General features: G+C 58.8%; 57 protein-coding genes and 1 pseudogene (2 of these 58 only partly in view). 28 read left to right on the forward strand and 30 right to left on the reverse strand.

The annotated features are described in order from the left end of the window. The 4 genes from FJ977_RS22990 to FJ977_RS23005 form a co-directional block, all read right to left on the reverse strand. Positions 1 to 647: the 5' portion of a response regulator transcription factor gene (locus tag FJ977_RS22990; RefSeq protein ID WP_140774461.1), read on the reverse strand. Its footprint begins 52 nt before the window's first position; 647 of the gene's 699 nt are visible here — the first part of the coding sequence; the start codon lies at positions 645 to 647; the stop codon falls past the left edge of the window. Between the two features lie 117 nt (positions 648 to 764). After that, on the reverse strand, positions 765 to 1,379 hold the full coding sequence (locus tag FJ977_RS22995) for an acyl-homoserine-lactone synthase (RefSeq protein WP_140774462.1): 615 nt from the start codon (positions 1,377 to 1,379) through the stop codon (positions 765 to 767). Positions 1,380 to 1,445: 66 nt separating this feature from the next. Further along, complete coding sequence (locus FJ977_RS23000) at positions 1,446 to 2,174, reverse strand: LuxR family transcriptional regulator (protein ID WP_140774463.1); 729 nt, start codon at positions 2,172 to 2,174, stop codon at positions 1,446 to 1,448. Between the two features lie 168 nt (positions 2,175 to 2,342). After that, a complete protein-coding gene (locus FJ977_RS23005) occupies positions 2,343 to 2,609 on the reverse strand; it encodes a helix-turn-helix transcriptional regulator (RefSeq protein WP_140774464.1) in 267 nt (88 codons plus the stop codon). Between the two features lie 202 nt (positions 2,610 to 2,811). Between FJ977_RS23005 and FJ977_RS23010 the strand changes: the two genes are divergently transcribed. Next, entirely contained in the window at positions 2,812 to 4,074 is a 1,263-nt protein-coding gene (locus FJ977_RS23010) for a threonine synthase (RefSeq protein ID WP_140774758.1), read from the forward strand. On the opposite strand, the gene FJ977_RS23015 is transcribed toward FJ977_RS23010, so the two are convergent. Then, on the reverse strand, positions 4,069 to 5,142 hold the full coding sequence (locus tag FJ977_RS23015; RefSeq protein WP_140774465.1) for a PLP-dependent cysteine synthase family protein: 1,074 nt from the start codon (positions 5,140 to 5,142) through the stop codon (positions 4,069 to 4,071). The genes FJ977_RS23010 and FJ977_RS23015 overlap by 6 nt on opposite strands. Next, on the reverse strand, positions 5,136 to 6,074 hold the full coding sequence (locus FJ977_RS23020; RefSeq protein WP_140774759.1) for a kinase: 939 nt from the start codon (positions 6,072 to 6,074) through the stop codon (positions 5,136 to 5,138). Before FJ977_RS23020 ends, FJ977_RS23015 begins: the two co-directional genes overlap by 7 nt. 1,340 nt (positions 6,075 to 7,414) lie before the next feature. On the opposite strand from FJ977_RS23020, the gene FJ977_RS23030 reads away from it, so the two are divergent. Further along, the gene (locus FJ977_RS23030; RefSeq protein ID WP_140774467.1) at positions 7,415 to 8,044 is read left to right on the forward strand and encodes a methyltransferase domain-containing protein; all 630 of its coding nucleotides are present in this window, start codon (positions 7,415 to 7,417) and stop codon (positions 8,042 to 8,044) included. On the opposite strand, the gene FJ977_RS23035 is transcribed toward FJ977_RS23030, so the two are convergent. Beyond that, positions 8,038 to 8,355, reverse strand: coding sequence for a YMGG-like glycine zipper-containing protein (locus FJ977_RS23035; protein ID WP_140774468.1), 318 nt, complete (start codon positions 8,353 to 8,355; stop codon positions 8,038 to 8,040). The two genes, FJ977_RS23030 and FJ977_RS23035, sit on opposite strands and share 7 nt — an antisense overlap. Positions 8,356 to 8,598: 243 nt before the next feature. On the opposite strand from FJ977_RS23035, the gene FJ977_RS23040 reads away from it, so the two are divergent. Next, positions 8,599 to 10,164: a recombinase family protein gene (locus tag FJ977_RS23040; protein ID WP_281406833.1), complete on the forward strand. Its 1,566-nt coding sequence runs from the start codon at positions 8,599 to 8,601 to the stop codon at positions 10,162 to 10,164. After that, positions 10,161 to 10,976, forward strand: coding sequence for a plasmid partitioning protein RepB C-terminal domain-containing protein (locus FJ977_RS23045; RefSeq protein ID WP_140774470.1), 816 nt, complete (start codon positions 10,161 to 10,163; stop codon positions 10,974 to 10,976). Before FJ977_RS23040 ends, FJ977_RS23045 begins: the two co-directional genes overlap by 4 nt. Here the strand turns inward: FJ977_RS23045 and FJ977_RS23050 are convergent. Next, on the reverse strand, positions 10,947 to 11,288 hold the full coding sequence (locus FJ977_RS23050) for a hypothetical protein (RefSeq protein ID WP_140774471.1): 342 nt from the start codon (positions 11,286 to 11,288) through the stop codon (positions 10,947 to 10,949). The two genes, FJ977_RS23045 and FJ977_RS23050, sit on opposite strands and share 30 nt — an antisense overlap. A gap of 12 nt (positions 11,289 to 11,300) precedes the next feature. Further along, the gene (locus tag FJ977_RS23055; protein WP_140774472.1) at positions 11,301 to 11,579 is read right to left on the reverse strand and encodes a hypothetical protein; all 279 of its coding nucleotides are present in this window, start codon (positions 11,577 to 11,579) and stop codon (positions 11,301 to 11,303) included. A 329-nt stretch (positions 11,580 to 11,908) separates the two neighbouring features. On the opposite strand from FJ977_RS23055, the gene FJ977_RS23065 reads away from it, so the two are divergent. The 3 genes from FJ977_RS23065 (at position 11,909) to FJ977_RS23070 (ending at position 13,566) form a co-directional block, all read left to right on the forward strand. Next, positions 11,909 to 12,496 carry a hypothetical protein gene (locus FJ977_RS23065; RefSeq protein ID WP_140774474.1) on the forward strand — a complete coding sequence of 196 codons (588 nt, stop codon included), beginning with the start codon at positions 11,909 to 11,911 and terminating at the stop codon, positions 12,494 to 12,496. Between the two features lie 472 nt (positions 12,497 to 12,968). Next, positions 12,969 to 13,109 (forward strand): hypothetical protein, encoded by a 141-nt coding sequence (locus FJ977_RS35925; RefSeq protein ID WP_181180033.1) that lies wholly within the window; start codon positions 12,969 to 12,971, stop codon positions 13,107 to 13,109. 193 nt (positions 13,110 to 13,302) lie between these two features. Then, the gene (locus FJ977_RS23070; RefSeq protein ID WP_140774475.1) at positions 13,303 to 13,566 is read left to right on the forward strand and encodes a hypothetical protein; all 264 of its coding nucleotides are present in this window, start codon (positions 13,303 to 13,305) and stop codon (positions 13,564 to 13,566) included. A gap of 486 nt (positions 13,567 to 14,052) precedes the next feature. Here FJ977_RS23070 and FJ977_RS23075 read toward each other — a convergent pair whose 3' ends face one another. From FJ977_RS23075 to FJ977_RS23090, 4 genes are all read right to left on the reverse strand, one after another. Beyond that, positions 14,053 to 14,274 carry a DUF768 domain-containing protein gene (locus tag FJ977_RS23075; protein ID WP_140774476.1) on the reverse strand — a complete coding sequence of 74 codons (222 nt, stop codon included), beginning with the start codon at positions 14,272 to 14,274 and terminating at the stop codon, positions 14,053 to 14,055. A 23-nt stretch (positions 14,275 to 14,297) separates the two neighbouring features. Next, positions 14,298 to 14,531, reverse strand: coding sequence for a hypothetical protein (locus FJ977_RS23080; protein ID WP_140774477.1), 234 nt, complete (start codon positions 14,529 to 14,531; stop codon positions 14,298 to 14,300). 13 nt (positions 14,532 to 14,544) lie between these two features. Beyond that, the gene (locus FJ977_RS23085; RefSeq protein ID WP_140774478.1) at positions 14,545 to 14,754 is read right to left on the reverse strand and encodes a hypothetical protein; all 210 of its coding nucleotides are present in this window, start codon (positions 14,752 to 14,754) and stop codon (positions 14,545 to 14,547) included. A 1,415-nt stretch (positions 14,755 to 16,169) separates the two neighbouring features. Beyond that, on the reverse strand, positions 16,170 to 16,463 hold the full coding sequence (locus tag FJ977_RS23090; protein WP_140774479.1) for a hypothetical protein: 294 nt from the start codon (positions 16,461 to 16,463) through the stop codon (positions 16,170 to 16,172). Between the two features lie 311 nt (positions 16,464 to 16,774). On the opposite strand from FJ977_RS23090, the gene FJ977_RS23095 reads away from it, so the two are divergent. The 3 genes from FJ977_RS23095 (at position 16,775) to FJ977_RS23100 (ending at position 18,329) form a co-directional block, all read left to right on the forward strand. Continuing rightward, positions 16,775 to 16,996, forward strand: a complete 222-nt coding sequence (locus FJ977_RS23095; protein ID WP_140774480.1) for a hypothetical protein — start codon at positions 16,775 to 16,777, stop codon at positions 16,994 to 16,996. 362 nt (positions 16,997 to 17,358) lie between these two features. Beyond that, positions 17,359 to 17,526 carry a hypothetical protein gene (locus FJ977_RS35930; protein ID WP_181180034.1) on the forward strand — a complete coding sequence of 56 codons (168 nt, stop codon included), beginning with the start codon at positions 17,359 to 17,361 and terminating at the stop codon, positions 17,524 to 17,526. 188 nt (positions 17,527 to 17,714) lie between these two features. After that, entirely contained in the window at positions 17,715 to 18,329 is a 615-nt protein-coding gene (locus tag FJ977_RS23100) for a hypothetical protein (RefSeq protein ID WP_140774481.1), read from the forward strand. A 290-nt stretch (positions 18,330 to 18,619) separates the two neighbouring features. Here FJ977_RS23100 and FJ977_RS36365 read toward each other — a convergent pair whose 3' ends face one another. The 4 genes from FJ977_RS36365 to FJ977_RS23125 all read right to left on the reverse strand — a co-directional run bounded on the left by FJ977_RS36365 (position 18,620) and on the right by FJ977_RS23125 (position 22,100). Further along, positions 18,620 to 18,880, reverse strand: coding sequence for a PilZ domain-containing protein (locus FJ977_RS36365; RefSeq protein ID WP_140774482.1), 261 nt, complete (start codon positions 18,878 to 18,880; stop codon positions 18,620 to 18,622). Between the two features lie 1,253 nt (positions 18,881 to 20,133). After that, the gene (locus tag FJ977_RS23110) at positions 20,134 to 20,529 is read right to left on the reverse strand and encodes a metalloregulator ArsR/SmtB family transcription factor (protein ID WP_140774483.1); all 396 of its coding nucleotides are present in this window, start codon (positions 20,527 to 20,529) and stop codon (positions 20,134 to 20,136) included. Positions 20,530 to 21,187: 658 nt separating this feature from the next. After that, positions 21,188 to 21,424: a hypothetical protein gene (locus tag FJ977_RS23120; protein ID WP_140774485.1), complete on the reverse strand. Its 237-nt coding sequence runs from the start codon at positions 21,422 to 21,424 to the stop codon at positions 21,188 to 21,190. A 412-nt stretch (positions 21,425 to 21,836) separates the two neighbouring features. Continuing rightward, a complete protein-coding gene (locus FJ977_RS23125) occupies positions 21,837 to 22,100 on the reverse strand; it encodes a YMGG-like glycine zipper-containing protein (RefSeq protein WP_140774486.1) in 264 nt (87 codons plus the stop codon). 98 nt (positions 22,101 to 22,198) lie between these two features. On the opposite strand from FJ977_RS23125, the gene FJ977_RS23130 reads away from it, so the two are divergent. The 4 genes from FJ977_RS23130 to FJ977_RS23145 all read left to right on the forward strand — a co-directional run bounded on the left by FJ977_RS23130 (position 22,199) and on the right by FJ977_RS23145 (position 24,425). After that, complete coding sequence (locus FJ977_RS23130) at positions 22,199 to 22,786, forward strand: hypothetical protein (protein ID WP_246683270.1); 588 nt, start codon at positions 22,199 to 22,201, stop codon at positions 22,784 to 22,786. A gap of 15 nt (positions 22,787 to 22,801) precedes the next feature. Beyond that, positions 22,802 to 23,215 (forward strand): phage holin family protein, encoded by a 414-nt coding sequence (locus FJ977_RS23135; protein ID WP_140774487.1) that lies wholly within the window; start codon positions 22,802 to 22,804, stop codon positions 23,213 to 23,215. Next, the gene (locus tag FJ977_RS23140; RefSeq protein ID WP_140774488.1) at positions 23,196 to 23,852 is read left to right on the forward strand and encodes a hypothetical protein; all 657 of its coding nucleotides are present in this window, start codon (positions 23,196 to 23,198) and stop codon (positions 23,850 to 23,852) included. The genes FJ977_RS23135 and FJ977_RS23140 overlap by 20 nt, the downstream gene beginning before the upstream one ends. 63 nt (positions 23,853 to 23,915) lie before the next feature. Then, complete coding sequence (locus FJ977_RS23145) at positions 23,916 to 24,425, forward strand: pyridoxamine 5'-phosphate oxidase family protein (protein WP_140774489.1); 510 nt, start codon at positions 23,916 to 23,918, stop codon at positions 24,423 to 24,425. A gap of 154 nt (positions 24,426 to 24,579) precedes the next feature. On the opposite strand, the gene FJ977_RS23150 is transcribed toward FJ977_RS23145, so the two are convergent. After that, a complete protein-coding gene (locus FJ977_RS23150; protein ID WP_202326333.1) occupies positions 24,580 to 25,737 on the reverse strand; it encodes a PHB depolymerase family esterase in 1,158 nt (385 codons plus the stop codon). Between the two features lie 661 nt (positions 25,738 to 26,398). Here FJ977_RS23150 and FJ977_RS23155 point away from each other — a divergent pair. Then, positions 26,399 to 26,794, forward strand: a complete 396-nt coding sequence (locus tag FJ977_RS23155; protein WP_140774490.1) for a response regulator — start codon at positions 26,399 to 26,401, stop codon at positions 26,792 to 26,794. Positions 26,795 to 28,578: 1,784 nt separating this feature from the next. On the opposite strand, the gene FJ977_RS35935 is transcribed toward FJ977_RS23155, so the two are convergent. Beyond that, positions 28,579 to 28,746, reverse strand: a complete 168-nt coding sequence (locus FJ977_RS35935; RefSeq protein ID WP_181180035.1) for a hypothetical protein — start codon at positions 28,744 to 28,746, stop codon at positions 28,579 to 28,581. Between the two features lie 400 nt (positions 28,747 to 29,146). On the opposite strand from FJ977_RS35935, the gene FJ977_RS23165 reads away from it, so the two are divergent. Next, a complete protein-coding gene (locus FJ977_RS23165; protein WP_246683271.1) occupies positions 29,147 to 29,452 on the forward strand; it encodes a response regulator in 306 nt (101 codons plus the stop codon). 281 nt (positions 29,453 to 29,733) lie between these two features. Here the strand turns inward: FJ977_RS23165 and FJ977_RS23170 are convergent, their stop codons facing one another. The 6 genes from FJ977_RS23170 to FJ977_RS35940 form a co-directional block, all read right to left on the reverse strand. Next, the gene (locus FJ977_RS23170; protein ID WP_140774492.1) at positions 29,734 to 30,810 is read right to left on the reverse strand and encodes a histidine kinase dimerization/phosphoacceptor domain -containing protein; all 1,077 of its coding nucleotides are present in this window, start codon (positions 30,808 to 30,810) and stop codon (positions 29,734 to 29,736) included. An 86-nt stretch (positions 30,811 to 30,896) separates the two neighbouring features. Further along, positions 30,897 to 31,937, reverse strand: coding sequence for an HWE histidine kinase domain-containing protein (locus FJ977_RS23175; protein ID WP_140774493.1), 1,041 nt, complete (start codon positions 31,935 to 31,937; stop codon positions 30,897 to 30,899). Continuing rightward, a complete protein-coding gene (locus FJ977_RS23180; RefSeq protein WP_140774494.1) occupies positions 31,934 to 33,421 on the reverse strand; it encodes an ATPase domain-containing protein in 1,488 nt (495 codons plus the stop codon). The genes FJ977_RS23175 and FJ977_RS23180 overlap by 4 nt, the downstream gene beginning before the upstream one ends. Positions 33,422 to 34,010: 589 nt before the next feature. Then, positions 34,011 to 35,411 (reverse strand): phospholipase D family protein, encoded by a 1,401-nt coding sequence (locus FJ977_RS23185; RefSeq protein WP_140774495.1) that lies wholly within the window; start codon positions 35,409 to 35,411, stop codon positions 34,011 to 34,013. Between the two features lie 87 nt (positions 35,412 to 35,498). Further along, positions 35,499 to 35,807, reverse strand: a complete 309-nt coding sequence (locus FJ977_RS23190) for a hypothetical protein (RefSeq protein WP_246683282.1) — start codon at positions 35,805 to 35,807, stop codon at positions 35,499 to 35,501. A gap of 1,784 nt (positions 35,808 to 37,591) precedes the next feature. Beyond that, positions 37,592 to 38,098, reverse strand: a complete 507-nt coding sequence (locus FJ977_RS35940; protein WP_181180036.1) for a hypothetical protein — start codon at positions 38,096 to 38,098, stop codon at positions 37,592 to 37,594. 770 nt (positions 38,099 to 38,868) lie between these two features. Between FJ977_RS35940 and FJ977_RS23210 the strand changes: the two genes are divergently transcribed. The 4 genes from FJ977_RS23210 to FJ977_RS23225 all read left to right on the forward strand — a co-directional run bounded on the left by FJ977_RS23210 (position 38,869) and on the right by FJ977_RS23225 (position 41,695). Then, positions 38,869 to 39,378 carry a DUF892 family protein gene (locus FJ977_RS23210; protein WP_140774498.1) on the forward strand — a complete coding sequence of 170 codons (510 nt, stop codon included), beginning with the start codon at positions 38,869 to 38,871 and terminating at the stop codon, positions 39,376 to 39,378. Between the two features lie 89 nt (positions 39,379 to 39,467). Beyond that, a complete protein-coding gene (locus FJ977_RS23215; protein WP_140774499.1) occupies positions 39,468 to 39,653 on the forward strand; it encodes a hypothetical protein in 186 nt (61 codons plus the stop codon). A 235-nt stretch (positions 39,654 to 39,888) separates the two neighbouring features. Next, a complete protein-coding gene (locus FJ977_RS23220; RefSeq protein ID WP_348643223.1) occupies positions 39,889 to 40,998 on the forward strand; it encodes a YihY/virulence factor BrkB family protein in 1,110 nt (369 codons plus the stop codon). Between the two features lie 223 nt (positions 40,999 to 41,221). Continuing rightward, the gene (locus tag FJ977_RS23225; RefSeq protein ID WP_140774500.1) at positions 41,222 to 41,695 is read left to right on the forward strand and encodes an MgtC/SapB family protein; all 474 of its coding nucleotides are present in this window, start codon (positions 41,222 to 41,224) and stop codon (positions 41,693 to 41,695) included. A 301-nt stretch (positions 41,696 to 41,996) separates the two neighbouring features. On the opposite strand, the gene FJ977_RS23230 is transcribed toward FJ977_RS23225, so the two are convergent. Beyond that, positions 41,997 to 42,974 carry an SDR family oxidoreductase gene (locus FJ977_RS23230; protein ID WP_140774501.1) on the reverse strand — a complete coding sequence of 326 codons (978 nt, stop codon included), beginning with the start codon at positions 42,972 to 42,974 and terminating at the stop codon, positions 41,997 to 41,999. Between the two features lie 729 nt (positions 42,975 to 43,703). Here FJ977_RS23230 and FJ977_RS36375 point away from each other — a divergent pair. The 4 genes and pseudogenes from FJ977_RS36375 to FJ977_RS23245 form a co-directional block, all read left to right on the forward strand. After that, positions 43,704 to 43,952, forward strand: a pseudogene (locus FJ977_RS36375) (PAS domain-containing sensor histidine kinase); the annotation flags it as partial. Positions 43,953 to 43,982: 30 nt separating this feature from the next. Further along, complete coding sequence (locus FJ977_RS23235) at positions 43,983 to 47,192, forward strand: GAF domain-containing protein (RefSeq protein WP_246683321.1); 3,210 nt, start codon at positions 43,983 to 43,985, stop codon at positions 47,190 to 47,192. Between the two features lie 86 nt (positions 47,193 to 47,278). Next, positions 47,279 to 48,103, forward strand: a complete 825-nt coding sequence (locus FJ977_RS23240) for a Ku protein (protein WP_140774502.1) — start codon at positions 47,279 to 47,281, stop codon at positions 48,101 to 48,103. A gap of 35 nt (positions 48,104 to 48,138) precedes the next feature. After that, positions 48,139 to 48,444 carry a helix-turn-helix transcriptional regulator gene (locus FJ977_RS23245; protein WP_348643224.1) on the forward strand — a complete coding sequence of 102 codons (306 nt, stop codon included), beginning with the start codon at positions 48,139 to 48,141 and terminating at the stop codon, positions 48,442 to 48,444. A gap of 30 nt (positions 48,445 to 48,474) precedes the next feature. Here the strand turns inward: FJ977_RS23245 and FJ977_RS23250 are convergent, their stop codons facing one another. Both FJ977_RS23250 and FJ977_RS23255 read right to left on the reverse strand, forming a co-directional pair. Further along, complete coding sequence (locus FJ977_RS23250) at positions 48,475 to 48,783, reverse strand: hypothetical protein (protein WP_140774503.1); 309 nt, start codon at positions 48,781 to 48,783, stop codon at positions 48,475 to 48,477. Then, positions 48,780 to 49,037 (reverse strand): hypothetical protein, encoded by a 258-nt coding sequence (locus FJ977_RS23255; protein ID WP_140774504.1) that lies wholly within the window; start codon positions 49,035 to 49,037, stop codon positions 48,780 to 48,782. The genes FJ977_RS23250 and FJ977_RS23255 overlap by 4 nt, the downstream gene beginning before the upstream one ends. Before the next feature lie 65 nt (positions 49,038 to 49,102). Here FJ977_RS23255 and FJ977_RS23260 point away from each other — a divergent pair, with 65 nt between their 5' ends. The 3 genes from FJ977_RS23260 to FJ977_RS23270 all read left to right on the forward strand — a co-directional run bounded on the left by FJ977_RS23260 (position 49,103) and on the right by FJ977_RS23270 (position 51,727). Beyond that, complete coding sequence (locus FJ977_RS23260) at positions 49,103 to 49,342, forward strand: hypothetical protein (protein WP_140774505.1); 240 nt, start codon at positions 49,103 to 49,105, stop codon at positions 49,340 to 49,342. A gap of 153 nt (positions 49,343 to 49,495) precedes the next feature. Further along, a complete protein-coding gene (locus tag FJ977_RS23265; RefSeq protein WP_140774506.1) occupies positions 49,496 to 49,945 on the forward strand; it encodes a GFA family protein in 450 nt (149 codons plus the stop codon). A gap of 207 nt (positions 49,946 to 50,152) precedes the next feature. Continuing rightward, a complete protein-coding gene (locus FJ977_RS23270) occupies positions 50,153 to 51,727 on the forward strand; it encodes a M20/M25/M40 family metallo-hydrolase (RefSeq protein WP_181180037.1) in 1,575 nt (524 codons plus the stop codon). Positions 51,728 to 51,754: 27 nt separating this feature from the next. On the opposite strand, the gene FJ977_RS23275 is transcribed toward FJ977_RS23270, so the two are convergent. Both FJ977_RS23275 and FJ977_RS23280 read right to left on the reverse strand, forming a co-directional pair. Then, positions 51,755 to 52,774: an ATP-dependent DNA ligase gene (locus FJ977_RS23275; protein WP_140774508.1), complete on the reverse strand. Its 1,020-nt coding sequence runs from the start codon at positions 52,772 to 52,774 to the stop codon at positions 51,755 to 51,757. Positions 52,775 to 53,953: 1,179 nt separating this feature from the next. Beyond that, the gene (locus FJ977_RS23280) at positions 53,954 to 54,292 is read right to left on the reverse strand and encodes a hypothetical protein (protein WP_140774509.1); all 339 of its coding nucleotides are present in this window, start codon (positions 54,290 to 54,292) and stop codon (positions 53,954 to 53,956) included. Positions 54,293 to 54,807: 515 nt separating this feature from the next. Between FJ977_RS23280 and ehuB the strand changes: the two genes are divergently transcribed. Continuing rightward, positions 54,808 to 55,353 carry the 5' portion of an ectoine/hydroxyectoine ABC transporter substrate-binding protein EhuB gene (ehuB, locus tag FJ977_RS23285; protein ID WP_140774510.1) on the forward strand. Its footprint extends 327 nt past the window's final position, so only the first 546 of its 873 coding nucleotides appear in the window; the start codon lies at positions 54,808 to 54,810; the stop codon falls past the right edge of the window.

Raw genomic sequence — 55,353 nt, forward strand, 5'->3', positions numbered from 1 at the left:
TCGCTTCCCACGGATGCCCGAAGCCTTTTGCGCAGCCTGGCTATATGGACGTCGACCCCCCGCACGTCGGTTGCGGCGGCATGTTCAGGCCATGCGGTGGCGACCAGTTCCTCGCGGCTGAAGACCTTGCCAGGTTGCGCCAAGAGGCTGCGCAGAAGCTTGAACTCGATCGGTGGCATGACGATTTCTCTTTGCCTGAAGAATGTCCGATGGGTCTGTCGCTCCAGCCGGAAGTCGCCCTGAACCAACTCACCCGAGTCCGTTTCGCGCGATAGCTTCGCAAGGCCCGCCTTGCCATGCAGCCAGGCCAGGAGCTGTTCGGGGGCGAACGGCCGGGCAAATACCTCGTCGACGCCAGCCTTGATCAAATCGAGATGCAGCTTGCCCGAACGCGGGGCAACCAGGCTTGCGACCGGAGTCCCTTTGGTTGCGGCGGCAGACTTCAGCCAGGCGCACTGCTTGACCACTGCACGGTCGCCTGGATGGCAGTCGATGACCACGGCAAGCGGGGCTGCCGCCTCGATGGCGCGTGCGATTTCCCGGTCTCCCGTGATCAGCCGTATTTCGAAGCCAGCTACGGAAAGTATGTGCCCGAAAACCAGGAAAAAATCCGGATCCTTCGAGGAGATCAGGACCAGCGGCTTCATGAGTCCATCAACCGGGTTCGACGCATCATAAGGCTGACTACCGCGCAAATAGGCGCGATGACAATATACCTGACGATCGACGCCTCGCGGACTTTCCGCAAATGCCTGGTTATGAGCCTAGATCTTGTCCGCGAGTATGACGCCGCTGATGCCGTAAGCGCGGCGTGTCTGTTCAACAGCCTCGGGCGTGACATCGATCAGCAGCGCGATGATGTCGCCGTCGGGATGTTCGAGAACTTCACCGAGCTCGGTCAGCGTCCAGCCAAGGGCGCGCAGGCGTTTTGGCCAGAACGTCTCGCACACCACGCTGATCTGTCGAATCCCCAGGCTTTGCGCGGTCTCAAGCAGACCGCAGAGAACAAAGCCGGCGATCGGTGACGAGGCGCCTTGCGTGCGAAGCGATGGAACGACGAAGAAGCGCGTCCATTCGAAAATCTCGGCCGCTCTCGGAGGCCTGCCGCCGGCGAGAACCGGGAACACCTCGCTCATGAGATGCGGCTGCAGCGTCGGCACGAGACGGGAGCCGCCAACGATCTTGCCGTTGGTGTCAAGCGCCAGAACATAGATTGCATGCTCGTTGTCGAAAGCGTCGATCTCGATGTTGATGGGCCGGCCGACGGCGCGCCATCGCCTTTGCTTGACGTAAATGTCGTACCTTATGCGAAAGTAGCGCTCCAGAACTTTCCTGTAGTGCTTCCTGTTATCCCAAGTGACCAAATGCATACGAACCATGACGCCTCCAGGCGCAGGGTCGTAGTAAAACGGGCTTGTCGTACGTATGACGGTATTCAGGTATTGCTAAATCTGGATTTCCTGCCGTCGCAGCGCCTTGACGATGGCATGCGCGACGTTGATCGCGTCGAGCTTTCCTCGGATGTTGCGCTGATGACTTTCGACCGTGTTCCTGGTGACGCCGAGGATACAAGCGATGTCGTCGGTGGATTTGCCTTGTGCGCTCCACTCCAGGAGTTCACGCTCGCGCGCCGTCAAGGGCGTGGGCTCATCGGTATCGGCGGGTGTTCCCAGTCCCGAGAGGCTGCGAAAGGTATGCACGCAAAGCGTCTCGATAAAGGGGACTGCGCTTGGCGGAACTTCCATCCGGTCACTCGCGGCCGTGACGACGCCTGGCCCGGCCAATGGGACATGAATTGGGACGCAGATACCTTCTTTCATCCCGAACTCGGCCGCCTCATCCATCACCAGCTTCGCGCGTGCAACCAGCCTTGCGGCCGGCAGTTCACCCCATCGGAAAGGCTCTGGCGAGTGCCGGCACTGGGCGACACAAGGATCATGCAGAAAATGCGCCTCGGTGACGTAGCGACGATGCCATTCAGGAGGCCATCCATCACCCAGAATCTCGCGCCGCCAGTCCGTGTCGTGCGGCACGGGCAGTCCGGTGATCAGAAAATTGCGCAATCCGTAGCGCGCCATCGCCGCGCGAAACTCTTGAAGGATTGCGTCAGCCGACCGCGCAGTGTCGATCCTCGAGATCGCCGCAAAAAGGTCGATAACGGTTTCGTTCTCCATCGGCAGACCTCAACCACAGTCAGGCCCTACCCCACGCAACAACCTATGAGTGTCGAGACGCCATCTTCAATGGGACGTGCATCGAATGTACACTAAAGGAGTCAATCGCCCATCACAAAGACGAGATAAGTGAAAATCGGACCAATACAGCATTGAGGACGCTTGACTTCATTCGTTCGACTTTGAAGCCGCCGGCTTCGTCACCCGAATAGCGCGCCTACTTGCCTGGCTTGCCGAAACCAACTCTTGCGGCTCGACATTCAACGCCTTGGCCAAAATTTCGACTGTATCCAGCGTGGCGTTGCGCCGTCCGGCCTCGACGCTGCTGATATAGGCCCGCGTGCGGCCCGAAGCGAAAGACAACTGCTCCTGAGAGAGTTTTCTTTCTCTGCGAAGCCGCTGCACGTTCAGGCCAAAAACGCCGCGAAGTTTCATCAAACAACGGATGCTACGGCGCGCACTATGGTGCGACACACTATAGTGCACATTCCGCATTGACAGCCGCGCTGTTGGCTGTTTGAAACAACCAGCGAATTCATCGTTTCCTGGACAAGGAATTGCCATGACGAGCCGGCCGTCTCGCGACCTCGCGCACGACATGTCCGCGCATTCCCCAGGCGAGATCAGCCGTCTGGAGATGGACAAAAGCCGGGTTCTGGAATTCGCCTGCATCAGATGCGGCGCTTCCTACCCCGCCAACGTCACGATCGACTCCAAAGGATGCGCGCGGTGCCAAGACGCCGCGCCAGCAAATCTTCGGCCGATCTATGCAGTTCCACAGCCTCACCCTTTAGCCGGCGCCACCAGCTCGCGCTCGCTGTGGCGTTTTGCGCATATGCTGCCTTGCGCAGAAGCGGCGGCGGTGAGCCTCGGCGAGGGTCTGACGCCCTTGCTTGCCGCGCCGCGCATCGGCGCGTTTGTCGGCGTGTCTAACCTCGCAATCAAGGACGAAGGCCGAAACCCGACCTGGTCGCATAAGGATCGCTTCTCGACCATTGCGGTCAGCGTGGCGCGCGCGCGTGGTGCTAAAATCGTCGCGACCGCCTCATCGGGAAACGCCGGCGCTTCGCTGGCGGCCTACGCAGCCCAAGCCGGGTTGAAATGCGTCGTCACCACTTTCGCGGGATCGGCAGGCGCGATGCTGGCCCAGATCCGCAAATATGGCGCGACGGTGCTGCCCTTGGTCAGCAAGATGGACCGATGGTCGCTGCTTGAACAGGCGGCTGCCCGCTACGACTGGTTCATCGCCTCGCCCTATCACGGTCCGGTCGTCGGCAGCCATCCACTCGGCATCGAGGGCTACAAGACCATCGCCTACGAGATCGTCGAGCAATCAAACGGGACGGCGCCAGACTGGTGCGTCCTGCCGGTCTGCTATGGCGATGCGTTGTCCGGCGTGTGGGCTGGCTTTTGCGAGCTGTTCGCGCAAGGGGCGATCACGCGCCTGCCTCGTCTCGTCGCGGCGGAGGTACATGGGTCGCTGGCGGACGCTCTGGCCAGCGGCGCCGATGCGTTGAGCGAACGCAAGATGCTCTTCGACAGCCTTGCCGTATCGATCGGCACGCCGCGCAGCACCTTTCAGGCGCTGAAGGCTCTTCGGGAGTCCGGCGGGCACGCCGTCCCCGTCAGCAATCACGGCCTGATTGCGATGCAGGAACGCCTTGCGCGGGACGAAGGGATCTTTGCCGAACTGGCGTCGGTCACGCCGCTGATCGCCATATCGAAATTGAAAGACCAAGGTATCATCGCAACCACAGACCGGGTCGTGGCCATCGTGACAGCCAGCGGTCTCAAGGATCTCGATCGGTCCGCTGGATCGAACGAGCACGATCGGATCTTCCAGACGACGGACGACGCCTGGCGCTGGCTCGACGAAAAAGGGCTGGATCTCGCTTCATAGATTTTCCGCCGCGCCAACAGCCGGTGGCACTTCGCCTGCTCCGCCCGTTTTCAGCACATCGTCGAGACTGCGACGAAACCAAAGAAAACGCGTCCATTGCGTCTCCGCGGCCGGCGCGATTGTCGTCAGTGTCCTTGGCTCGGACAGTTCCTTGCAGGGCCAGCCAGGCAGAGCCGCAAGCCAGTCGTCATTGTAGACAGTCTCGGCATGGCGATGGCCTTCGTCAGGCATGATGACCGCCACTTGCGCATCCGGAAGGGTCGTTGCGACCCATTGCGCCACCAAGGCGGCGGCGCCGCTTGTCGGCCCCATGAAGAGGCCGTGCCCGCGCAGCAAACGGTGCGCGGTCATATACGCCGGGTAGGCGCCAACCCAATGGATCTCGTCGACAAGCTCATGCCTGACATTTTTCGGTAAAACGCTGTTGCCCAGGCCCCGCAGCATACGTTTGCCGACCGGCTGCCCGAACAGAATGCTGCGATGGGTATCGACGGCAAACACCGTCAGATGCGGAAAGACAGTTCGCAAAAAGGAAGCGGTGCCGCATAGCGAGCCGCCCGTACCGACGCAGCCGACCAGGCAGTCAACTCTGCCCATTGCGCGGATGAAGAGTTCAGCCAACCGCGCATAGGCGAGCCAATTGCCCGGACTGTCGTATTGTCGGGTCCAGAAACCATCCGGCTCCTTGTCCAGGATTTCCTGGAGGCGCTCCAGCCGGCCGGGCTGATTGCCGTCGCCGCGCGGATCGTCAAGTGCGATGACCGTGGCGCCGATGCGCTCTAGGCGGGCTTTGTATTTGGCATCGATAAGCGTTGAAGCAGTGACAAGCGTAAGGCGATAACCTCGCGCCGCCGCGAGCAGCGCCACCGCCATTCCGAACGTGCCGGACGTGGTCTCGACAATATGAGAACCTGCCTTCAGTTCGCCACTCGACGCTGCCCGATCCAGAATGAAACGGGCCGGCATCAGTTTCATCAGCGGAAAAGCCGCGGCCACGAGATTTGGCGCCAGCACGGCAAGGCGCGGTGTCTCAAGGTCCCTGAAATAGTCCACGTCGAGGGTCACCATGTCCAGCCCTCCGCATTGACCAGATGGACTTCGACATCCTTGAAGCCGGCACGTCTTATCTGCTGCGCGACGAGCGCCGCCCGTCGCTTCAGATTCGATGTGAAAAGATCGAAGATCAGGCCGAACAACGAGCCGCTATGAGCGACTTGCACTCCGCATGCCCCGGCTCGCCTGGCTATATCGGCGATATCGCCGAAGCCTTGTTTCGGCAAATGTCGTTGACTGATCAGGGCACTGGCCGAGGCGGCGCGTCCAAGAAGGTAGGGATCCTGAAGGCGAATCGCCCGCGCCACCAGAGCCCGGAGCACGCCGAATTCCTGGATCTCGGCACTGTCGTAGCGTGCGGGAGGAAGCTGCAATGTATCGACCGGGACGCCGCCATTTGTCTTGAAGCCGATCAGAAGCAGCGGCGGCAGGGAGCCACCGAAATTCTCGATCACCGTGCCTTCCCGTTGCGCGAAGAGCACCGCGTGTTCATCGAACGCGATCGCATCGCTGGCACGCTCGGCGGCGACGGCCAGACGCCCGACGCTCGAGGGCCGCATCTGAACGTTGACGGCCGCGGCGACAGCGCGAATGGAAGCAACGACGTCAGCCGTCGATGAGCCATAGCCGTGCCCCACGGAAATTGAGCTTTGAAGCGTCAGCTCGCCACCGCCGGCGACGTTCAAGAAATCGAGCGTAAGCCGCGCGGCTGCCGCTGCCTTGACCTTGTGATCGGGGTGAACAACGACCGCATCGCCATCGCTCCTGACAAAGCTCGCCTCCGATCTCAAGCCGGCAATAGGCAGTGTCACGAGCCCGCGATGAAGGCGCCCGCCATCATCCTTGAAGACGCCCTGGATGAGTTCGCCGTGATGTGCAATGGCCGCTGCCGTCCCAACCGACGGCCGCGGCGCGTCACCGCTCATGAGATTGCCGGCCTCAGCCATTTTTTCATCTCCCCCACGCTCTCTCGCCACGCGGGAAGATGGCGCGGACGATTGGCGACCACCCTCAAGGAATTCCGGTATTGACGGCGCTCGACCGAACGAGCCGGCAACCAGGCGATGCTGGCGGATCGTCAGGCGGCGGAGCCAAGGTGCCTCAGTGGCCGGCCGACTGAAACCGATTGCACCGCTGCCATGATGTCTTGCCCATCGATGCCATAATGCCGATAGAGATGCGCGATGGTGCCGGTCTGACCAAAATGCTCGACGCCCACGGCGGGTGCTTTGCAGGGGCGACTTGATCGGTGCCACCTGCGAAAGGATAACGATCAGGAGCGCAGGCGCCGCCCTGTTCGCGAATCCAGACGCCTTAGGCATCGAGCATCGACATAGAAAAGGCTATGTACTGGTGCGCGGCAATCCACCGCGTGGCCGCAGGCCGTCAGGAACCCCTTTCCTGTGAATCACCGAGATGGCGCCGTAGGAGGGACCGGCAGCTTCAGGCACGACCGCGTGGGCGCCGACACTGCTGGACGTAACGGCCAGCCGTCGATTTGAAAGATTCTAGAGAAATTGCAATCGCGGACGCGCCGGCCGCTTCCCGCCTACATCGCACACCAGTCTCCCTCCTCGCCGGCGATCTTGTCAAAACTCCATCGGTTGGACGCTATTGGCAACGCGATTCGATGAGCAGCGGCTGTTCGGACAAGAAAGCATCTTGCCAACCCATCGTACCAAAACCGGTCAGGTCGATACGATCCGAAAGCTACGGACGAAGCTGTCCACCACATTATCGAGATCGGCCATCGACAGGCAAAGTGGCGGGCACATCCTGATGACGTTTCGATATGGACCGGAACGGCTGGCGACGAGGCCGTGACGCCGCGTTTCCTCGAAGACCTGTAGGGTTGCTTCGGGGGCCGGTTCTTTTGTCGCTTGGTTCTTGACCAGCTCGATGGCGGCATCAAGCCTTGTCCCCTTATATCGCCGATCAGCGGGAAATCTCTCTTGAGATCCTGCAGCCTTTGAATGAGCGCGCCGCCCACTACAGCCGCGTTGTCCTGCAGCCGCTCGTCGCGCATCACCTTGAGCACCGCGCGTCCAGCGGCGCAGGCGACAGAATTGCCGCCATAGGTGTGGAACAGGAATTTGTCGGCCATGGATTCGGCGACCGCGCGCCTGGCGATGACGGCGCCGAGTGGGATGCCATTGCCGACGCCCTTGGCGACAACACCGGCGATCACGTCTTGGCACTCGTAACGAGATCAGCTGTCCTGTCATCTTTTGCCCACCGGGCGGTGTTACAGACTCCGGCACGGCGGGCTTTGGTGGAGGTCGATGTGATGACGACAAGCCTTGCCGGCACCCTGAAAAACCGCGGAAAACATATGGCCAAACGCCTGCTTGGCTACGATTCCCGCAATTGGCTGCGCATCCGCCAGATCGAGGCGTTCACGCTCTTCCTCGAAGCCGGAAACCGCAAGGCCTCCGATGTCATCGAGATCTCGCCCGGCTGGAACCGCTATTGGCGGGCAATGTGCCCCAACTACCGCTCGGTCGATTTCCCCGCCTTCGACATCTGCAGGGACCGCACCGAGGAACAATATTCCATTGTCATCGCCGACCAGGTGCTGGAACATGTTCAGCGGCCGATGGCGGCGGTGCAAAACATCCACGCCATGACCAGGCCTGGCGGCTGGGCGATGGTGGCCACACCGTTCCTGTTTCGCGTGCATGCCAGGCCGCACGACTACAACAGATGGACGCCCGCCGGCCTGAAGCAGCTGATGGTCGAGGGCGGCTTCGCCGAAGCCAACGTCAAGGTGCATGGCTGGGGCAACAAGGCCTGCGCCAGGGCCCACATCGGTGGCCCTGTGCGCGCCTACGGCCTTTGGCGAGACCTCAGCAATGACGAGGAATACCCGCTGATGGTCTGGGCCTTCGCAAAGAAGGCGTCAGCGGGGCCTCAATAATTGCCGTTGTAGTAGCGGTCGTCGCAGGGTGCTGTGTAGATGCGGCCGTAGCGGTCCTGGTAGCGGCACATCTGTTGGCCGCGGGGCTGCGGCGTGGTGGCCGAGCCGACGACGGCGCCGAGCAGGGCGCCGCTGGCAGCGCCGATGACCGTACTCTTGGTGTTGCCGCCGATCGCCTGGCCGACAAGAGCGCCACCGGCGCCGCCGAGCAGGGCGCCCGTGGTGGCGCGCTGCTGGCCTTCGGTTTGCGTCTCGCAGCCCGCAAGTGCCGCGGTCATGAGGACGGCCAAAATCGCTTTCTTGATAATCATCTGAAGAACCTCCTTTTGAGGCCGCGCGGGCCGATGCCCAGCCAAGTGCGGCTGCATTGCGGCGGAACGGCGGCATTCCCGCTCACGATATGAGACATGGTTTCTCGCTGGTTGAACAAATACTCGGCCGCCGATCAGGGCCGCGCAGAAGCAGCCCATTCGACACAAACTGTTTGGGAAAGCATAACGAAACAACAGGCACAATGTCGGTATGCTGTCGCTCCGCAACATTGTGCACAAGCGATGGACAGGAACCCGGGGATTCCAAAGGGTCCGGCACCTAGGCCGAGGATCCGGGCTGCGCAATATCTGCGGATGTCGACCGACACTCAGACCTATTCCATCCACAACCAGAGAGATGCCATCGGCGAATATGCCGACATCATGGGGTACGACATTGTCGCCACCTACGAGGATCCGGGTCGCAGTGGACTCAACATCGAAGGGCGGCCCGGTCTGCAACGGCTGTTGAGCGATATTGAAAGCGGGAACGCCGATTTCGAGACCGTGGTCGTCTATGACGTGAGCCGTTGGGGGCGTTTTCAGAATATTGATGAAAGTGCGTCTTATGAATACCGCTGCCAGGTGGCTGGCGTGCGCATCGAATTCTGCGCCGAGCAGTTCGCGAACGATGGCACCATCGGCTCAGACGTGCTGAAGGCTATCAAGCGTAGCATGGCGGCCGAGTTGAGCCGCATGCTCTCGGCAAAGGTCTTTCTCGGTCAAAGGCGCGTGGTGAAAATGGGTTTCTGCGGGGGTGGTCTCGCCGGCTACGGTCTTAGGCGGCTCCTGGTGGATGAATCAGGAGAGCCGAAGTTCATTCTCAAACGCAGACAGTACAAAGGCCTGGGATCCGACCGGGTTGTGCTGGTGCCCGGTCCGCCGGAAGAGATTGCGGTCGTGCGCTGGATATTCAGCCAGTTTGTCAAGGGCAAATCCCGGATCGAGATCGTGCGCGCGCTTAACAAAAGGGGCGTGCTTACGGAGATGGGCCGGACATGGACGAGCAATACGGTGCATACGGTCCTGACGAATGAACGCTACATCGGCAACATCGTATGGAACAGAAAATCCGAAAAGCTTCATGGCAAGCGGGCGAGAAATCCGCCGTCTGCATGGGTTCGCGCGGAAGAGGCTTGCGAGCCGATCCTCGACCGGAAGGTGTTTCTGCGCGCAAGGGCCGTCGCGGATGCGCGCACGCCCCTCAGCAACGAGCAGATGTTGGCTGACCTTTCCAATCTGCTGGCTGAGCGAGGAAAGCTGTCGGAACATATTATCAATTCGGCACCAGGTTGTGTGAGTGTCAGCACCTATCAAGCCCGTTTCGGAAGCCTCTACGCGGTTTACAAACTGGTCGGATTTGACCCCCCGCCGAACTATGGGTGGTTCGATATCAACGACCAGCTTCATCGACGACGCCGGGAAATCATTGAAGACCTTATTGCCTCGATTGGCCTAGCCGGAGGGGTGGCGCGCTATGACCCCGAGACCAAACTCGTCAGCATCAATGACGAGTTCACCGTTGCGGCCTGGATCGCGCGCTGTCATCCCAAGCGTTTCGGCTATCCTCATTGGGCATATTCGCAGGAGCGTCTCCCCGAAGCCGACATTTCGGTACTGATCAGAATGAATCCTGACAATGTCTCGGTCCGAGACTACCTGATCGGCCCGACGTATCAGGTGCAACGCCGGACAACTATGCTGACAGCAAACAACCATGCCGGCGTCGATGCGTTTCTTTTTCAGTCGATGGACCCTTTGGTCGAGTTGTCGAGGCGGGTTCGTTTGAAGGGACCCGCATTGTCATGACGCAGGGCGCAAAGATCAGCCGCCATGCCGTCGCTCTGGCCAGCGATTTGCAGGGGCCGCAGAAGCTCTACTCACACCAGCTGCGTGCCACCTATGACTGTCAATGTGAAAGAATGCGGTTATTCATCCGAGAGGCAAACGCGTCCCAGAAAGCCCTGGAGAAGATGGCCGCGTTCTTTGGAAAACTGACGACTGTAGTGGCGTTTCGAGCGCTGATAGAGGCGGAACGCCTTGATTCCATTCCAACTCAGCTTGCGGAAAGAATAAGAGGCAATCGCGCCGATTTTCCCTTTACTGGGAAGAAACCGACCTTGCTCACCAACCGACAGCTGATTGCGGGGATTTGCCTCGATGCTCTCGAGTTGTTGGAGGACGGCCCTGTGCCGGCGGGGATTTTTAGCCTGCTGCGGAAGGTCGTGCCGGGCCGGCAGATGGAAATTACGCGCCTGATGATCGGGTTGGACAGGGTGAGGCTCCTGTGGGCAAGGGTGCTGGTCGGTCTTACACCGCAATCGCAGCTCGCGGCCCCTTCGGTCCCGCGAATGCAGTTCGCGGGTATCAATGCCAGCGACATTGCAGCGATGGAAATCGAATTGGCCGCCCTGAGCCTGGAATTCCTGAACGCCGCCGAGCGCCTTGGTCCATGGGGCCTCGAACTTGTAGCGGCACGCGGCTATCTCAACCGCCTGATGGATAACGCTCCCGTTGTTCGCTATCTCGCGCGGAGTTTTCCCGAGACCTTGTCTGAATTCCAGAAGTTGATCGACCCCACCAGCTGTAGCTTAGCCACGACGTTGACGCGGTGGCGCTGACAGTGTCCCCGGCCGACGCCGATCAGGCCATTTTCCCAACAGCGGGGTTGCCTCGTTTTCACCAATTGCCGAGGTACCTATGATTGGGATCAGTGACGGGTCTGCCGTCTTGCCCTTGCGTGTTTTTAACGCCGCGATTTCATCATCTCGCCGCGCAATACGGCTCTCCAGATTCGCTATGCGTTCGGTCAGGAAATAACGGCCGACAATGAATCCTCCACCTCCAAAAAGAACTGCGAAAGCGAGGAAGGCTACAGGGTTGGCGATCACCAGAGCCCCGTTGGCCTGGAAGAAGTCGATCAAGTCGTGCATTGCCAGATTCCTTCAATTGCTTGGAAGTTTGTGGATTTCCAGCCGAACTGGGTACCCTCTTTCGCAACCCATGCAAAACAGCGCCCGCTTCACCTCGCCCGGCGTCAGGATCATTTCCATAACGTGCCGGCTGTTGTAGTGGAGCAGCATCCCCGGCCGGCGACGAATAGCGGCCTGCCAGGCGGCCATACTCACGGTGACATCCGAGGACCGGCTGATGGTTTCGAGAAGCGTCTTTTCCTCCTCGCTATCCCAAACCTCGATGCGATAGGTGTCATCATTTCTGGTCATAATGGACGCGTCCTGTGCCAGCCCCTGGAGAAGCCGTTCGAGACCGCCCCACGCGACAGAGCAAGCTCGTGCTCAAGCTCGGCGTTTCTGGCGAGCGCCTTCAGCAATGCAGTCACAGCGTCGCCGCCGGCCGCCTCTATTGCGCGCTGAGCAGCTTGTTCCAATTCGGACACAGCTTCACCGTTCGGCGCGTTTTGGGGCTTTCCCATAGCCTTCCTGCTCAGATGCACGTCAGAAATAAGGAACATATTCCTTTGTCGTCAAGCGCGGACTTGACTCCATGTTCCCTTTTCGTTCACTGTCCCTGAAATAGCCACAGGAGACCATGCATGGACGTGATCATGCGAGCTCGGGGCGCACTACCCGAGGAGATTCAGCGGGGAGTAGAGGCAGCGAGGGCCGTACTCGACCGTGCTGGAATGACGGCCGAGCAGGCCGCCGACGGCGCGTTTGCGATCGAAGGGTGGGATGAGATGGGCTTCCCTGCGGACCAGGAGCCGTCGGAAGTAGAGTATGCCGCTGCCGATGTCTGGTACGAAGCCAACAAGGCAGCGCTGCAAGCATGCTGCGAAGGTTGGCCCGAGGAAAAGAGGTTGAGAGCGGTTGGTTTGGAATTGCTGGTGAACCCTGACGCACAACTTGCCGATCGTGACACCGCTTTGGCAAAACTCCGCGCTCTTACCGAAGCGGAAAACGGCGGAGGCGAGTTCATGAATTCTGAAATCGGGATGTTGGCTGATGCACTCGCCGTCGATCTCGACAACCCCCGAGATCTAATTGCCGCACTGACAATTGCCTTCACCACCCTGGAGCTTTCTGGGTTCCACCCTGCTGAGCCGATCGAACCGAAGCGCCAAGCCGTCTATGACGCCATCAATGCGCTCGAGGCGGCAACAGAGAAAACGACTTCGCACTGATGGTCCAGCGCGGCCGCAGCATCCCGGCGTCCTCGGTCATCGACCTGGATTGGCCGCACCAGGTCGTCTTGCCGGATGACATCTGCACAGACTGCGACTTCACCGTGATCACCAAAGTCTGTGAGGATCGCGGCATGAGATTTCAAATAAGGCATTTCCAGGCGGTCTGGCAAAACGGCAAGTACCAAAACTACCCCTCCATTGCTTCGCCGACAGCGAGGCGGCTAAGGCGTTTTGCGACCATTTCTCTGAACAGATCTTCGTTCCTAAACGCGACCGGGAGAATGGCAAAATACGTGGCGTCTGACGTCGCACCGATGAGTACAGGCGCATCCTCGATCGCGGCCCGCTCAGTGTCCCAGAGATCCTACGCACCAGGGGCGAAGCATGTGCAATCTCTACAATCTTACCACCAACCAAGAGGCCATCCGCCAATGGACGAGCGCCCTACAGCCGCCAGGAGGCCCTTTGCATGCCGTCGAAGACAGATTCGTCGCCTTGCACAAAGGGCGACACGATGAAGGTTCTCGAGGAGATGATCGTCCTCAACGGCTGCCTTCAGGAACAACTCGAGGCCCTGAATGCACCGTCCGTTGGCAAGCGCTACGGATGAGCGACGAACCGATAAAACTTGCCGAAGGCATGACGCAGGCGCAACGCGACCGCACCAGCGTGCTTGGTCACACCTGTGAGCACAACGCATGCGGGAAGGTCGCCGGTTGGGGCTTCGCCAGACTCCAAAGGTAATCGCACTGGTTTTGCTTCGAGCACCGTGCCGCCGGCGACATCTACCTATAGGAGCACCGATGTCAGACCATGTCCTTCCCAGCCAGAAGAAACCGAAACTGATCGTTGTCGTGGCGTTTGATCGCGGCGACGATGGCGAATTGTTCACGGCCTATGGTCCGACTGACCAGCAGAGCGAAGAGCGGGCGACCCGCGCGGCGAAGGCGCTTGCCGGCCAGCATGTTGGAGTCATAGCCTGGAGCCGCGACGCCGACCCGGGGTTGGGCGATTATGGGCCGCCAACAGTTCTTTTCACCGCCGGCGACGTTCCGGATATGGAGTAGCTGAAACTAAAAATCGGCTAGCGCGTTATTGCCGTTCTCAAAGGGCGGCAGGTGAGTTTGTCAGAATTCAGGAAGCATCAATGTCGGCTATGTCTCGGCGCTGGCAAGGTTTTCAATTGCGAGAAATGGCTGGCTTCAAACGGCACATGCTGTCCCCACGGGGTGCATCGCGAGGGCTGCAGGGGATCGACCGTCATCTGCTCAAAATGCCGCGGGAGCGGCCTTAAGCAGGCACCCTGAAAAGATGAAAACTACTCAACGGCGACGAACGACATACGCGAAGCTGCGCTTTTCGCCACTCAACTCCGTGACCCGAATCCATTCCTGTTCGCTCCTTCGGAGTGTCACCGGCCGCCCCGTTGCTTGCTCCGCCGCCTTGAACGGAAGGATGGCCGGAATCTGAGTTGTCGATACCACCATCATTGCGGCGACAACCTCTACTCTATAGGTCCGCACCCCCTCCTCCGCCCGCTGTCGTCTAGGTGATCATTCCGGCAGGCCCGCATCATAGTGCACGATGGCATCGAGGATTGTTCGATAGAGACTGTCGACTTCTTCGTCGATCTCGTCGCGCTTGATGCCAGCCGCCTTGGCATCTGCGATCAGGCGGTTGGTCAGATTATCGACCGAGATGACGTCGGCGGCGGCCGTTTCTGGCAGATTGTCGGCGATCCATTTGTCGAGAAAGGTTATCCCGCGTGTGCTCATCAAGCTTAAGCTCGATCGTCGGCTTAGGTTCCGCCGCGGGCCACGGCCGCATCATCGACCTCTGCTTCCATCTCAGCGCCAACAGCCTTGGGTTTGTCAGCGCCGTCCAAGGCCACACCGTCGAAGCCCTGCAGCCAGGCCTCGGCGTGCTCCCGCCAGAAGTCGGGCACGACGCGCTCCCTACCGTCCTTGCGCGCCTGTACCCCATACATCCAGGCATAATTCGCGCGTTCCTGATCCTTCTTGGCGACCGCCATCGTCTTCCTCCTGCTAGCGCCCCAGTGGCTGCCTTGAAAGGGAGAGCAATTCCGCCTCGTCCCGGATGCCCGCCATGTAATTGGCGATGATCCGGGAAGCGATCGCGTCACGGGCATCCGGGGATTGGTTGTCGAGCCGCAATTGCTCGAAGACCCTGGCGAGCAACGCCAGTTCCGCTGGATCAAAAATACCGGCTTCATTCGCCCTTGTCCTTATCGGCATGATTCTCCTCCCGGATGTCCTGTGGCGCAGCGTGCCGCAAATCTTCTGCGCCGTGCAAGCACTTCACCTGACGGATGATCGACGCCTTGACCTGTTGGCGGGTCCTGCATGCTCCTGCGCGCTTCCAACACCGATCGCCGACAGCGCCGCGCGAATTTTAAGGGGCGGGAACGGTATACTTACTCGTCTTTCGATGCGCCATGAACGTGAGCACCGGCTTGCCCGGCTCGCGGGCGACATCCCAGCATCTCGAATTCCTCGACCGCATTTTGATCTTCAGGCAATTGCCTGACCAGCCGCTGCGATATTCGCTATCGGGTCGCTTCGACACCGCGCCTCAATGCCGGCTTCGCGTGTCGGGTGGTAGTTTGGCTTGGCTTCGCTGGATATGACCTGCCTCGGCGGTATTTGCTCGCCGGATCGATGTTACCTTCCAGGATCTCGCAGCGATCCTCCAAGTCCATGTCGAGTAGTCGCGCCGTCGGCGCCCACAAGCCCCAAGCTGTGAACAGAAGCCTGCCAGAGGCTTGGTACCAGTCTTGCCGACACAAAACCCCGCCTGCGCGAGCCAGCGGGCTTGATAGACTGCTCTTGGAGCCGATCAGGCTTGGTTGTTCGTCGGCGACACAGGGATGAGCTGCGCGGTGATTGTCGGCAGTCGCTGGCGCTTGATCAGGACCGGCTTTTGGTATGTCTTCTTCATATGGTACCCTCGCTTTGTTCCCTCGAATAGAATCTGTTCGAGCCGGAAAATTTTGTCAATCCAGCCCCAAATCGCTGGCCGTGAACCAACGAGGTCAGGTCCGCCAAGTTCGAAGCGGACACCGAATTGGCGGAACCGTAACGGTAGGCGCCCGACCGCGACATGGGGTTGGCGATTTTTTCCCTCAAGAGATGCACAAGGGGAGCGGCGCCCCGAATCTGGCGGTCCAACAGCCGCGTCCACCGGGCGTTGACAGCTTTCTTGCGATTGAGGCAAAACCCGCATGGAGGGCGAGGCTATAAACCCACCTATGCCTTCCCGAGAGGCCCGTTGCTTCACGCGGCGGGCCTTTCTTGTCGCCCGGCCAGCAAGAGCAAGTATGGGTAGCGTGACGTTTTCGCCTGCTGCCGAGGGCCAGCGAAGACAGCTCGGGCTCGCCGATTTCGACCGGATATAAGGTTCAAACCACAATACTGTTGGGAATGGCGGCTCGCAGGCTCTTGGCAAGAAGACTGAGCCGGCCATTGCTTGGACCATCGAGTCTCAAAAGGTTGCAGCGGCCACTTTGGTATCCTGTCGCAGATCGAATTTGTGAGCCCCAAAGCAATGCAAAGCCCGCCACTGCCGCGGCGGTGACGGGCTCCTAGTTGTCAGATCGGCTGAGGCACCCAAGGCCAGACCGCCACCTTTCGGGAGCGGCGTACAACCACTGTCAGTTTGCTCCGCCGAGTTGCTTGGTCATCTTGCAGAAATTGTCGTGCGACTTGGCAATGGCCTCGTCGCCGCATTCCTTCATGAGGCCTGCACGATCTTCTTCCTTCATTGCCATCCAGGCAGCTTTGAACTCCGCCTCGGATTTCATAGTCTTCATACCGGCATCGGTGAAGAACGGCGACATCTTCGCCGGATCATCAAGCGCGGACGTGCCGGTGCCACTGCCTGCAAGCGCCTGTCCAGTGACCATGGCGAGCGCGAATACGCCCATGGTGAGCATCTTGGAGTTCATAGAAAAATCCTCCGGTTAAGGCTACCACAGCGGTAGCTTGTTCCATGAACTTCCCGATACGGAAAAAGTTTCGCCAGCAGCGCCGCGAAAGCCAGTTCGACATGATTATCCGACCTGAGTACCCCTACCGGCGGTAAAGCCGTCGCGGCCACGTATCGCAGAGCCAGTATATACGAGGGCTCCGCTTGTCGCGGCGCCGCTCCGCTCTTTCGGTTGCCCACACGCACGCGGCAACTCGTTCACCGAGACAACCGTGGATTTTCCTTTCTCTTGGATTGGGAATATGATTGCGGCCGGAGGAAGGCCGCCAGATGATTTTCACCGTCGAGTTGATACGCGACGGCAAAGCCGTAGAGCGCGCGGAGGTTCAGGCCGATGACGTTGTCGCGGCCGCGAAGACGTGGGGGCTAGTAACGATCCCGTTCGGCGACGAGCCCGATATCGGCGAATGGATCAGGGTGACGCACGCAGACGGCAGCACGATGAGCTGGTTTGAACCCGATCGCGACGAGATCGAAGGAGCGATCGGTTGAGGTCGAAATTTCCGGACGCGTTGGGGCCGCCTGGCTGCCAGGATGACCGGCGGGTCAGAACTGCCGCGCCTTCGGATGTTTGGCTGATTGGCACAACCGAAAGCGGTCGGATAGCAGGCTGACTTTTGCCAATCCCGTTCCGGAGGCGCGATCCCTGCGACGTCACGGCCGGCGATCCGAGGGGATTGGCTTTCACGCACTGGACGGCTCTTGTGGCGCCACGTTGTTTGCGACGTGGCTCAGCCCTGCCTGTCCCGTCCCGGCATTGAAGCGATGGGCGTAAAACGCTCGTGCTCATTTCTGTCTGGAACCATGAGGCGGTTGCCGGGTTGTGTTGGCCGAGACAGCAGAGGTGTGACCGGATGAAAACGCCAACCTACGCGGTCTATCCGCCGCCGGTCACTGGATTTCCATTCTTGGCGGTGGCTTTTGTAAAAGGCAGAATTACAGCGGTTGCCTTTGAGACCGCAGAAGCGGCTGCAGAATATAACCGACGCATCTCGGGTGGTGCGGACTCCCTCAAACATTGATGGTTCAATTGCGGTAAGCGGTCCCCACGCCGCATTACATGTTGGAGTGCCGTCCTGCGGTCATCAGGATGGACCAGCACTCATGGGCATTCTTTGTGCGGGGGCACGAGTCGTGACATCGCGACATCCTGTCGCTCTTTACCGACGTTCGGCGCTGTTTGATCCTTCAGGTGCGTTTGGGAGAGATCATGTCACTACGCACAATTTGGATCGCCGTGGGCATTGCCGTAGCAGTTGGTGTCGTCCGCGCGGAGCAAGCATATTCCCAGACACCCGACTGCGACTGCACAAAAGTCATCGGCAGCTGCACCGCATCCCTGTCGTTCAACAAGAAGCAGTCGATGGCAACTGTGAGGGCCGACACGGCCGAATGCGCTAAAGTTACTTTCGATATCGACAATACGCCTTACATTTCCGTGTTCCGAGGAGGGGTATCTCTGGAAGCCGTCACAGTCTTCGACAAGAGCAAGACCGTCAGCCTGTCAGTGCGGCAATGTGAGGTTTGCGAAGGCGACGCAGGCAACGGACAGGACGAACATGGCTCGTCGGCGGCACATGGCTTTGACGGAACCTGGTCCGACGGCGAGTCAACGTATTCCATGAAATCCGGAACGATCTACGTGGATGGCGCGGCTTACGGGACCTATAGTGGGCGAAAGGGCCACACCTCCGTTGAACATGGAGGAAGTCCGCCAGCCACGCAGTGTGACTTGAACCTGGTTGACGAGAACCATATCCACTTGGTCTGTTACGGCGGTGGCGCGATAGGAAAGTGGGCCTTCGATGCAACGAGAACGTCGTGACCAGCCGCCCGTCGCGACTCCCCAAAAAAGCGCCAAATAGTCGTTCACCAGAGTGCGCGGCGGTGCGGTACGAAGATCTGCTCGGCATTCGTGTCTAAACGGCGAAGCTTCGAACAGGCGTAGCCCCGAAGACCATCAGTTCGATAGGCTCGGGCGCAATGCGCGACCCGCCATGCAATTCGACTTAACTGTGAGCGCCTACACGCCTCGCGTTCCGGACGACAAGTAAATCGATCTCCGACCGGCGCTCCCCCGGGCTGCTTGGTCACAACCGGCGTTATTCCGGTCGTTCAATAGATTTGCACCCCGAGGCGCTCATTTCTTCGCCACCGAACCACTGCACGATATGAGATGTCATCCGCCGGGACATGGAGAACGAACCTGTCAGGAATAATGACGCCCGGATCAACTCGTAACTCTGCTCCGTGCAGGTGCTGGTTCCTGATAGAGCAGGCAATGTTCACGTTGTCAGCGACGATAATTCCGTCCTTTAAGACGGCCCTGCGAGGATAAGCACGTCGTTCTATAGCGGGATCATCAGCGCTGCTCATAACGTTCTCCCGGAAAATCCAACAGCGAGAGAGGCAGCTGTCGAACACCTTTTTATGTCCGGCCTTCGCCTTAGGGAGACTTTCTCACCAGCGTCGGTAGCAATGGCTCGACAAATCTCAAACGCGCCAAAATGAGGCACGACAACAGCGTTTCAATCAGCACGCCCTAAAATAGTTCCCAAAACCGCTGTTGCCCATAAACAAAACGGTTTGACGCACGTTGCGATTCACTCAGCGTGGCAGCGCAACGCCGGCGAGGAAAATTTCTACCCTCCCGCAGCGGACATAAAATGCATCAACGGGACTCGCGAGGGTAGTCTGGCACGACACGCATCGACATTAGCCGCTTGCCCACAGCAACGATTTCGAGTTCGGAAACATGCCACAGAAACGAGAAAAGCCCGTCAGCCGGAGCCGGCGGGCCTCGATTCAGGCCCACAGCGATTACGTGGGCTCAGTGTCGATCGGCGGCGGACACGCCACCCGAGCCACATCGCTCGACAGCTTCTCAGGCCTGGTCAGTTCCGGCTTCTTGGAAGCGACAGCCGCTGGTCCATTAACCACTGTCATGGATAGCGTGGACCCAAAACCCAGGTTGAACGGTTGGGCTATATGGAAAATCACCAGCATAGATTTTATTGCCATATCGAGGCTGACGGATCATGGGGCGTATGGGACTGCGTCGGCAACAAGCCGGCAAGACTGGGCGCCGGAGACCTGATCGGATGCACTGCGCAGAGAGCTGAAGTTGCAGAACAGGTCTTGACGAGTATTTACAGCGGCGGGCTCGATGCACTCGCAGTTCGGATCGCCGGGATTGTCCGCTAGCGGTGTCGCACGCACCAACGGCGCATCTGGAAGAAAAAGCCCGCCACCGCGAAAACAGTGACGGGCCCTTGTTTGTCCGCTCGGTCGAGGGGACGCCCGAGCATTTTAAGAATTCCGCTGAGGGTAATCGGTTCCAACATGAAAGCGGGTGCCTGAATGGGCAGCGAGCTTATTAACTCAAGCAGCGGTCATCAGGGACAGGTCGATGGTGTGCAGCCGGCAGTGATAGCCGAGAGCTTTTCGCGTCGCGTCAGCACCGGCTTAATGTAAGTCTTCTTCATTCAAATATCCCCTGGGCCATCTTAAGGCTGCCCCTTTGCCCTGCGTATGGCAGCGTGTCAACGGAGCACAAAACGCCTCACAACGGGACTGCAGGCTGGTGTGGAACGATGTCTGAAGGGAACAGTGCGCGGCAGGCTTCACGGTCACTGTCCGGTGCCAGGCGACATTTCGGGGAGCTTGTCACTTCGGGCTAAATCATCCAGCAACCGGATGATAGCCTTGGCCTCTTCCGACTTGCAGGAATAATACCGCCAAACGCCCTCGGCTCGGCATTCGACGATTCCTTGTTCGAGCAGAATGCTTAGATGCTGGCACATGGCGGAATTGCTCAGACCCATTTCCAACGCGAGGTCCCCCACCGCTCTTTCGCCGTCCATCAAACATACAACAGTCAAGAGGCGCTTGCTGTTGCCCAAGCTGGCGAGCCAGCGAGCGGCAGACGCTGCCTGGCTTCGGAAACTGGCGTGCCCGGGCGGGGCGCGGCGAAGAGCGGGACTGGCCCGAATTTCCGACAGTCGTTGTTTGACGTACGACGCCATGGTTGCTCCCGTTTCCGCGGCGCGGCAAAAATCGCTGCGATCCCTTCAATCGTCAAGCTGCTTCAACGAAAGGTCCACTGTCCCTTGGTGAGAAGCGGGCAACGATGCAATATCCGGCGATCGGGGCACCGCTCAAACGAGCAGCGAATAAATTGGCCGCTCCCCTTTGTGGTGCGGTCTGCACTGGGAAGAACGTCAAAGCCGCCCGCAAATGCGGCCTTGGCCAGAAGAGGCCCAGGAATTCTCGACGACCCCGATCGCAAGCCTGGATCCCATTTTACTCACAAAACGCCCGCCACCGAAAAGAGGCCTTGGCGGCAGTCGCGTTTGTGCATGCTTGGGATGCTCAAGGGATAGGGCTTGGTTGTCGACCTAGAAGGGAACCATAGCAAGAGGCCGTCGCAAAAAAGCCCGCAGGCTGCGGCCCACGGGCTTTTTGCGAGTCTATGCCTTAATGCTCGGGGCTGGCGGCTTCCTCACCGAATTTAGTCCGGCGCGTTGTCCCGCAGCGAATGATTCTGCATAGGCCTCCACCTGAAAAACCGTAATCTCCACTTTGCCATCGCGCACCACCCGCACAAACCACTCCCCCATATTTTCGGTGATTTCGACGCTATCGGGACACCGGAGATTTCCTGTATCCCGTTCGTCCAGATCTTTAGCCGCCATTGGCGGGAGGTGCTGGAGCTGGCGCCGCTGGTGCAGGTGATGCTGGCTTCGCCGGAGCATCAACCTTGGGCGCTTCAACCTTTACGTTGATGTCCGGCCCACCGCCGCCCCGGATGTTGATTACGCCGGTGAAGATCAACAAGACGACGATTGCGATGATCGCGATCACAATGGCAATCGCAGTACCGCCGCCTCCCGAATTTACAACAGTTGGTCCGTCCGCCATGATTTGCCTCTCCAGTTTCCATTTATGACGCTCGAGTAACGGCATCCGACCCTATGCGTTCCGCCGTGAGGCTAAGGTCCGAGAAGCCACCCGACTGAAGTCCTGCGGCCGCCAAAAACCGGGTGCGCGTTAGGCCGTTGCGTCTAGCATCGCGGATAAAATATGTGTGGTTGCCGAGGCGCTTCCCAAGGGTGAGCGTGAAGCCACTACGTGTCGTACGGCTAACTATAGATTACGCGGGATTTTCCATTTGCAATTAGCTGGCTCCTGAGTGGCCTGCATAGTCAGACATTGCCGAGCAATTCACGGCGCGCAGACACCGCCATACCAGAACTTCACCAGGTGTTTATACGCCATTGCCTTTCGTCCACATTGAAAGGCGCGTGGTCGAACCTGACCACGCGCCTCGAGATCAGTAACCGTCCGGACACCGTGCAACGTAAACGCGGCCATTGCGATCGCGATATCTGCACTGGCCGGTTTCGCTGGCGTGCCCGATGACCGCCCCGGCTAGTGCTCCAACCGCACCGCCGACAACCGCTCCCTGAACAGGATTTCCGGCCACCGCGGCGCCAATTGCTGCTCCTCCCAAGCCGCCGACGGCGGCGCCCTGTTCGGTGCGGGAGCATGCCGCGAGCGGGATAAGCAGACCCAAAATCAGCAATGTCTTCTTCATCTAGTGTCTCCAGAGGCCACTATTAGCCGAAGCTTAAATGCGCCATTCGGAGTTTCGATCCATCGCCCCAAGCCAACAGCATATGAAACGATTTTCGCTTGCACCAGGAACCGCTTGATGCGGGCGAAGTTCAGCTCTTGACCCAACAGGAGCGACTCACCGTGAACACCTTAAACACAGACGATCTTTCGGGATCAGGACTCGCCAAAGAGAACGCATGGCAGGGCAATCCGTCCACTGAACGTGGCGTGGCCAGCAAGGAAGCGATCGGCAATTTGAAGACGAGTGCGGCGGAAACCGCTTCGCATCTGAAAACTGCCGCCGCCTCGATGTCGAGCGACGCCAAGGACTACGCCAGCTCCGTCGCCTCGGGCGCCGCCGATGCCTTCAAGGACGCTGTCGAGGCCAACAAGACCGCAGGTGCAGATGCCATCGCCAACATTGCCCATTCCGTGAAGGGCGCGGCCGATGGCATCGAAAAGCAGTCGCCTCAGATTGCGGGCATGGTGCGCAGTGCAGCCGAAGGCGTCGAGCGCGTCTCAAGCGATATCAGAGACCGCAATGTGGGCGAATTGCTCGATTCCGTCACCAAGTTCGCGCAACGCCAGCCAGCCGCCTTTTTTAGCGTTGGAATACTCGCCGGCGTGGTCCTGACGCGGCTGGTGCGAAGCTCAGACCGATCCTGAAGAAGGCCCATTCGGATGGATGATGGTACGCATCACCGGCCCTTCGGGAGCGTGCTCAACGATGCGATAGGTCAACTCGCTTCGTTGATGCGCCTCGATCTACGTCTGCTCAAGGCGGAAATGCGGGCCAAGACAACGACGATCGTGTCATCCGTTGCATGTGGCACAGCAGCCGCGCTGTTTTTTGTTCTGGCGGCGTTCGCGCTGATTCAATTCCTCATTCTTGCGATGATCCATTTCGGGGTTGACGGCATGTTCGCCTGTCTGATCGTCGGCGCCGTTTTGATCGGCGCAGGAATGCTGTCCCTTTATCTGGCCAAGCGCGCGCTGATCGGATGGACCATTACGCCTATTGAGACCGTCAACCAGGTGCGGACCGACCTCGTAGCCTTAAAGCAGGGAATTCGCTATGGCTCAACCCAGCAATGAAATCCGGGACATCCTGGCCCAAAGTCGAGCTGGAAGGCAGGCTCTATTTGGGCCGGTAAGCGAGTTGAGCCGCAGGCTGCAACCCAGACATCTGGTGCAAGTTTCTAAAGACTGCGCCAGACAGAAGGTCGCCGGGGCACTCGGTCTAATCTCGGATGCTGTCAAGGAAAATGGCGGCACTGCGGGCGCCGTGGCCCTGGGGGCCTTTGCTGTTTTCGATGCCGGAAGAAGAAGTGTCATCCGCGGCGACGATGGCGCCGAAACATTTGCTCGAGCAGGGCATGCCGATGCGGGTCCCAGCCATTCCGTTTCGGCCGCGCACCGGACGGTGACAGAACTCGATCGGGTAAAGGTACTTGCCGGCTCGGCCGTGGCGCTTTCGTTCGGGCATGTAATTGGACGGGCTTTTCGGACGACTGCCAAAGAACGCGCCCTATTCGGCGGCGCCGGCGACGAAGTTCGGGGTGCGGCGGCCAAGTTCATCAGTGAACACACGCGCGGCGCCAAACTCGCCGCCGCGGAGGCTTTTGGCTTCGCAGGATACGGAGCCACGTTGCTGGCAATTCTGGCGGTGGCCAGCGACTATTTCGTGCGAAGTGAGGATATTGGAAATCCGCCTGGCAACCGATCCGACTGAAGGTTATGCGGCAAATCCGAGGCGCCCGAGTTTTAAGTGGATATTCATTTTGGAGGACGTGCTGTGAACAAGCGTAGAGAGCAGAAAGCAGATCTAACGCCTGCCGAGGCGACGGATCGCGTTTGGGAACTTGCCGAGAAAATCGACATCTGCATGTTCGTTACCTGGGACGGCGAATACAATCGCGCGAGGCCACTCTCCGCGCGCGTGCGCCGTGACGAGAGCGCGATCTATTTTCTCGTCAATGACGACAGTGCGAAGAACAAGCAATTGTCGAAATATCCAAAGGTGACGTTGGCTTGGAGTGACAGCAGACACTACAAATACGTCACCATTTCAGGCTCGGCTGCGCTCACAAATGACAGAGCAAAAATCACCGCGCTGTGGGAGAAAACCGACGCGGCCTGGTGGCACGATGCCAACGACCCCGAGATCCGTCTCATTACCGTAAGACCGGATGAAGGCGAACTTTGGGATAGCCCGGGTTTGATTGTCGCCACGGCGAAAATGGCGTTCGCCGCTATCACTGGCGCCAAGCCTGATGTTGGCGAAAACGCAAAAGTCGACCTGTAAGAACCGGCAAGCTGATTGCGTCATACCGAACTTCCAACGATAGCTGGTTGCCGAACGCCGACGCGCAATCGTGCAATGGCTTACGATTTTGGCGCAGCAGCCCAGAAATTCGTATCTGCAACAAGCGCGAATTTCGCCAGGCGTGCGTGATTGGCTAACGCATCAAGCCGGCGGCGCGGAGAGCATCTTCAATCACCCTTGCAACGCCTGTGGGGGCTTCATGTGTCTGCGTCTGGCGCAGCCGGTCGACGTGCACTGGCCTTGACATTAGCGGGGTAGAATATGGGACCAAAACGGTGTCTGAAACGGGATGGCCAGGGGCGTGCTGCGACGTCTCCCGATTTTTGGCACCCCTATTTGATAGACCCCAGAGGGCCGCGATACGCCTCGTCGAGGATATTCCGACCTCTAGCATGAACGGCGCGGCATGGCCCAAGGCGCCCTCACCGGTCGTCTTCAAGGGAGTGCCATGGCCCATGCCGGCAATGGTGTATTTCTCGATTGCCGGATTGCCGTCGGCATCGAACCAGACCTGCCTCGCTTGTCCATCAACCGCATCTTCAAGAGTCGGGATAGTCCCAGTGCGGTGAACGCTCTGCCATTGAGCGACAAGGGAGTCAGCGTTGGACGGCGCCACCGTGTGGTCGGCCGTGCCGTGCCAGATCGAAATCGTCGGCCACGGTCCCTTATGTGGAGACGCCTGAGCCAGACGTCTCTGGAGTTCGACCGGCGTTGGGCCACCATGCCCACGCATGCGATCGAAGGCTTCCGGGATGGTCAATGCGCTGCCATAGGCAAGGCCGGCAATGACCGCGCCGCCACCGAACATTTCCGGATATGTTGCCAGCATCGCCGCCGCCATGGCACCGCCGGCAGAAAGGCCGGTGATGAAAACACGCCGGCGGTCCAAGCCATGCTTGCTCACCATCGCTTCGATCATCTGGCTGATGGAGAGCGCCTCACCGCGATCGCGGGTAACATCTTCGGGCACGAACCAGTTGAAACAAAGATTGGCATTGTTGGCGCGCTGCTGTTGCGGCATCAACACCGCAAACCCTTCCTCTTCTGCGAGGCGCGACCACCCAGACCCGTGATCATAGGCCGCCGCCGTCTGCGTGCAGCCGTGGAGGACGACGACCAGTGCTGCCCCAACCGGCAAGTTCTCAGGAACGTGGAAGCGCGCCTGCAAGTCGCCTGGATTGGCTCCGAACGCGACCAGATGCGACAGACGGTCAGGTTGGCCTTGTTGGGAAAATGCCGTCCGGCCTCGCATGGCAGAAAGGCGAGCGATCGTATCTGAGATGTTCCGCAAATCGAGATCCTAGACCGCCGGGATGGCGGAAGCCCGAGCACTATGCACCTGGAGGAACATCGTTGCTGCACTGCACAATATCAAGCTTACGCCAGGTCACTTGCTCATGATTTAAGTGCCCGACAACGCAAACACCGTCGATCAGGGCTGGAGACCCTCACTTTTTAGGCACCTTCCGCACAGGAATTGGCAATGTTACCAGTTTTCGCGTGGCCCGGGCGGGGTCGGGTTAAGGCGTTCAAGGCTATGCTTGCCTCGGATTGGGCCCGGGAAGAATAATCGCGACTGGCGGACCTGCTCGCGCGGAGACACGTCCGAGACCGTGTATCGATGCTGTGTCCTGACGTCCACCTTCGGCCCAGAGTTCAACAGCGCTTCGCCGACAGCCTAACTGCGTACTATCAAGCTAACTCGGTACTGTAGCGAGAGCTTGGGTGTTAATCGCCGCCCCGGGAGGCATGCTGTGAGTATCAGGGCGGAGCTGCTTGTGAGCGGCTATCGGATCCATATCAGTTCCGCGTGGCTGGCCGCCGAACTTATTCGGACGCAAGACTCAAGATTAGCCTCACATTCTGTTGACTAGCTATATGGAACCAAATCGAGGTCGAAGCCGTAGTGTGAGACTGTCGAGACGGTGCGGCACTTCCGAGGGGGAATCCGAATGGGCATCGGCGCGGTCCTGGTCGTCGAGGATGAGCAGCTGATCTTGCTTGACGTCGAGTCGGGCTTGGAAGAGGCAGGTTTCGAAGTCGTGACGGCTTGCGACGCGGCCCAGGCTTTGGCGGCCTTCGACGCGGATCCGGGCAAGTTCAAAGGCGTCGTCACAGACGTTCGCCTTGGGGCGGGCAAGTCCGGCTGGGAAGTTGCCCGGCATCTGCGCCGAGCCAACCCAACGATACCCGTGATCTACATGAGTGGCGATAGCGCCATTGACTGGGGCGCCGAAGGCGTTCCTGAGAGCGTCATGATCACCAAGCCCTTTTTCCTGCCTCAAATCATCACGGCCTTGTCGACTCTGCTCAATCAACACCATCCCGACCAGAGCGAAATGAAGTAACACGGAACGACGTCGGTCCAGTGGCCGCAAAATTCGCAATGCGTCTCGCCTGATTTCCGTGCTTGACGGGATCTCCGATTTCCCCGGCCTCTCGATGCCAGCCATGCCAAGATGGCGCTCGACATAAGCCTTGAGCGCGCCGCCGGAACCGTCGCCGCGGTCGCGGTCGGCAAAACTGAAAAAATTGAACCGGTTGCGCGAAACGAGCCACGGCGAGCGACTAGACTGTCGATTTCGTCGAGGTCAAGCAGCAGAAGGAAAGCTCGGTAGGACAGCCGGTGTGTCGCGGCCTCAACCTCTGGTGCATGCCTCTGCCGCTATAAGGGCTGATTGCGGGCACCCATGCACGCATATGTACCTTGACGTGATCAAGGCAGCGGACAATCGGGGGCAACCTTTCCACTCGTTGGCTCTAGGGAACCCAATTCGCGCACGGGCATTGCTTTGTAAAAGGAGATGTCCATGTCAATTCGACGAGACGACAACGTTCGAGGAAGAGCCGGGAGGCCCGAATCTGGCGATGCTGCGGGCGATCGAAGAGGCTCTGCAGTGGTTGCCGGCTCCTCAAGGGCTCTCGACCAATCCGGATCCGCCGCAACCGTCTAGGATGAGGCCGGCCGCCGATCGACACAGTGAATTTCTCAAACGTGATCATCGTGGCAACGCCGCAAGCAGCCAGTCGGTCGTGTCCGCATAACCGAGTCATATAATTTGGCCTGACTGAGACAATCATCTGGTTTTTAAGAACCACTGCACAAAGCCTCTATAAGAGACAGTCCAATGCCTGTAGTCGCCGGAATTGCTTTCGCCTTCCTCATTTTGTTCATGATCCTGTTCATGACGCATGCCGCGCGTGACCTGCAAAGCTCCCCGTTGTTCTACCGTTTGAGGCGCCGACTGCGTAGTTAGATGGGGAATCGGCAACGTAGGAATACCCAGTTTGTCCCTTCGCTGCCGCGGCCTGCCAGTTCCGTTGGCTTGCCGACCTCAATAGGAAGCTAACAGGCCATATGCGGACGCCGGCGCTTCGAGGCTGCCATCGAGTTCTGATTGCGGGAGTTGTTTATCGGTAAGGGGGCGCCAGTTGGACATTCCCGCAAGGTGAGCTCGACATAGATCTGTCGTCAATTCGATTTCACTTGCAACGCGAACGATCGTAAGTAAGCGCTAAATTAGCTCTGGAACTTTTAGCCTAAAAGCATGTTTGGTCGTCTATGGCGGAAAGCCCTTTTCACAAAAGACGGCGGCGCGCGACGATCACGGTTGTTGCGTGCGGAATCGCAATCGTGGTCGCGTTGGTCGTCATTCTCCTGGCCATATCCGCACTAAGGCCATTTTAGTCCTCGGCCTCCATGGCCGGGAGACAGAAATGAAACTAAAGAACAGCAGCATCGGGTGTTTTGCACGCAGGCCAACTATGGATGGCCCGACCCGCCTTGCTCCCCGGGCTCCTGATGTCTTGGGGCTGCCTGAGCACATACGGCCGAGGCCGATTACCTTCTGAGGCCGAAGAAGCTCAGAACTGCAAGGACAACCACGACAAGTCCTACGATGTAGATTATGCTGTTCATTGAATCGTCTCCCAACTGAGAAGCAGACCAAGCTGTCCTGGCCTAGGTCTATGTCCACGCAGAGCTGAACATTTAGAACTGCCTAATGTTCCAAACCGTTTGTCGAATCCTCGCAAATTCGGCGGCTCCGACCAACAGCCTACGCCCAGGCAGGCGCGCGCTGTCGATCTGCGCGCGCATGGCGGACCGATTAGATCAGGGAGCAGATGGGCTTTATTGCTGGCCTTGCTTGAGTATTCGGGCTTCGCGCACCAGCGAGGAATGATCGTAGCCGACCATTAAAATCAATTCACTCACCTGTATCTCGGAAATACCAGTCTCGCGCGCGACTTTACGTACAAACTCGGCTTTCGGATCAAATGTCTTTGGTGTCTCGGGCATCATAAAATTTCCGTTTCGAAGACTAAAGCGTTCGAAACTGCTTAGCGTTCCGCAGGGATACGAAAAGGGAGATCATAGCCGGCACTGTCGCGATGCTCAGCTTTTCGATAGGGCGCGAACCGGATGGGATGTTGGTCGATCGGGTCTGGCGCAAACGCCCCGCAATCCAAAGTCTCCCCAACACGATTTGTTCGATGCTTTATCGTCCAGCGAGGTTCTATTCGTCTTTCGTATTTGCCGACGACATAAACCACTGACAACAGATGTCCGACACGATCGCCATTAGGCAAGACGACGTCGGCACCAGTCTCGCGCGGTATTTAGCGCATCTCGAAATGCTCCGGGATGGCGCTGCGGAATGGCCACAGAGGGCTTAGGGCCAGATGGGAAACGGCTGCAGATGCTCGAGGAGTTGAACTATTCGGTGATCTGCGCGGCAGACGGAGCAGAAGCGTTGCACATCCTCCAGGGCCGGCGGGATATTTCGCTGCTGCTTACCGACGTCGTCATGCCCGGCATGAATGGCCGGGAACTGGCGGACGCCGCGGCTGAGATGAGACCGGATCTCAAGGTACTCTTTACGTGTGGCTATGCGAGGGATGCAATCGTCAGCAACGGCATTGTCGATCCAAACGTGCAACTTCTTCAGAAGCCCGCCACATTGCAAGCTCTGGCGCAGAAGGTCCGATTGGTGCTGGACTTGTAGCCGTGCTTGCCGACTCGTGCTTTGGCGCGGGCGGCCTTAACATGGGCGACATCCACGGCATAAAGCGGGTCGCTTTTCTCGCAGCCTGCCAGATAGATTGTCGGTGCCGATCTCCTGTCGGACTGCCAACGGGCTGTCACGCACAAGAACGAGAACCGGGGTACGCACGTCGCCGTCAGCGCGACCATTGGCTTGGACGAGCAAGCCACCAGCGAACTGACCGTTTCCGGTCGGCATCTTTTTGGATCGGCCAAGCCATTCAAACGACCCTTAAAATAACGTCAGTTGGCCGCCGCGGACCGTTTGAAGACGATAGTGACTCTGGTCCCTTCGATGGCGCTGGATTTGACTTCGAATTGCGCTTTGGCGTTCTCGGTCAGGGAGCGCGCGATCAGCGCCCCGAGCTTGCCGGGTTTCGGCCATGTCTCGCCCTCCGGCAATCCAACCCCGTCATCGGCGATCGTGATGCGGCATCCGTCGCCATCGACGATGCTGTGGAGTGTGATCGTGCCGCCCTCTCGTCCCCTGAACCCATGCTTGAGCGCATTGGTCAGCAGTTCGTTCACAACCAGACCAGTAGGCATGGCAACGTTGATCGACACGGGATAGGTGTCCACCTTCATGTCAAGCCGGATGCCCTCGACCGCGTGCGAAGCCATTACCGCAGATGCTATCTGGCTGAGATAGACACCGAGATCAACCTCATCTTTCTGCTCGTCATTCGACAGCGCCTGGTAGAGTATCGCAAGAGCGTCGACGCGCCCGGCCAACCTCTCGAACCGTTTCTGATCGGGTTCCGCCGCATTGCGGGTTTCCAGCCGGATAAGTGCGGTGATCATCTGGAGATTGTTCTTTACCCGATGCTGCAGTTCCCGCAGCAACGTATCCTTTTCGCGAACACGCTCTTCGACCGAGGGCGCCTCTTCCCCGTGTACGGATACGTCCACCAAGGCAACCAGCCGGAAACACGTCTTGCCGTGGTCGTCCACTATCAAGTTGGAATAGGCATCAACGATTGCCGGGGCGCCGACACCGCGCTCCAGGCGGAAAGTGCCCACGAAATCCGCTTCTTGGACAACGCTCTCGGCCAGTGCCTTGCCCTGCTGTTCACGAATCCCGATACCGGACAGCGCGGCCCAGTTTCGTCGTGCCAGGCTGGCGGCCGTCAGGCCAGAAAGCTTTTCGAATTCCGGATTGGCATAGACGACGCGTTCCGTTTTGATCACGTCTGAAACGGCAATCGCGATCGGTATCTGGTCCAGGAATTTCTTGAATTGTTCGCTCTCCAGTGCGGTGGCGAGTTCGGGGGTGTCGAGTAACTGCTCGACCGCCTCGGGCTTGCCTGGATCCAAGGGCATCTTTGCGCCTATCCTGTAAGGAACGCCCACCAGTATCAGCGATAGGGCGGATAGGCCACCGCCGAAGCCACAGACCTTTGGAGAGGTCAATAGGCCGGGACCAACCTTGTGTCTCGCAGCGGCAAGGCCATTGTAAACTGCAGGCCTTCAGGATGATAGTTCAACTCAACCTTGGCTTGGCACTGCACAGCAACGACTCTCTCCAGTAGCGTCGTGCCGAAACCGCGCCTTCTTGGCTTCTCGACCTCCGGACCGCCTTTTTCAAGCCAATCCAGATTGAGGATTCGCTCGTCGTTCAAATTGTTCACCGACCATCTAACTTCGAGTCGGCCCTGTGAGCGGGACAACGCGCCATATTTGGAGGAGTTGGACGCAAGTTCGTGAAAGGCCATCCCGATCGGGATAGCGATATCTGCGACCAGTGCTACGTCTGGTCCTTCAAGTATTACACGCGACTTGTCGTTCGTGTCGTAGTGGCGCAGTTCCGACTCCAGCAGCTTGTGCAAGGAAGCCATTTGCCAATAGTCATCGGTGAGCATCGAGTGCGTGTCGGCGAGAGAGACGATCCTTGCGGAGAAATCGCGCATGAAATCGTCCACGCTCCCACTCGACTTGGCCGTGGCCCCCATCATCGCGCGGACATTTGCCAGCGTGTTCTTGACGCGATGATGCAACTCCCTGATCAACAGTTTCTGCCGGTCCGCGACCTCTTGCTTCTGTTCAATGTAGGATTTGACTTCAAGCTGGCGGGCGCGGGCACGCAAGGCCGAGCGCACCGAATTTGCAAGGCTCGACGCCAGGAAGGGCCTTTCGAGAACGATCAGATAGCGGTCCAGAAAGGCCAGTCGTTTGTCGATCTCCGTTCCGCGCGTTGTCAGCAACACGATCGGAAAATCCGACCACGTTGGTTGATGCTTGAGCCAGGATGCGAACTCATTTCGATTAGAACCGATCAACGCTTCTTCAGCAACCAAAAGGCAGTGGACGTTATCCAATAGCGGAACTGCTTCGTCGAGCGTGAGGCAGATCTGTGACTTGATCCCGTTCTCCGAGAGGATGGACGACGCAACCTTCGCGTCGCGCCCGACAGGCGTAAGCACCAACACACTCCGGTCTGAGGGCATCAAAGAGCCTTGTCTTGTAGCAGGTTGCCTTGCTTTCCCTCATAGGTGGGGACGCCAGTCAGAATCCCCCGGAACTCCTCCAAAGGTTCGCCGACGGCCAGGCCGGCCGCGCTTATCTTGAATTCGCGAATGGTGTCCTCGTGCGGCCCGACCCGTTTCTTGACCACGGAAATAGCCCGTCTCAGACGCCCGCCGCTTTCGAAGAAGCGCAGGAGCATTACGGAGTCGCAGAGATAGGTCATGTCGACAGGGGCGGACATTTGCCCTATCAGCCCATGATTGGCCAGCAGAAGGATCGTCACAACGCCCTTTTGATTGAGATAAGTCAGGATCTCATGCATCTGCAGCACAAGATGCTGCTCCTCCGACATGGCATTGAGATAGCCGGTAAGGCTGTCGATAACGACTATCCTCGCATTTGAGCGCTCCACAGCCGACTGGATGCGCGATGATAATTCGCCAGGCGACAATTCGGCCGGATCGATCTGCTCCAAGATCAAGCTGCCATTGGCGGTGAACGGTGCCAGATCCATCCCAAGGCCTGAAGCGCGCGCCAGGAAGATGCGCTTGGTTTCATCGAACAGAAGCACCAGCACATGTTCGCCGCGCTTGAGAGCCGCATGGCAATAGCTGCACGCGATCGTCGACTTGCCCACGCCAGAGGGTCCCATCAGGAGTGTGCTGGTGCCGCGATCCAGCCCGCCACCCACGAGCGTGTCGACAGAACCATTACCGGTTGCCGGTGCCCCATGCTCGGCCATCTCGTGTTCGGAGGCAACCAAGCGGGGGAAGACCATCACGCCGCCCGGTCTAATGACGAAGTCATGAAAGCCGCCGCGAATTTGCACGCCGCGCATTTTGATGATGCGTAGCCGCCTTCGCTCTCCGCCGTAGATCGGCGACAGCTGTTCCATGCGGATGACCCCATGACTGATCGAATGGAGGTTTAGATCGTCATGTTCAGCGGTGAGATCGTCGAGCAGAAGCACCGTTGCGTTGTTGAGCAGGAAAAAGCTTTTCAAAGCCAGGACCTGCCGCCGATAGCGTAACGAGCCCTGTGACAAGAGACGAATTTCCGACAGGGAATCGAACACCACCCGATCCGGCTTCATGCGCTCGATCTCGGCAAGTGCGGCCTGCACCGTCTCACCCAGTTCCAGATCGGACGAATGAACCAGAGTCTGTAGCTGCGACGGATCGAGGCTCAGCTCTGGCGGGACCAGTTCGAGCATTTCAATACCGTCAAGAGAAAAACCATGCCGCTTCGCGACCGAATGCAGCTCACGCTTGCTTTCGGACAGCGTTATATAAAGGCATTTCTCGCCTTCCGCCGCGCCCTGGATCAGAAACTGGAGACCAAGGGTGGTTTTACCTGAACCAGGTCTGCCCTCTACAAGATGCGAACGGAATTTCGCGTATCCGCCTCGCAGGACATAGTCGAGGCCATCCACGCCAGATGATATTGGTGAAGCGTCGTCTTGATCCACGTTGCCCCGCTTGCGTTTCGTGAGCAGCTAAACGGATAACAATTTCGATGGTTCCCTCTTGAGACGAGAGGGGGAACGGGCATTTCCACGTCGCGCTCTCTTGGCTCTAGCGCACTGCGGCTTAACGCGGTGATGCCTAGCGACCTCCAGTCTGGCGCCCGTAACTCTCAACAGTCAGGTCGGGCGCGAAAGAGAACCAATCCACGATTTCGAGCGCGGCATCTCGGGAGGCGCTGCCTCCCCCGCCGTCGCGGATCAGCGGTGCTTCTGCGCAGACAACAAAAGGCTTATCGCGGGAATGCTTGCAGCGGGTCTCGTTCCCGTCTTCGGGACACGCGCCGCGGACGGATTTCCGCTGGTTCTCCGGCCTGGCAGGCTTCGCAAGCCGAGTTCGAAAGTCCTTGCGGTGACCTGCGCGGGAGGGAACCTGCTTGAATGCGAGCCCTGCTCCAGGTGGTGCACGCTGTGCCGCGCCGCGCCGGCGTCGTGAAGGGCCTCCGAACGGCTCATCCTTGCCTCAGCCAATTCTCGTGAGCGGGGTTTGCGGCACCTAATTGCCACCACCATTTCCAGACTTGCCGGCAGATTGCTAAAGCTGGGATTCGATCGGGAGGTATCTGACCAGGGCGGCCAGGATGCGGCGGGACAATGCTGCCTCGGGTTCGCGAGCATAGGTTTGCGGTCTACCCTGCTCGCAACCGTGCCAGTGTAAAATCTCGTTCTTCAGTTCGAGCCGGTAGCTCGCTTCCGGCGCTATCTCCGATTTGAACCGGTGCCGCAGTTCCGCGACCAGCTTCTCGTGTTCAAAAAGCACTCCCATTTCCGCATTCAACGATACGGACCGCGGATCGAAGTTGAAGGATCCCACGAAACCAATGTGGTCGTCGACACAGAATGCTTTGGTATGCAGGCTGGCGCCTTTGGACCCAAATACAGAGATTTTGGGTTGCCGGCTAAAGGGTTGAAGTTCGAAGAGCTGCACGCCCTTTCTCAACAAGCGCTTGCGATAGTTGGCGTAGGCGCCGTGGACGGCGGCGACATCGGTCGCCGCCAACGAGTTTGTCAAAACAGAGACCTGCACGCCGCCGTCCACGAGTTCGCCGAGGATTCTTGCCCCCCTCTTGCCCGGGATGAAATACGGGGACACGATCTCGACACGCTTTCGCGCCGACTGAATGATTGGAAGCAACTCCTTCATCAGCCAACCGCGCGGTCTCCAGCCTCGAACCTTCTCCGGAGGGTCTGAGATCACGCGCACTCGCCAGACCCAATGCACGTCGCTGCTCGCCGCTATAAACTCGGCGATGGAGCCCTTCCCCCCGATACCGCTCAAAAGAGTCGACTCGGTTTTCGCGTCGCTTCCCTCGAAATAACGGGTCTGCGTGCATGGCGCGGTCGAACTGAGTTCACCTATTGGCTTCGCGTCCCGGCATGCCCAGAAAGTCTCGAAGATTTGTGCGGTTTGCTGGACTGCGGGACCGAGTAGCAGCATGTCGAGGTCACGGAAATTCGTGTCCGCCGCGTCGAAATAGGCATCGCCGATATTGCGCCCGCCGACGATGGCGACGTTGTCGTCGGCAATCCATGCCTTGTTGTGCATCCGCCTTGTCAATGCAAAAAGCCGCAAAAGGACCTCAGCGCCGCGCATGATGCCGCGCGCTCTGATGCCGCTCGGGTTGAACAATTTGAGTTCGATGTTTGGATGGTTGCTCAGCGCCAAATACGCGGCATCGCTCTTGCGCGGATTGACGTCGTCGAGCAGCATCCTGACCCGCACGCCCCGCTCGGCCGCCCGGACGACTTCCTGTAAAAGCAAACGCCCCGTGTGATCGTCATGCCAGAGATAATACATGAGATCTAGGGTGCGAGCCGCGCCCCTGGCCGCCAAAACACGCGCGGCGAACGCATCATAATTGTCCGAGATCAGCAGCAAGCCACTCTTACCCGCTTTGATTTTATCGGCCATTATTTGTGTGATCGAGACGTCCATGAATGACCATTTTCGGGAGCGAGGCAGCGTTCGGCTAGACAAGAGAACCCGCAAGCGTCGATCTGGTTGCACGATACAGTTGAGCCCTCACGAAAGCTCGGTGCACGATAACCAGGTGGCGCGCCCAGTTCGTTGCGGGGCCTCTTGTCCAAGCATCGCAATCATCTCGCGGATTTCCTCCAGCTCGGCGTGTTCCAGGCCGCTAATGTCGTTTCTGCTCTCGCTCAGTGAAACAACAATCTCATGCAGCTTTGCGTGGATGGCGGCTGTATCGCGATAGCCCTGTATAAGGACCACGCGGGTGATCACAATGGCGGCCGCCGACAGCGCATAGGCCACCGCGTTCGTCATTCCGACAGGCACCAGCGCGGTGCATAACACCATCGCGACCATCATAACCTAGAAGCCTGGAGGCCGGGAAAGGAAGGCCGCCGCCACGAAGAGGAAACGGTTCATTCTAGCGAGAGCTTAACTGTGAATTCGGAGGTTGCGCCAAACGCCTGGGAGACACCACACCATCATATCTTGACCAGAGCGAATAGGGTTGTCAGGGAGAGCGACGCAAATAGGCACAGGCAAGGGGAAACCAACCGCTCGGTATTGACCTCGGTATTGACATTGTCGGTCTTGGATTTCACCGGGTCTGTCCCGCCCGGGTTCTAGCTCGAAGGCGCTGGGACATTTGCGGGCGCTGCCGACCCACCATGCTCTTGCGTAGCCGGCGTTTTGGCATTCTCGCCATATATTTCGGCGACGCCCCAAGCGACGATGGCCAGAAAAAGTGCGGCTAAAAGAACGCCCAAGACCGGTCGACCCAACCCACCTTGGCGGGCTTTCTTTTCTGGGATGTTCGTCGTCATGTTGTTGCACCTTCGCGGAAATAGGATTGGCCGAACCTCTGTGGGAGCCGGGCGATAAAGTTGCCGCCCAGGCAGGGATGCCGCATGAGCGACAACCTGTTGAAGGCGTCGAAGTTCCGAGACAAAGCCAAAAGCCCCCACGAACGATGGCGCTTCAGGTGAAGGCTTTTCGTGCGCCAGTCTCCATCCTCTCATCAATGGAGAGGCTCCGAGATTAATGAGAATTACTTGGTTCATCCCGCAAGCCGCGAAAAGCCCGCTGCTCCGAGACGGCACAGCGGGCCCAATGGGCTTCTTATCGACGTGCGATCAGAAGGCAAAGTTGACGAAGGTCACGATCGTACGAGCCAGAGCTGCTGAGCACGTCTACGCAACGCTTTTTCATGCGAGCCACTTGGCTGTCCGACATCCGGGCGACAGTGCCCTTAAGGCCAGGATTTGCCGCGCTTGATGGACTGGCGGGGTCAGACACCCCAGCAGGCGTGACGCCCCCGGTGCCCACGCCAACACCCAACCCAACTCCCGTATTTCCCCCCACTGTCGCGCCGAGGCCCGCATTGATGCCGTTTGTGCCACCAATATTCGCGCCGGCGCCTGCGTTGACGCCGTTGGATCCGCCGGCCGAAGCGCCCAGCCCCGCACTGACGCCATTGGCCCCCCCGACATTCGCACCGGCCCCCGCGTTCACGCCGCCGCTGCCGCCGACCGATGCGCCCGCTCCGACGCCAACCCCACCGCTACCGCCGACGGATGCTCCGGCGCCCGCGTTGACACCGCCTGCGCCGCCGACCGATGCGCCGGCTCCAGCGCCAAGCCCGGCGGCGGTCGCAGGCAAGGATAATGTCAGCGCCAACAAGCTGCCAGCCAAAGTCTTGGCAAGTCTTTCATTGAGGGAATTCATGTAATTCTCCATTTGTTGACTTCAACAGCCGCAAATGACTGTGTGAAGACAACTTGCCAATCTCGTTTTTGAGCCAATCAACCACTCCCTATTGGTCGTGAGGGCTTTCAAACTTGCAATGAAGTCGCTATGTTTTAAGTAAAATGCCGACCAGCACCCTGCCGACAGGCTCTGATGCGTCAATAAGACCATGACCGGCTGCGCAGACCAAGCAACAGAATGGCAACATTGCTCCACTGTGAACTAGCAGATGAATGGCTTTGTAAGCCTTGGAGCTCGGGCGCATGCCTTCACTGCGCGCCCTGCTCAAAGATTTGCGGTTCACGAGGAGCACGAACGCTCAAGACCCGCTATTGAACCAGCCAAGGCAATCTGGCCAGACTATTCGGTGAAACGACTGGAGACCGCGTTCGATGGCGCTATTGGGCAGCTTTACGAGCCGTCTCAGCCTCATGGACATTCACGGTGTAGAGAAGTTCACCTCTCTCGTCGGACAGGCGTACCAGCCAGCCGGTCAAGTCGTCGGTGCCCGGTTGCAGATCGACCAGCAGGTCGACCGCACAGCGGATCGCTTCACACTTAGCTGCTTCAAAGCTCGGCATTCGGGACGGGGGGATCCGCAAACTGGCGTCGCCGTCTCGATAATCGAAGACATACACATCGCCAGACGAATCGCTCACCGACGTGACCGCAACCTCGTCGAAGTTGCCATTACTGTTTGCATCGTATTCGTTGAGGGCGAAGCCGAAAGTCGCGGTTTGAACAAGGATGGCCCTTGCGCGGTTCAGCGCAAGCTCCTCGCTCCCGTCGGCATCCGCCATATCCACTGTGACGCACTCACCGCCCTGGCCGCAGAACACGGCGCGCAAGATCGCCTGCCCGTCCGGTGTAGTGGCATTCAAGACTTGGGTACGAACGATTTCCATGACAGGCTCCGAGGCTTTTACAATCACGAATGGCCGGATGACGCCGGACCCGTCGCGGATCAAAATCGGTGCTGACCTTTTCGTCACCAACACCGTGGATCGTCGCCCCCGTCCAGAATCGCCGACGTCAATTCACTGCTAGCAAGCCGTGTGTGACTGGTGCGGTCCAAAGACCATCTCGTCATCGAGTGGGGTCAGTTCCAATCTCCCAAAGCGCTAAGGGTTCCCAATCGACTGAGGTCGTTTCGCCGCGACATAGAAAGATGGATCGACGAGCTGCACAACGCACGTTCCACATGACGATGATCTGATCGACCATAAGAGTCGCTGCGGACGATCATTCGCGGCAACTGACTCCTTCAGCGACCATGTCCTAACTGGCGCTCCCAGAACGACTGCCGGCGAAGGTTTCAACGAGTTCATCCTCCCGCGTCACTCCAGACTTGAACAATGTGACAAGCGTCGCGGCGTGAGCCTCACGTTCTTTTGCCGAGGCTCCAATAGGCAGCGTCGTTTCCAGAAGTCGCCTAAGCATCAAGACGTCGTCTGGTTTCAAAATGCCCGCATTGCGGGTCCGTCGTCCCAAACTCACACTCGCACCTTGTCCATCTCCGGCCGCCCGGCATCGTAAATGCCCGAGCCAAGTGTCGGTTGCCTGGCCACTTGGAATTCTGCATTCCCTTTTTGGGGTGATGCCGGAACCTGCAAGCTAACGCGAAGTTCCTGCTGTGCCTTGATTGACAAAGGCCAACAAACCAGGAGAAGCCGACATGGCAGCGACCAGACAGGCCGCGACCAAGGGTCTAGGCCAACTATTCCATGATACCTCCAAGTATATCTACTTCGCGGAGCGGACGATTCTCTCTACCTTGCCGAAAATGGCCGAGGCGACCCAGAGTTCGGAAATGAGGGCTTTCGAGCAGCATCATGGTGAAACGCAGGAACATGTTGCCCGGCTCGAAAAAATCTTCGAAGTTCTCGACAAGAAGCCCCTAGGCAAGAGCTGCGCTGCCATCATGGGCATCACGCAGAAGGGCGCGGAGATCATCGAGCAGTATAAGGGCAGCCCGGCCCTTGACGCTGGTCTCCTCGCCGCAGCACAGGCTGTCGAGCATTATGAAATCTCTCGCTACGGAAGCACGCCGACGTGGGCGGCAGAGCTTGGATTGAGCGAGGCGGTCCGACTTTTGGACCTCACCTTGGCCGAAGAGAAAAGACAGACGTCGCGCTCAGCAAGTTGGCAGGGTTCCGCCGTCAATATCGCTGCAGAAGCCGCTTAATGACGATAACCGTCCATGGATGAGGACTGATGGATTTTCTACAAGGCTCATCCATGGCGCCCCCAAACAGAACCCAACAGGAGTGTGAAATGGGTTTTTTTGCCAAATATTTTTCAGGTTTAAGCCGCAAAGCACCAGCCGACAAAAAACCAAGTGGCGACATGCGTCAAGCGACAGGCGCGGGTCCCGCGATCGCGGCTCACTCCAAGGATGCCAGGACGTCGGCAGCGACTGGTCAAAATCCGGCAGCAGCTCGAAAAAAGTCAGACGTCTGACGTCGAGTGGTCTGAGACAAGACTTCGTTGTCCCGGTCGCATCTGGCCACGCTGTAACGCCAGCGGCGATTGGTGGCCTCGCGTCTTGGGCGTACCAGCGCGGGAACAGCCATGGCGGTCATGACGTTGTGTGGGACGCAGTCCAATCTTGGCCGGGCCTGATCAGAGAACTCGTGCAGAGGCTTCTTTGCAAGCCAACGCTAGGTCGGGAAGGGTCCGCAATGGCTTCAGACACATGAACCCTGGCGAATCTGTGCACCATGAGGCCAGCCGCGTGACTTCAAAAGCAAACGGAGGTCAGCAACCGACGGGCAACGAGGCCTCGTTAATCGATGGAGAGGCGGTCCGTCGCGCTGCCGCGACAACGCAAGAGAGCAAGGCGGCGCTGAAATCAGAGGATGGAGACCGCGGTCGCGGCGCAGCTTGGCCATCCCAGATTCCTGCGCTTGGATGGAAGGATATCGTCTGGCGCTTGTGGGAAGAATTCAACAAGGACCGGGTGCTGCTCGTGGCGGCTGGTGCCACATTTTACCTACTGCTAGCACTATTTCCGGCTCTAGCCGCGTTTATTTCGATTTACGGCTTTGTCGCCGATCCAATTACAGTTGCAGACCATGTGGCATACCTCGGCGGATTGCTTCCATCAGGCGGGCTAGACCTTATTCGCGGTCAGTTGCAAGCCCTGGCCATCCAGAAACCCAGTGCTCTCGGCATAGGTTTCTTCATCGGCTTGGGCATCGCGCTTTGGAGCTCCAACAGCGGCATGAAGGCTCTTTTTGATGCCATGAATATTGCTTATGAGGAGCGCGAAAAACGCAGCTTCGTCACGCTCAACCTGATGTCGATCCTGTTCACGGTTGGAGCGCTGCTGATCGGCATCGTGCTGCTGTTGACGGTAGGCCTCGTTCCGGCACTTCTGCGGTATTTCTATCTTGATGCATGGACGGAAACGCTTTTCGCGGCATCTCGATGGCCACTCCTTGTTGGCGCCATGCTGACTGGAATCTCATTGCTTTATCGTTTCGGGCCGAGTCGCGAGCGAGCCAAGTGGCGCTGGCTAAGCTGGGGTGCCTTGATTGCGACGGTCGCATGGATCGCGGCGTCTTGGCTGTTCTCCTTCTACTTGCAACATTTCGCCAACTACAACGCCACTTACGGCTCGCTCGGCGCCGTTGTCGGTTTGATGATGTGGACATGGATTTCCGTCATCATCCTTATCGCTGGCGCTGCCATCAATGCGGAGATGGAGCATCAGACAGCGGTCGACTCGACCACAGGCCCGCCACTACCCATGGGCAAGCGTGGCGCGGTGGTGGCGGATACATTGGGCAAGACCGCAGACTGAAGCTGAGTTCTCAAACAAGCGTAGCCGTTCAGATACGAGCCATGCCGGTCTGAGTGCCCCGGCGATTTTCTTAATCTTGCCGAAAGTTCACCAGCGGGCATGCAGCGCAAACGGCCTTGCTGCTCGTCATCGCTTGGAAAAGACGGACGCGTAGTACGGACATGGGAGCCCCTCTGGCAACGATGGGAGGGAACCGAGCTACCGACGCCGCGTTCTTGACCTCATGGACGAGTTCATTGAGCGATTTGGGCAAACGACTTGGCTACCCTTTTCCGTAATTTCGGCCCGTGTTTTGCTAGCGACGCTGCTGGGAGCCGTAGTCGGTGCCGAGCGCGAATGGCGTAACCGGTCAGCGGGATTAAGGACCCATATTCTAGTCTGCGTTGCGACCGCAGTGATCGCCATCCTGGCAATCGAGATTACCCACCTCCACGTATTTGATGGTCAGGAAGTCGCGATTGATCCGCTCCGGCTGATTGAAGCCACGACCGCCGGAGTGGCGTTTCTGGCGGCCGGCATCATTTTCGTTTCGAAGGGAGAAGTTCAGGGGCTTACCACTGGTGCCGGAATGTGGCTGGCCGGAGCCATAGGTTTAGCGGTAGGACTCGGCTTCTGGCAGATCGCTTCGCTAGCGACCGTACTGGCGCTGATCGTGCTGGGGGTTCTGCAACTGGTCCAAGTAGGGAAGAAGGATTGAAATAGGGCGACTCCTTATCGGGGCCGGTCAACTGCGCATTCGCTTTTACCATTGCACAGGTCGCAACCGGGTCTTATCCCTTCATCTCAAATTGGCATTCACGCATACTGTCGCTACACAGCCGAGTTACGCTTACTTCGCGATGGTTTCCTTGCGCCCGCCGGACGGCACTGCAAAATACTCTTTGGACAAAAGAATATGCTGAGACTGGAATATTTGCCCATTAATCTCGTGGAGTAGTCAAAGCGAATTCTGAGACGACTCTACTGCCATCGCCGCAACTGCTAAGGGAGGCGGTTTCTCAGTAGCCGCCAATCACAGGCAGGATCTCTCCGGTGATGTAGCTGGAGCACTGTGGCGATGCCAGAAAGACATAAGCCGGCGCAATTTCCTCGGGCTGTGCGGGCCGCTTCATGGGCGTTTTTGCGCCGAACTTCGTGACATCGCTCGCCTGTTTTTCGGATGGGTTGAGGGGTGTCCAGACCGGGCCCGGCGCCACGGCGTTCACGCGAATTCCCTTGTCGATCAGATTGCCCGACAGCGCTCTTGTAAAGGCGTGGATTCCGCCCTTCGTCATCGAGTAATCGACCAATTCCTTCGACCCGTCTATGCCGGTCGTCGAGCCGGTATTGACGATCGCAGAGCCCGGCTTCATGTACCCCACCGATTCCTGTGCCATATGGAAATAGCCGTACAGATTGGTCTTCAGCGTGGTGTCGAAATGTTCCTCGGTCAACTCGGCGAAGTCGCTTGAATGCAGCTGAAAAGCTGCGTTGTTGACAAGCACGTCCAAGCCTCCCAACTGCTTGACCGTCGCGGCCACCGCTTTGCGGCAAAAGCTGCGGTCGGCGACGTTACCGCGGAGCGTGATGCAGCGACGGCCTTCCCCTTCCACCGCTCGCTTCGTGACTTCCGCATCGCCATCCTCCGAAAGATAGACGATTGCGACGTCGGCGCCCTCTCTAGCGAACAGGACAGCAACCGCGCGCCCAATGCCGGAATCGCCGCCAGTCACCAGCGCGACCTTGCCTTCGAGCTTGCCCGAGCCGCGCCAGAACGGCGCGTCATATAACGGGGCCGGTTTGATTTCAGCTTCATGGCCGGGCTTTGGGTGGTGCTGTTTGGGAAAGGGTGGTGCCGGGTACTTTCGGGCGCCAGCCTGCATGGCGCGAGCTGGTTTCGATTTTGGCTTGGCGCGATCGTCCGCATCGACTTTACGTTGGATGCGCCGTTGCTTTTGCGTCACTTTGGACGTGTCGGTCTTGATTGTGCTCGGCATCGTTGTCTCCTGGTTTCCAGAGACAACGTGTGTTCAAGGAAAAAGTTGAATGGCAATGTCGATAAGACGTCCGCTTGATGGTTGCACCTGCTCCCTATCACGCCTGGCCGTGCAACCAAAACCGCGTTGCGCCGTTTTGTCGGGTCGATATTTCGGGGGGATATCTTGGAACCATCCAGCGACGGCAAGGCGGGCACCGCGTTTCGCGGCGCCGGAGAAATGGCTGAACGTATCGGCTCGTTTGGCTGGAACGGCACGTCTATCGGACCGGTCGCTTCGTGGCCAACGGAGCTCAAGACACTCGTCGATCTCCTTCTAGGCTCCGCACAGCCCATGTTCGTCGTCTGGGGCCAGGATCGCATCTGGCTCTACAACGATGCCTTCATTCCGATCCTTGGCCGCAAGCATCCGATGGCTCTTGGTCTGCCCAGCCAGCAGGTCTGGGCAGAGGCGTGGGAGACGATCGGCCCGATGTTTGATCAAGTCTACCAGGGCCAGTCAGTCCATATGGATGACCTCGAGATCCGAATTGACAAGCATGGCGCGCCCGAAGAAACACACTTCATATTCTCCTACAACCCGATCACGCAGCCGGAGACCGGGACTGTCGGCGGCCTGTTTGGGGTCTGCACGGAAACCACCGATCGATTTCTGGCCGAAAAGCGCGAGCGCCTTGCCGCTGAACGTCAGCTCCACTTGTTCGAACAGGCCCCTGGTTTCATCATTATCATGCGCGGGCCACACCATGTGGTCGAATTCGTCAATGATGCCCATCGCCAGGTGTTCAACAGCGGTGACTGGCTCTCCAAGCCGATACGCGATGCCTTTCCCAGCTTGGAGGGACAAGGTTTCTTCGAACGCCTCGACGATGTCTTCGGAAGCGGTACGACTTTTGAAGCGCAAGGGGTTGCGGTTCGATTCCGCCGCTCGGCCGATAGTGCCGAGGAGACGCGCTACCTGACATTTATCTACGCCCCCCTGTACGATGGCGAGAATACAATCACGGGAATATTCTGCGAAGGGTTTGACGTCACCGAAACATTTCGTGCGAGAAAGCGCAGTGCTGCCCTCGCCGAACTCGGCGACGTTGTGCGCCTGGTCGAAGACGCTGACGAGCTTGCCTATGCCGCGGCCGAAATCATTGGCAGGGAGCTGGATGTCAGCCGGGCCGGATATGGCACGATCGATCTGGCGAACGAGACCATCTCCATCGAACGCGACTGGAATGCACCTGGGATCAAGAGCCTGGCTGGAGTGCTGCACTTCCGCGACTACGGCACGTATATCGATGACCTAAAGCGCGGCATTACCGTTGTCGTCGAGGACGCGGATACAGATCCTCGAACAAGCCAAAATCCAGCGGCTCTGAAAGCGATCAGCGCTCAATCCTTGATCAACATGCCCGTCACCGAACGGGGTGGTTTTGTGGCACTGCTCTACCTCAATCATGACAGGCCCCGCGCTTGGTCCGAGGAAGAGATCGAGTTCGTTCGTGAAATGGCGGAGCGGACCCGTACCGCGGTCGAACGACGGCGAGCACAGGCGGAATTGCGCCAGAATGAAGGTCGCTTGCGCTTCCTCGACCGACTTGGGAAGGAAACGTCGAACAGTGCGGACGCGGACGCGGTGCTTGAGATCACGACCAGGATGCTTGGCGAGCATCTCGGCGTCGCAATCTGTGCCTATGCCGATATGGAGCCTGACCAGGACCACTTTACGATTCGGGGAGACTGGCACCGACAAGGCTCTTCGAGCATCGTCGGCTATTACAGTCTCCGGGATTTTGGCCAGCTCGCCGTCCACAAGCTTCATCAGGGCCTGCCCTTGATCATCAACGACAATCGCGCCGAGTTGCCGCCTGAAGAGGCCGCGACATTCGAGACCATCGGCATCGCTGCAACGATCTGCATGCCCCTGGTCAAAGAGGGGCGCCTGAGCGCGCTGATGGCGATCCACGACAGCGCTCCGCGGGTCTGGACGCAAAACGAGCTTGCACTTCTCACCGAGGTAACCGAGCGGTCGTGGGCGCATATAGAACGGGTCAGGTCGGATCAGGGCGCTACCGAGACTGCTGAACGGCTGAGCCTGGCCACCCAGGCGGCGGCAATCGGAATCTGGGACTACGACCCGGTCACCAACCGTTTGCGGTGGGACGCGCAATGCCGTGCATTGTTCGGCATTACGTCGACCGATGAGGTCTCGTATGAGGGCTCCTTCATCGCCGGCCTCCATCCAGACGACCGCATCCGCGCAGATGAGGCAGTCCGGCGGGCAATCGCTCCAGAGAGCCTGGAGGGATTTAGCATCGAGTACCGAACCATTGGCCTGGAGGACGGTATCGAGCGTTGGGTGGCGGCAAGCGGGCATGCCATTTTCGAAGCCGGCAAAGCCGTTCGATTTATCGGCACCGTTATCGATATTTCCGATCGCAAGAAGGCCGAGCGCCACCTCAAGATCATGAACGACACCGGAGCGGCGGTCGCTGCGGAACTCGATCTCGACAAGATCGTGCAAATCACCACCGATGCCGGCTTGGAACTTTCCGGAGCCCAGTTTGGGGCTTTCTTCTACAATGTGCTCGACGATCAGGGCGGCAGCTACATGCTCTATGCCCTGTCGGGTGCTCCACGTTCGGCCTTCCAGGATTACCCCATGCCACGCGCGACGGCTGTGTTCGAACCGACCTTCCTCGGGACAGGCGTCGTTCGATCGGACGATATTCTCAAGGATCCGCGATACGGCAAGAACGCGCCGCGCAAAGGCATGCCGGACGGCCATCTGCCGGTTCGCTCCTATCTGGCGGTATCGGTCGTGTCCAACTCCGGTGAAGTTCTGGGCGGTCTGTTCTTTGGTCACGCGGAGACCGGCAAGTTTCGCCCTGAACATGAAAGTGCTCTGCTTGGCATCGCAGGCCATGCAGCAACGGCGATCGACAATGCGCGCCTCTTCCAGTCAGGTGAGCGCGAGTTGGCTGAAAGGCGGCGTGCCGAGGCCGCCCTGCAGACACTCAACTCCACACTCGAACAACGCGTCATCGATGAGGTGGCGGAACGTTCGAAGGCAGAGGAGCAACTGCGGCAAGTTCAAAAGATGGAAGCGGTCGGCCAGTTGACCGGGGGTATCGCGCATGACTTCAACAACATGCTTGCGGTCATCATCGGCGGGCTCAATCTGCTTCAGCGCAAACTGTCCAAAGGCGAGACTGACGTCGGCCGATTTGTGGAAGGCGCCATGGATGGGGCGCATCGCGCGGCCGCCCTTACCCAGAGGCTGCTGGCCTTCTCTCGACAACAACCGCTCAAGCCGGAGCCTATCAACGCCAACCGCCTGGTCGGCGGAATGACCGAGCTGTTGATGCGCACACTCGGAGAAACGATCACAGTGGAGACGGCGTTCGGAGCCGGTCTCTGGCAGGTCAAGGCCGATCCCAGTCAGTTGGAGAGCGCCCTGCTCAACCTGTCGGTCAACGCGCGGGACGCCATGCCGAGCGGCGGTAAGTTGACCATCGAGACGTCGAACGCCTATGTCGATGAGCGGTACGCTCGTGAGTCCGCCATCACAGCGGGTCAATTCGTGCTGATTGCCGTGACCGATACCGGTACGGGCATGACTGCGGATGTTCTCGCCAAGGCGTTCGATCCCTTCTACACGACCAAGAGTGTGGGCAAGGGCACTGGACTTGGCCTCAGCCAGGTTTACGGTTTTGTCCGCCAATCGGGCGGGAACGTGAAGATATACTCCGAGCCCGGCGTGGGCACGACGATCAAGATTTATCTGCCCCGGTACTATGGCAGCACGCATCAAGGCTCCCCTGAGCCCAGATCAAAGTCGATCGCTGGTGGCCTTCCGAGTGAAATCGTCATGGTGGTCGAGGACGAGGACCGGGTGCGAGCTGTATCCTCGGAAGCCTTGCGCGAGCTCGGCTACACCGTCGTCGAAGCCAGTGGTCCCACCGAAGCGATCAAGATGATTGAAGCTGGGCAGAAATTGTCCCTGCTTTTTACCGACGTCGTCATGCCCGAGATGTCCGGACGCCAGTTGGTGGATATCTTGCGCAAGGACAACCCCAAGCTCAAGGTTCTCTACACCACGGGCTACACGCGAAACGCCATCGTTCATAACGGAATCCTCGATCCTGGAACGCAGCTTTTACCGAAGCCATTCAGCCTTGAAGACCTCGCCGAGAAGGTGAGGACGATTCTTGATGATCCTACATAGCCAGCACCCAGTCGGCAGCTCGGCCGGCTCGACGGAACGATTTAGATGCACTGTCGTTGCACCTGACCGGAAACAGGATGAATGACATGGTCGCGCCGCGTGCTGTCTGGAAGGGTTTTTTGAAGGTCGGCTCGGTCACCTGCGGGGTCAAGATTGTCGGCGCCACAAGCGAAGCCTCGAAGGTTCACTTCAAGATCTTGAACCGCAAGAACGGCCTGCCTGTCAAAAGCGTCTACGCCGACGAGAAGACAGGGAAGCCGGTCGAGACGGAAGACCAGGTCAAGGGTTTCGAGGTCGAGAAGGAGCAATTCCTGCAGATCGAGCCGGACGATATCAAGGCGCTCAAGCTCACCTCGGATCACACATTGGAGGTGGGTGAGTTCGTGGCGATCGGCGAGATTGACACCCGCTATCTAGAGAAGCCCTACTACCTCCTTCCAGCCGACGGCGCGGCCGTCGAGGCTTACGGCGTGATCCGCGATGCCATGAAAAACAAGGGCGTCGCAGCCCGATCCTGCATCGTGCTCTACCAGCGCGGCAGGGAGGTTGTGATCCAGTCCTACGGCAAGGGCATGGTGATGACCGAACTTCGAAACCACAACGAGATGGTTTCCGAAGAGAGTGTCTTCGATGGTCTGACCAAGGCAAAATACGATCCAGAGTTGCTCGAAATCGCCGGCATGCTGATCGACAAAAAGGTGACCACTTTCGATCCCTCGAAATTCGAAGACACCTACGAAGATGCGCTGATCGCGATGATCGACGCGAAGCGCAAGGGCAAGGCGCCCCCAAAGGCGGCGCCCAAGCCGCAGGAGAACGTCATCAACCTGGCCGAGGTGCTCAAGAAGAGCCTCACGCAGGAAGGATTAGCGACGCCTAAGACGAGCAACCCGAAGCGCAAGAGCGCTTAGTGCAAAACCGCACAGACGCGATCAAGGAGCCGTTTGTGACCCAATTGACTGTCGAGCAATGTCGGGCGGCGCGGGCACTGGTGGACTGGTCACAAGCCAGGCTCGGCGCCAAAGCGCAGGTCAGTGAGGGAACCGTTCGGGACTTCGAGAAGTGCAAGCGCGTTCCGTCCGGCGACATGCTGGTTGCGATGCGATCCGCACTTGAGCGGGCGGGAGTTGCCTTTCTAGGTGATGGAGAGACGATCCGTGGCGGACCAGGCGTTCGGCTCAAGACGCCAACGGCGCCGCGCTCGCCTGTTCAGGATGGCGAAGCGGGAATTATTCAGAACAGCGAAATGTAAGCCGCCGCTTGGACCGGCCCATCGGTGACGTTACCTTTGATCGTTGTAGGGCTCTTTCGTTTGTCCAACCATCTTCGCCAGCTCCGAAAACGGTAGAATGTCGGATTCGCCTTGGGAATTGTTCGCGATCCGCAGAAGACGGATTGGAAAGCAGATGGCGTCGCGATTGGCCAGCGGCACGTCTTCGTAGGTGCGCTCATCGCCCGTGAAATTGGCTTCGGACTTCCGCAAGGCGATATCGATGTCGTCAACTGAAAGCAGGCCTTTGTGGACCAGCAAATTGTTGATTGAGGCAACCGCCATCATCAGACCTTCAAGCTGAAGATTGGCGACGTTCATGGCCTGGCACTCTTTATCTGGTCGGATGGGTTTTGCCCGTCTGACTGGTGAGTCTTGTCGTCCACCTCATTGACGGGTCGCGTCAGCCCAACGCCATTCTTGGGTTTCTTGTTTCCCGCCGCGTCCTGGGAGAACGCATCCGAAGGATCGGCGCCGGTCTTTGCCGGATATTTTGTTGCCCCGGTTTCGCGATGGTTTTCGTGGTCAGACATGTGTTGGTTCTCCATGTGGTTAAAGATAACACCCCCCGTCATTGCTAGTTCCGCTCCAGATGGAACATTCCCCACGGCCGGTCGTTGGCCAGAAAGGAGACACGGAAATGGCCAAGATCAAAAACGTCGGCGCGGCGATTGTCAGGGAGCCGGAGCCAGCCGCCGCCAAAATAGCGCGCAAAGGCCTGAACGGCAGCGACGAGGATCAAGCGTCACACACCCCTAAGCCCGCAGGTGCTTCTCCTAGAAACAAACGCCCGCTGGCAGAACCCTTCCCTGCCAGAACAATCGATGCGCGGCCGGTGGCCGGCAAAACACCACGTGCGACCAACCGACCGGGAGAATAACATGCCGCCCAAACCTGAGCCAAATGAAGAACCACCGGTAGATGCCCCGGCCTGGACTCCCGACGTGAGAGAGCCTGACCCGGATCTTCTGCCGGACGAACTTCCTCTCCCCAATCCCGACGAGAACCGCGATCCCCCAAAGCGAGCTCTGCAATGAGCATCGATACGGTGCGCAGCGGTGGCTGCCTTTGCGGTGCGGTTCGCTTTTTGGTGAAAGGCGCACCCCTGCGCGTCGGACTTTGCCATTGCCAGGATTGTCGGCGCACAAGCGGCAGTGCGTTCACCTTCTTCGGCGTTTGGCCGCGACCTGCTTATCAAGGCGCTGGAAACCTGCGGGCTTTCGAAGGACGGAGCTTTTGCCCAGAATGCGGAGCGCGCGTTGCCTCGCTGCGGGAGGAAGAGGCCGAGATCATGCTCGGGACCCTCGATAATGCCCCCAGCGATATCATACCCGGCTATGAACTTTGGATCGGCCGTCGGGAACCTTGGCTGATGGATTTGCAGTGGGCTGAGCAGTTTGAGCATGACCGAGAGCCGCGTGCGATCGACGCGCCATCAATTGAGCCTGAGATCCCAGTTCCACCTCAGCAGCCGGATCGTTGACTGCAACCAGGCGCGTCCTGCCCGTCAACCATCCAGGTCCACAGCGCGCGATGAGCGATGGGTGGTGGCCCATCACACACGGCCATGCATGCACTTGAGGCCCCGTCCCCAACCTCTACTATCGAATTTCGCCATTTGACGGGGGACATGATGGGCAACGCGCCAGCAAGCAATCTGTTTGGACGCGCCAGGCGTTGGGCTATCGCCTTGACGCAGCAGAAAAGTGTTACTGGAACCGATGGCGAAGCGTCGTTCGGGTTGTGGTTTGCCAACATGCTTGGCGCGGAGACCGTGTTTCGGGATGCAAAAATCTGGACGATCGAGATCGAACCTGGGGACGGCCGCCACTGCGTGGCAATGCTGGTCCGGGGTACGGGGCAAGGCACCATTGTCCTGACAGGGCACTACGACACCGTCTCGACCCATGACTATGGTCAACTGGAAGACCTGGCGACGGAACCTGAAGAGCTCACCCCTGCCCTGGCCAAAAGCTTGCACATGGCCGAGACGTCCGCCGCCCAACTGGCGAAAACGGATCTCGCCTCAGGAGAGTTTCTTGCCGGGCGTGGCCTCCTGGACATGAAGGCTGGCCTTGCCGCTGGATTGGCCGTCTGCGCGGAATTCGCTGAGCGTGTTGGGTCTGTCGGCAACTTGCTCTTCATCGCCGTGCCCGACGAAGAGAACAATTCCGCAGGCGCGCGCAGGGCTGTCCAGGTGCTCCCTGAACTATCCAGGGAGCATGACCTCGATATTGCGGCGGCCATCAATCTTGACGCCATTAGCGACGATGGCGACGGCAGCAAGGGGCGCGTCATTGCGTTGGGAACAGTCGGCAAATTGCTGCCGACTGTTTTCGTGGCGGGCGTTCCCGCCCATAGCGGCTTTCCATTGAATGGGGTCAATGCCGGCGCGCTCGCTGCCGCCATCGCAGCGCGCATTGAATGGGCGCCGGAGCTTACCGACGGTTCCCAGGCGCTGCCGGGAACGCCGCCAAGCCTTCTCAGTATCCGCGATGGCAAGGCCGGCTACGACGTGACCACGCCGGCGACAGCCTTTGCCACGTTCAACGTGCTAAGCTATCGGCGAGCGCCAGACGAGGTGCTGGAGCGTTTCGACAGGCTATGCCTCGATGCGGCGAGAGACTATCGGGCGCAACTTACTCGACGCATCGGTTCGAGGCGCAGCGATTTCATCGCCGGGAGCATCCCTCTGTATCGATACGAAACCGTGCTGGGCTGCCTTCAGCAGGAAGATATATCGAAGCTTGAGGCGCTGAGCGCTTCCGTCGCCGCCGGCGCTCTTTCTCTGCCAGAACAGTCCCGGATCGTGACCGAGGAAGCCTGGAAGCTGAGCCAGCTCCCGGGCCCGGCAATGATCACGGGGTTTGGCTCGATCCCTTATCTGGCCACGACCCTCTCAGATGCGCCAACAGCAGCGAGACTGAGGGCAATCGCTTCCGACATAAGGGATGGATCGAGCGTGCGTTATGGCAGCACGGTCAGTTGCACGGAGTACTTCGCCGGCATCTCGGACATGAGTTTCTTTGGCGAGGCCGCCTCGTCGGGTTTCGATGTGGTCGGCAGGAACACGCCAATGTGGAGGGACGGGGTTCGATGGCCGAAGACAAATGGGTTAGCTGATATACCGACCATCAACATCGGCCCATGGGGAAGAGACTATCACACGCCGCTGGAACGTTTGCACACAGGCTATGCGTTTGACGTCCTGCCACGGATCCTCCGGGATGTCTGCGAGGCACTCCTCAATCCCGATATCCAGTAATGTATGGCACCGCCGATGACGGATGCCTCATGTTTTCAATATCTGCGCGAAGGTACACTGTTTCGGAGCCTTGTCAGGGCGCCACCGCATGAACTTGGTGCCGTGTCGGAAGCGATCGCCGGTGACATGGTCAAACCGGATTTCCACCACCAGTTCGGGCTTCAATGGCTCCCACTCCCCGCTCCTCTCGGTGCTCCAACGACTCAGTCCCCCCGGCGCTTTACCGGTGAAGCCAGGGGGCGCGCGCAAGGCCTCGAGTTGTCGGGTCAGCTCTGATCGATCCTGCTGGGCGATCGTTGACGTAAATCCCACATGGTCGAGCTTGCCCTGGTCGTTGTAGAGCCCAAGCAACAACGATCCGACCTCGCGCGCGTTCGCCAAGTAGCGAAAGCCACCGACCACACAATCGGCAGTGCGCAGCCGCTTCACCTTGAGCATGGCGCGCTCGCCGGGCCGATATTCGTCGTCGACAAGCTTGGCCACAACGCCGTCTGTTGAACCGTGACCAGATTCGCGAAGCCATTCCGTTGCCGTTGTCAAATCCCGGGTACAACGCGACAATTCGAGATCAGCATGTCCCGCTGACTTGACGAACGCATCCAATGCCTCGCGCCGCGCAGACAGCGGTTGGCGCATCAGGCTGGAATCCGGACTTGCCAGCATATCGAACAGGATCAGCTTGGCCGGTGTTTCGACAGACAGTTTCCGAATCCTGCTTTCCGCTGGATGCAATCGCATCTGCAGCGCAGCGAAAGAGAGCGAGCCGTCGATGGCGATGACGATCTCACCATCGACCACGAAATCTTTGGCCTTCAGCTCACGCAACATCGAGACAACCTCCGGAAAGTATCTGCCGAGCGGCTTGCCCGATTTTGCCCGCAAGTGCACGGCATCGCCGGCTTTGAAGGCAAGGCACCGGAAGCCATCCCATTTGGGTTCGTACTGCCATTTGCCTCTATCAACCGGCAAGGCGTCCGCGGTCTTTGCCTCCATCGGCTCTGTCTCCAATGGAACGGCAAAAGCAGGTCTTTCTGTCTTCGAATTCATGATTCGAGCTTCGCAGGCTCAAGCCGATTGATTGCTGTGCTGCTCGACCTTTCGGAAGAGTCCCCGTCGGCCCAGCCTCCCGTCCTCCTCAGCAAGCCAGGCACTGTTTGGACCGTCTATAGCCTTGGATCATGCGCGATAAGCTCTATCGGAGAGTTTAGTTCCATTCGTCCGCAGTCGCTGGCTTTTCGTCAGATCCAGGCTTTTCGGAGGTAAACCCTTCGCCGGCGGAGGTGAGTTGTGGGTTCAGCATCTCGAGGGGAATCCCGCAGTTTCCTCAAGCCGGTTAAATGCTTTCATGAACCAAAGCGGTCAACCGGCATCGCTCCTGCGTCGCTGCCAGTCACCAACTTGGCTGCAGGCCAAAAGCCTGATGCCACCAAAAGCCCGATCACTATGGCGAATAGTATCAGCCGCGGGCTGCGCCCCCCTCAGTTGCTGCCGTGCTGTACCACGTCAGGTATGGAAAGCCCGTCACTAGGCAGGCAGTGACGGGCTCTTGTTCGTCCGCTCGGCCCAGAGGACTCACTGACCATCTAAAAGAATCGCCATCGGCCTGAAAAAAGGTGTCCTGCCACCTTCTCGGCTTTTCGGGTTGGGAGGGAACTTAAGCGACTATGAGAGCTTGGGGGTGAGCGGCAGGTTCTTCAGCGGTTCCTGCTGCGATCAAGACCCAATCTTGATCGGCCCGCGCCTCTGCCGAGTGGCGCGGGCCAGTCCCACGTGCGGAGTGGCCCAATCACCTTAAAGGTCACGCGCGTAGCGATCGCGCCGAAGCCACGAATGGTCTTGAACCGGGCTGCGTCGACCAACGAGATGGTCTAATCTTTTCAACAACGCAACCGTGAGGGGGAAAACTGCTTTCTTCAGACCAGCCGTTAATTAGGACGCGTTGGTGACGCGAAAGTCCGGTCCCGTGTCGTCGCCGCGCAGAGATGTTTGCCCAGGACATCTCTCCGCAATGCCTCAGATGCCGGGCTTAGGCAGCGCTCATAGGCAATTCGAGGCGCATCAAGTCAATGCGATCGGCGCTTCAAATGCGATCGGCGCTCGTACGCTTGTTTCAATATTCCGTTGAGCAGCAAGTCTGCTTTTCCGCGGAGAAGCGAGGCACAACAAATGAGGTCATTGTGGCCAAGCGCCCCGTTTCCCGGCTAACGCACGCAAACCTCCAAGGATTCATTTAGCCGTAAAGAACGTTAGAAGCACCTTCCCTTTTTCGCCAAGCAGACAAACGAAGCGGTCCGGTGCACCGGTTTTGCCATTTCGAGCAATGTATGCCTCGCCGAGGACGACTGTCTTAATCGGCACAGTCTCTACCTTGGTGTCAGCCGCGCTAATCGCAACGCTTTCCATGTCAATGACCAGGTCGCTGATGTCTTTGGCCTGCTCCTGCAGAGCCAAAAGACCCGTTGATTTGCAAGCGGTAATCGCTGCGTCGATAGGGGTCTGCGATAGCCCGCTGCCTGTCGACAGTCCAAGAATGAAAAACGCCGCCGCGAATTTATGGAACCACATATCAATCCTCCAAACGGACGCCTCACCCTAGGGCGGGAACTAACGCCCCATGGGAAGATGCAAATCGGCAATTGGTTCCGAATGGCCGACTGTTATTGGAACCCGAATGGTCAGCCTGCCGTCGATGCTCGACTGGTTGAGCGCTGGGCCTGGCGATTCTCGGGGCGGTCAGTCGTTGCGTTGAGGTGCTCAAAGCCGGCCGAGAGTGGTTCATCCGCTTTGTCGATCACGCACTCAATTACCCTGAGTGCATCCGCGTTGTTCGAAGGGGCGAAAAGAGCGATCCCAAGCCAACGCCAAGCATGGTTGCTTTGAGGAAGGCTGGGCAACCAAAAGCTCGAGATCGCATGTGTCCGTCAGGCGGGCGCTTTCAAGTAGCCTCCGACAACCGTCATCGCAATATTATGTACATATTTTGTACATTTAGATTGACGATTTGCCATCTTCGAACGTAGCGTTGGACGGCCCAGGCGCAACGCCTGTGCACAACTCAATCACATGGGAGGACTGCACCGATGATATTCCGAGCCCGATCGGCCGCCATTGGCCTGGCCTGCATCGCCTATGCCGCGCTTGTCGGATCCGTGCTGCCGGCAACGGCAGAGACCACAAAAGACCGCGTCCTGAAGGAAGGACGGATCGTGATCGGCATCCATAACCGTTCACCATGGGGCTACAAGAAGGAGGGAACCGGCGAGTTGCTCGGCTGGCATCCGGATCTGCTCAGGGCGGCCTTCGCCGATCTTGGCGTCAAGCAGGTCGACTTCGAGGTCACTGAGTTCGGTGCCTTGATCCCGGGCTTGATGGCCGGCCGTTTCGATGCCGTGGCGTCCGGCCTGTCGATAACACCCGAGCGATGCCAGCAAGTCGCCTTTGGCGCGCCCGACCTGAGATCGGACGACGCGGCGCTCGTGCTCGCCGGCAACCCCAAGGCGATCCACAGCTATGCGGATCTTGCCAGGAAATCGGACGCGATCATGGGTGGCGGCCGCGGCAGCAACGTCATCGAGAACGCCATCGCCGAAGGTGTACCGGAGGACCGCATCCTGAAATTCCCCGAC

The organism is Mesorhizobium sp. B2-1-3A (assembly GCF_006442655.1).
In the GTDB taxonomy this organism is placed as follows: domain Bacteria; phylum Pseudomonadota; class Alphaproteobacteria; order Rhizobiales; family Rhizobiaceae; genus Mesorhizobium.

What these genes read in the sequence shown, in the direction of transcription:
- FJ977_RS22995 (WP_140774462.1), bottom strand. Translation starts at nt 1,379, where the DNA reads ATGGTTCGTATGCATTTGGTCACTTGGGATAACAGGAAGCACTACAGG.
- FJ977_RS23000 (WP_140774463.1), bottom strand. Translation starts at nt 2,174, where the DNA reads ATGGAGAACGAAACCGTTATCGACCTTTTTGCGGCGATCTCGAGGATC.
- FJ977_RS23005 (WP_140774464.1), bottom strand. Translation starts at nt 2,609, where the DNA reads ATGAAACTTCGCGGCGTTTTTGGCCTGAACGTGCAGCGGCTTCGCAGA.
- FJ977_RS23010 (WP_140774758.1), top strand. Translation starts at nt 2,812, where the DNA reads ATGGACAAAAGCCGGGTTCTGGAATTCGCCTGCATCAGATGCGGCGCT.
- FJ977_RS23015 (WP_140774465.1), bottom strand. Translation starts at nt 5,142, where the DNA reads ATGGTGACCCTCGACGTGGACTATTTCAGGGACCTTGAGACACCGCGC.
- FJ977_RS23020 (WP_140774759.1), bottom strand. Translation starts at nt 6,074, where the DNA reads ATGGCTGAGGCCGGCAATCTCATGAGCGGTGACGCGCCGCGGCCGTCG.
- FJ977_RS23030 (WP_140774467.1), top strand. Translation starts at nt 7,415, where the DNA reads ATGACGACAAGCCTTGCCGGCACCCTGAAAAACCGCGGAAAACATATG.
- FJ977_RS23035 (WP_140774468.1), bottom strand. Translation starts at nt 8,355, where the DNA reads ATGATTATCAAGAAAGCGATTTTGGCCGTCCTCATGACCGCGGCACTT.
- FJ977_RS23040 (WP_281406833.1), top strand. Translation starts at nt 8,599, where the DNA reads ATGGACAGGAACCCGGGGATTCCAAAGGGTCCGGCACCTAGGCCGAGG.
- FJ977_RS23045 (WP_140774470.1), top strand. Translation starts at nt 10,161, where the DNA reads ATGACGCAGGGCGCAAAGATCAGCCGCCATGCCGTCGCTCTGGCCAGC.
- FJ977_RS23050 (WP_140774471.1), bottom strand. Translation starts at nt 11,288, where the DNA reads ATGCACGACTTGATCGACTTCTTCCAGGCCAACGGGGCTCTGGTGATC.
- FJ977_RS23055 (WP_140774472.1), bottom strand. Translation starts at nt 11,579, where the DNA reads ATGACCAGAAATGATGACACCTATCGCATCGAGGTTTGGGATAGCGAG.
- FJ977_RS23065 (WP_140774474.1), top strand. Translation starts at nt 11,909, where the DNA reads ATGGACGTGATCATGCGAGCTCGGGGCGCACTACCCGAGGAGATTCAG.
- FJ977_RS35925 (WP_181180033.1), top strand. Translation starts at nt 12,969, where the DNA reads ATGCCGTCGAAGACAGATTCGTCGCCTTGCACAAAGGGCGACACGATG.
- FJ977_RS23070 (WP_140774475.1), top strand. Translation starts at nt 13,303, where the DNA reads ATGTCAGACCATGTCCTTCCCAGCCAGAAGAAACCGAAACTGATCGTT.
- FJ977_RS23075 (WP_140774476.1), bottom strand. Translation starts at nt 14,274, where the DNA reads ATGAGCACACGCGGGATAACCTTTCTCGACAAATGGATCGCCGACAAT.
- FJ977_RS23080 (WP_140774477.1), bottom strand. Translation starts at nt 14,531, where the DNA reads ATGGCGGTCGCCAAGAAGGATCAGGAACGCGCGAATTATGCCTGGATG.
- FJ977_RS23085 (WP_140774478.1), bottom strand. Translation starts at nt 14,754, where the DNA reads ATGCCGATAAGGACAAGGGCGAATGAAGCCGGTATTTTTGATCCAGCG.
- FJ977_RS23090 (WP_140774479.1), bottom strand. Translation starts at nt 16,463, where the DNA reads ATGAACTCCAAGATGCTCACCATGGGCGTATTCGCGCTCGCCATGGTC.
- FJ977_RS23095 (WP_140774480.1), top strand. Translation starts at nt 16,775, where the DNA reads ATGATTTTCACCGTCGAGTTGATACGCGACGGCAAAGCCGTAGAGCGC.
- FJ977_RS35930 (WP_181180034.1), top strand. Translation starts at nt 17,359, where the DNA reads ATGAAAACGCCAACCTACGCGGTCTATCCGCCGCCGGTCACTGGATTT.
- FJ977_RS23100 (WP_140774481.1), top strand. Translation starts at nt 17,715, where the DNA reads ATGTCACTACGCACAATTTGGATCGCCGTGGGCATTGCCGTAGCAGTT.
- FJ977_RS36365 (WP_140774482.1), bottom strand. Translation starts at nt 18,880, where the DNA reads ATGAGCAGCGCTGATGATCCCGCTATAGAACGACGTGCTTATCCTCGC.
- FJ977_RS23110 (WP_140774483.1), bottom strand. Translation starts at nt 20,529, where the DNA reads ATGGCGTCGTACGTCAAACAACGACTGTCGGAAATTCGGGCCAGTCCC.
- FJ977_RS23120 (WP_140774485.1), bottom strand. Translation starts at nt 21,424, where the DNA reads ATGGCGGACGGACCAACTGTTGTAAATTCGGGAGGCGGCGGTACTGCG.
- FJ977_RS23125 (WP_140774486.1), bottom strand. Translation starts at nt 22,100, where the DNA reads ATGAAGAAGACATTGCTGATTTTGGGTCTGCTTATCCCGCTCGCGGCA.
- FJ977_RS23135 (WP_140774487.1), top strand. Translation starts at nt 22,802, where the DNA reads ATGGATGATGGTACGCATCACCGGCCCTTCGGGAGCGTGCTCAACGAT.
- FJ977_RS23140 (WP_140774488.1), top strand. Translation starts at nt 23,196, where the DNA reads ATGGCTCAACCCAGCAATGAAATCCGGGACATCCTGGCCCAAAGTCGA.
- FJ977_RS23155 (WP_140774490.1), top strand. Translation starts at nt 26,399, where the DNA reads ATGGGCATCGGCGCGGTCCTGGTCGTCGAGGATGAGCAGCTGATCTTG.
- FJ977_RS35935 (WP_181180035.1), bottom strand. Translation starts at nt 28,746, where the DNA reads ATGCCCGAGACACCAAAGACATTTGATCCGAAAGCCGAGTTTGTACGT.
- FJ977_RS23165 (WP_246683271.1), top strand. Translation starts at nt 29,147, where the DNA reads ATGCTCGAGGAGTTGAACTATTCGGTGATCTGCGCGGCAGACGGAGCA.
- FJ977_RS23170 (WP_140774492.1), bottom strand. Translation starts at nt 30,810, where the DNA reads ATGCCCTTGGATCCAGGCAAGCCCGAGGCGGTCGAGCAGTTACTCGAC.
- FJ977_RS23185 (WP_140774495.1), bottom strand. Translation starts at nt 35,411, where the DNA reads ATGGACGTCTCGATCACACAAATAATGGCCGATAAAATCAAAGCGGGT.
- FJ977_RS23190 (WP_246683282.1), bottom strand. Translation starts at nt 35,807, where the DNA reads ATGATGGTCGCGATGGTGTTATGCACCGCGCTGGTGCCTGTCGGAATG.
- FJ977_RS35940 (WP_181180036.1), bottom strand. Translation starts at nt 38,098, where the DNA reads ATGGAAATCGTTCGTACCCAAGTCTTGAATGCCACTACACCGGACGGG.
- FJ977_RS23210 (WP_140774498.1), top strand. Translation starts at nt 38,869, where the DNA reads ATGGCAGCGACCAGACAGGCCGCGACCAAGGGTCTAGGCCAACTATTC.
- FJ977_RS23215 (WP_140774499.1), top strand. Translation starts at nt 39,468, where the DNA reads ATGGGTTTTTTTGCCAAATATTTTTCAGGTTTAAGCCGCAAAGCACCA.
- FJ977_RS23220 (WP_348643223.1), top strand. Translation starts at nt 39,889, where the DNA reads ATGAACCCTGGCGAATCTGTGCACCATGAGGCCAGCCGCGTGACTTCA.
- FJ977_RS23225 (WP_140774500.1), top strand. Translation starts at nt 41,222, where the DNA reads ATGGACGAGTTCATTGAGCGATTTGGGCAAACGACTTGGCTACCCTTT.
- FJ977_RS23230 (WP_140774501.1), bottom strand. Translation starts at nt 42,974, where the DNA reads ATGCCGAGCACAATCAAGACCGACACGTCCAAAGTGACGCAAAAGCAA.
- FJ977_RS23240 (WP_140774502.1), top strand. Translation starts at nt 47,279, where the DNA reads ATGGTCGCGCCGCGTGCTGTCTGGAAGGGTTTTTTGAAGGTCGGCTCG.
- FJ977_RS23250 (WP_140774503.1), bottom strand. Translation starts at nt 48,783, where the DNA reads ATGAACGTCGCCAATCTTCAGCTTGAAGGTCTGATGATGGCGGTTGCC.
- FJ977_RS23255 (WP_140774504.1), bottom strand. Translation starts at nt 49,037, where the DNA reads ATGACGGGGGGTGTTATCTTTAACCACATGGAGAACCAACACATGTCT.
- FJ977_RS23260 (WP_140774505.1), top strand. Translation starts at nt 49,103, where the DNA reads ATGGCCAAGATCAAAAACGTCGGCGCGGCGATTGTCAGGGAGCCGGAG.
- FJ977_RS23265 (WP_140774506.1), top strand. Translation starts at nt 49,496, where the DNA reads ATGAGCATCGATACGGTGCGCAGCGGTGGCTGCCTTTGCGGTGCGGTT.
- FJ977_RS23275 (WP_140774508.1), bottom strand. Translation starts at nt 52,774, where the DNA reads ATGAATTCGAAGACAGAAAGACCTGCTTTTGCCGTTCCATTGGAGACA.
- FJ977_RS23280 (WP_140774509.1), bottom strand. Translation starts at nt 54,292, where the DNA reads ATGTGGTTCCATAAATTCGCGGCGGCGTTTTTCATTCTTGGACTGTCG.